This window comes from Ruegeria sp. YKSD179, assembly GCF_059612885.1.
Window position 1 is genome coordinate 1 of sequence record NZ_JBXWRL010000034.1, and the last position, 54663, is coordinate 54663.

Annotated in this window: 62 protein-coding genes; 36 read left to right on the plus strand and 26 right to left on the minus strand. The window is 53.3% G+C overall.

The window, feature by feature from the left end; translation table 11 throughout:
* Positions 1-215: 215 nt before the first annotated feature.
* Positions 216-986, minus strand: coding sequence for a FadR/GntR family transcriptional regulator (locus tag AC2FNE_RS15640; RefSeq protein WP_170608438.1), 771 nt, complete (start codon positions 984-986; stop codon positions 216-218).
* Between the two features lie 159 nt (positions 987-1145).
* Here AC2FNE_RS15640 and AC2FNE_RS15645 point away from each other — a divergent pair, with 159 nt between their 5' ends.
* The 4 genes from AC2FNE_RS15645 (at position 1146) to AC2FNE_RS15660 (ending at position 7497) form a co-directional block, all read left to right on the plus strand.
* The gene (locus tag AC2FNE_RS15645) at positions 1146-2333 is read left to right on the plus strand and encodes an aminotransferase-like domain-containing protein (RefSeq protein WP_170608437.1); all 1188 of its coding nucleotides are present in this window, start codon (positions 1146-1148) and stop codon (positions 2331-2333) included.
* A gap of 375 nt (positions 2334-2708) precedes the next feature.
* A complete protein-coding gene (locus AC2FNE_RS15650) occupies positions 2709-6164 on the plus strand; it encodes a chromosome segregation SMC family protein (RefSeq protein WP_496805765.1) in 3456 nt (1151 codons plus the stop codon).
* Between the two features lie 54 nt (positions 6165-6218).
* A complete protein-coding gene (locus AC2FNE_RS15655; protein ID WP_496805766.1) occupies positions 6219-6569 on the plus strand; it encodes a hypothetical protein in 351 nt (116 codons plus the stop codon).
* Between the two features lie 130 nt (positions 6570-6699).
* Positions 6700-7497 (plus strand): class II glutamine amidotransferase, encoded by a 798-nt coding sequence (locus AC2FNE_RS15660; protein ID WP_170608434.1) that lies wholly within the window; start codon positions 6700-6702, stop codon positions 7495-7497.
* 12 nt (positions 7498-7509) lie between these two features.
* On the opposite strand, the gene AC2FNE_RS15665 is transcribed toward AC2FNE_RS15660, so the two are convergent.
* The 3 genes from AC2FNE_RS15665 to AC2FNE_RS15675 are packed head-to-tail and all read right to left on the minus strand — an operon-like array spanning position 7510 to position 10573.
* Positions 7510-8673 (minus strand): lytic murein transglycosylase, encoded by a 1164-nt coding sequence (locus tag AC2FNE_RS15665; RefSeq protein WP_496805785.1) that lies wholly within the window; start codon positions 8671-8673, stop codon positions 7510-7512.
* Positions 8673-9611 (minus strand): adenosylcobinamide-phosphate synthase CbiB, encoded by a 939-nt coding sequence (cbiB, locus tag AC2FNE_RS15670; protein ID WP_170608433.1) that lies wholly within the window; start codon positions 9609-9611, stop codon positions 8673-8675. The genes AC2FNE_RS15665 and cbiB overlap by 1 nt, the downstream gene beginning before the upstream one ends.
* Positions 9608-10573 (minus strand): threonine-phosphate decarboxylase, encoded by a 966-nt coding sequence (locus AC2FNE_RS15675; protein ID WP_170608432.1) that lies wholly within the window; start codon positions 10571-10573, stop codon positions 9608-9610. The genes cbiB and AC2FNE_RS15675 overlap by 4 nt, the downstream gene beginning before the upstream one ends.
* Positions 10574-10756: 183 nt before the next feature.
* Between AC2FNE_RS15675 and AC2FNE_RS15680 the strand changes: the two genes are divergently transcribed.
* Positions 10757-11119, plus strand: coding sequence for a response regulator transcription factor (locus AC2FNE_RS15680; protein WP_496805767.1), 363 nt, complete (start codon positions 10757-10759; stop codon positions 11117-11119).
* Here AC2FNE_RS15680 and AC2FNE_RS15685 read toward each other — a convergent pair.
* Complete coding sequence (locus tag AC2FNE_RS15685; RefSeq protein WP_496805768.1) at positions 11101-12090, minus strand: glutathione S-transferase family protein; 990 nt, start codon at positions 12088-12090, stop codon at positions 11101-11103. The genes AC2FNE_RS15680 and AC2FNE_RS15685 overlap by 19 nt on opposite strands.
* Before the next feature lie 207 nt (positions 12091-12297).
* Here AC2FNE_RS15685 and AC2FNE_RS15690 point away from each other — a divergent pair, with 207 nt between their 5' ends.
* Positions 12298-12651 (plus strand): hypothetical protein, encoded by a 354-nt coding sequence (locus AC2FNE_RS15690; RefSeq protein WP_170476844.1) that lies wholly within the window; start codon positions 12298-12300, stop codon positions 12649-12651.
* A gap of 523 nt (positions 12652-13174) precedes the next feature.
* On the opposite strand, the gene AC2FNE_RS15695 is transcribed toward AC2FNE_RS15690, so the two are convergent.
* A complete protein-coding gene (locus tag AC2FNE_RS15695) occupies positions 13175-14347 on the minus strand; it encodes a MalY/PatB family protein (protein ID WP_496805769.1) in 1173 nt (390 codons plus the stop codon).
* A gap of 94 nt (positions 14348-14441) precedes the next feature.
* Here AC2FNE_RS15695 and def (AC2FNE_RS15700) point away from each other — a divergent pair, with 94 nt between their 5' ends.
* Genes def (AC2FNE_RS15700) through AC2FNE_RS15720 form a run of 5 tightly spaced genes read left to right on the plus strand, consistent with a single transcriptional unit; the run spans position 14442 to position 16869 of the window.
* Complete coding sequence (gene def, locus AC2FNE_RS15700; RefSeq protein WP_170476848.1) at positions 14442-14960, plus strand: peptide deformylase; 519 nt, start codon at positions 14442-14444, stop codon at positions 14958-14960.
* Complete coding sequence (gene def / locus AC2FNE_RS15705; protein WP_496805770.1) at positions 14957-15451, plus strand: peptide deformylase; 495 nt, start codon at positions 14957-14959, stop codon at positions 15449-15451. Before def (AC2FNE_RS15700) ends, def (AC2FNE_RS15705) begins: the two co-directional genes overlap by 4 nt.
* Positions 15452-15473: 22 nt before the next feature.
* Positions 15474-16388, plus strand: a complete 915-nt coding sequence (gene fmt, locus AC2FNE_RS15710; protein WP_496805771.1) for a methionyl-tRNA formyltransferase — start codon at positions 15474-15476, stop codon at positions 16386-16388.
* A 6-nt stretch (positions 16389-16394) separates the two neighbouring features.
* Complete coding sequence (locus tag AC2FNE_RS15715; protein ID WP_496805772.1) at positions 16395-16631, plus strand: hypothetical protein; 237 nt, start codon at positions 16395-16397, stop codon at positions 16629-16631.
* A gap of 1 nt (position 16632) precedes the next feature.
* Positions 16633-16869 carry a GlsB/YeaQ/YmgE family stress response membrane protein gene (locus tag AC2FNE_RS15720; RefSeq protein ID WP_170476856.1) on the plus strand — a complete coding sequence of 79 codons (237 nt, stop codon included), beginning with the start codon at positions 16633-16635 and terminating at the stop codon, positions 16867-16869.
* Positions 16870-17309: 440 nt separating this feature from the next.
* On the opposite strand, the gene AC2FNE_RS15725 is transcribed toward AC2FNE_RS15720, so the two are convergent.
* The 6 genes from AC2FNE_RS15725 to AC2FNE_RS15750 form a co-directional block, all read right to left on the minus strand.
* Complete coding sequence (locus AC2FNE_RS15725; protein ID WP_170608418.1) at positions 17310-17933, minus strand: trimeric intracellular cation channel family protein; 624 nt, start codon at positions 17931-17933, stop codon at positions 17310-17312.
* On the minus strand, positions 17930-18397 hold the full coding sequence (rnhA, locus tag AC2FNE_RS15730; RefSeq protein WP_496805773.1) for a ribonuclease HI: 468 nt from the start codon (positions 18395-18397) through the stop codon (positions 17930-17932). The genes AC2FNE_RS15725 and rnhA overlap by 4 nt, the downstream gene beginning before the upstream one ends.
* Positions 18390-18983, minus strand: coding sequence for a class I SAM-dependent DNA methyltransferase (locus tag AC2FNE_RS15735; RefSeq protein WP_170608416.1), 594 nt, complete (start codon positions 18981-18983; stop codon positions 18390-18392). The genes rnhA and AC2FNE_RS15735 overlap by 8 nt, the downstream gene beginning before the upstream one ends.
* Positions 18980-19432 (minus strand): DUF3429 domain-containing protein, encoded by a 453-nt coding sequence (locus AC2FNE_RS15740; RefSeq protein WP_170476864.1) that lies wholly within the window; start codon positions 19430-19432, stop codon positions 18980-18982. The genes AC2FNE_RS15735 and AC2FNE_RS15740 overlap by 4 nt, the downstream gene beginning before the upstream one ends.
* Positions 19429-20379 carry a 4-hydroxy-3-methylbut-2-enyl diphosphate reductase gene (gene ispH / locus AC2FNE_RS15745; RefSeq protein WP_496805774.1) on the minus strand — a complete coding sequence of 317 codons (951 nt, stop codon included), beginning with the start codon at positions 20377-20379 and terminating at the stop codon, positions 19429-19431. Before ispH ends, AC2FNE_RS15740 begins: the two co-directional genes overlap by 4 nt.
* Before the next feature lie 198 nt (positions 20380-20577).
* Complete coding sequence (locus AC2FNE_RS15750) at positions 20578-21153, minus strand: LabA-like NYN domain-containing protein (protein WP_170608412.1); 576 nt, start codon at positions 21151-21153, stop codon at positions 20578-20580.
* Between the two features lie 138 nt (positions 21154-21291).
* On the opposite strand from AC2FNE_RS15750, the gene folK reads away from it, so the two are divergent.
* From folK to AC2FNE_RS15810, 12 genes are all read left to right on the plus strand, one after another.
* Positions 21292-21861, plus strand: a complete 570-nt coding sequence (gene folK, locus AC2FNE_RS15755) for a 2-amino-4-hydroxy-6-hydroxymethyldihydropteridine diphosphokinase (protein WP_170608410.1) — start codon at positions 21292-21294, stop codon at positions 21859-21861.
* A 94-nt stretch (positions 21862-21955) separates the two neighbouring features.
* A complete protein-coding gene (rpoZ, locus tag AC2FNE_RS15760) occupies positions 21956-22309 on the plus strand; it encodes a DNA-directed RNA polymerase subunit omega (RefSeq protein WP_170476872.1) in 354 nt (117 codons plus the stop codon).
* A 26-nt stretch (positions 22310-22335) separates the two neighbouring features.
* Entirely contained in the window at positions 22336-24468 is a 2133-nt protein-coding gene (locus AC2FNE_RS15765) for a RelA/SpoT family protein (protein WP_170608408.1), read from the plus strand.
* Between the two features lie 16 nt (positions 24469-24484).
* Positions 24485-25183 carry a DUF2062 domain-containing protein gene (locus AC2FNE_RS15770; RefSeq protein ID WP_170476876.1) on the plus strand — a complete coding sequence of 233 codons (699 nt, stop codon included), beginning with the start codon at positions 24485-24487 and terminating at the stop codon, positions 25181-25183.
* Positions 25176-25922 (plus strand): pyridoxine 5'-phosphate synthase, encoded by a 747-nt coding sequence (locus tag AC2FNE_RS15775; protein ID WP_170608406.1) that lies wholly within the window; start codon positions 25176-25178, stop codon positions 25920-25922. The genes AC2FNE_RS15770 and AC2FNE_RS15775 overlap by 8 nt, the downstream gene beginning before the upstream one ends.
* A complete protein-coding gene (locus AC2FNE_RS15780; RefSeq protein ID WP_170608404.1) occupies positions 25919-26542 on the plus strand; it encodes a LysE family translocator in 624 nt (207 codons plus the stop codon). Before AC2FNE_RS15775 ends, AC2FNE_RS15780 begins: the two co-directional genes overlap by 4 nt.
* A gap of 43 nt (positions 26543-26585) precedes the next feature.
* Positions 26586-27563: an NADPH:quinone reductase gene (locus AC2FNE_RS15785; RefSeq protein ID WP_496805775.1), complete on the plus strand. Its 978-nt coding sequence runs from the start codon at positions 26586-26588 to the stop codon at positions 27561-27563.
* Between the two features lies 1 nt (position 27564).
* Complete coding sequence (gene acpS, locus AC2FNE_RS15790) at positions 27565-27984, plus strand: holo-ACP synthase (RefSeq protein ID WP_170476884.1); 420 nt, start codon at positions 27565-27567, stop codon at positions 27982-27984.
* A 59-nt stretch (positions 27985-28043) separates the two neighbouring features.
* Entirely contained in the window at positions 28044-28883 is an 840-nt protein-coding gene (gene lepB, locus AC2FNE_RS15795) for a signal peptidase I (RefSeq protein WP_496805776.1), read from the plus strand.
* The gene (rnc, locus tag AC2FNE_RS15800; protein ID WP_170476888.1) at positions 28880-29560 is read left to right on the plus strand and encodes a ribonuclease III; all 681 of its coding nucleotides are present in this window, start codon (positions 28880-28882) and stop codon (positions 29558-29560) included. Before lepB ends, rnc begins: the two co-directional genes overlap by 4 nt.
* 180 nt (positions 29561-29740) lie before the next feature.
* Positions 29741-30649 (plus strand): GTPase Era, encoded by a 909-nt coding sequence (gene era / locus AC2FNE_RS15805; RefSeq protein WP_170608503.1) that lies wholly within the window; start codon positions 29741-29743, stop codon positions 30647-30649.
* A complete protein-coding gene (locus AC2FNE_RS15810; RefSeq protein WP_496805777.1) occupies positions 30646-30975 on the plus strand; it encodes a DUF1491 family protein in 330 nt (109 codons plus the stop codon). The genes era and AC2FNE_RS15810 overlap by 4 nt, the downstream gene beginning before the upstream one ends.
* 92 nt (positions 30976-31067) lie before the next feature.
* Here AC2FNE_RS15810 and AC2FNE_RS15815 read toward each other — a convergent pair whose 3' ends face one another.
* Positions 31068-31718, minus strand: a complete 651-nt coding sequence (locus tag AC2FNE_RS15815; RefSeq protein WP_170608398.1) for an FkbM family methyltransferase — start codon at positions 31716-31718, stop codon at positions 31068-31070.
* 413 nt (positions 31719-32131) lie between these two features.
* Between AC2FNE_RS15815 and AC2FNE_RS15820 the strand changes: the two genes are divergently transcribed.
* Positions 32132-32455 (plus strand): SemiSWEET transporter, encoded by a 324-nt coding sequence (locus AC2FNE_RS15820; protein ID WP_170608396.1) that lies wholly within the window; start codon positions 32132-32134, stop codon positions 32453-32455.
* 88 nt (positions 32456-32543) lie between these two features.
* Entirely contained in the window at positions 32544-33269 is a 726-nt protein-coding gene (gene recO / locus AC2FNE_RS15825) for a DNA repair protein RecO (protein ID WP_170608395.1), read from the plus strand.
* On the opposite strand, the gene AC2FNE_RS15830 is transcribed toward recO, so the two are convergent.
* The 6 genes from AC2FNE_RS15830 to AC2FNE_RS15855 form a co-directional block, all read right to left on the minus strand.
* Complete coding sequence (locus AC2FNE_RS15830; RefSeq protein WP_496805778.1) at positions 33253-33645, minus strand: META domain-containing protein; 393 nt, start codon at positions 33643-33645, stop codon at positions 33253-33255. The genes recO and AC2FNE_RS15830 overlap by 17 nt on opposite strands.
* 44 nt (positions 33646-33689) lie before the next feature.
* Positions 33690-34241 (minus strand): hypothetical protein, encoded by a 552-nt coding sequence (locus tag AC2FNE_RS15835; RefSeq protein ID WP_170476897.1) that lies wholly within the window; start codon positions 34239-34241, stop codon positions 33690-33692.
* A 187-nt stretch (positions 34242-34428) separates the two neighbouring features.
* Positions 34429-36120, minus strand: coding sequence for an acyl-CoA dehydrogenase family protein (locus tag AC2FNE_RS15840; RefSeq protein WP_496805779.1), 1692 nt, complete (start codon positions 36118-36120; stop codon positions 34429-34431).
* Positions 36121-36373: 253 nt separating this feature from the next.
* Positions 36374-36937, minus strand: a complete 564-nt coding sequence (locus AC2FNE_RS15845) for a hypothetical protein (protein ID WP_496805780.1) — start codon at positions 36935-36937, stop codon at positions 36374-36376.
* A gap of 29 nt (positions 36938-36966) precedes the next feature.
* A complete protein-coding gene (locus AC2FNE_RS15850; protein ID WP_170608388.1) occupies positions 36967-37257 on the minus strand; it encodes a hypothetical protein in 291 nt (96 codons plus the stop codon).
* 337 nt (positions 37258-37594) lie between these two features.
* Positions 37595-39193: a phosphoenolpyruvate carboxykinase gene (locus tag AC2FNE_RS15855; RefSeq protein ID WP_170608386.1), complete on the minus strand. Its 1599-nt coding sequence runs from the start codon at positions 39191-39193 to the stop codon at positions 37595-37597.
* Positions 39194-39540: 347 nt separating this feature from the next.
* Between AC2FNE_RS15855 and AC2FNE_RS15860 the strand changes: the two genes are divergently transcribed.
* Genes AC2FNE_RS15860 through AC2FNE_RS15890 form a run of 7 tightly spaced genes read left to right on the plus strand, consistent with a single transcriptional unit; the run spans position 39541 to position 44956 of the window.
* Entirely contained in the window at positions 39541-40245 is a 705-nt protein-coding gene (locus AC2FNE_RS15860) for a response regulator transcription factor (RefSeq protein WP_170476907.1), read from the plus strand.
* A gap of 33 nt (positions 40246-40278) precedes the next feature.
* Positions 40279-41988 (plus strand): sensor histidine kinase, encoded by a 1710-nt coding sequence (locus tag AC2FNE_RS15865; protein ID WP_170476909.1) that lies wholly within the window; start codon positions 40279-40281, stop codon positions 41986-41988.
* 3 nt (positions 41989-41991) lie between these two features.
* Complete coding sequence (locus tag AC2FNE_RS15870; protein ID WP_170476911.1) at positions 41992-42462, plus strand: HPr kinase/phosphorylase; 471 nt, start codon at positions 41992-41994, stop codon at positions 42460-42462.
* A complete protein-coding gene (gene rapZ / locus AC2FNE_RS15875) occupies positions 42447-43340 on the plus strand; it encodes an RNase adapter RapZ (RefSeq protein ID WP_496805781.1) in 894 nt (297 codons plus the stop codon). Before AC2FNE_RS15870 ends, rapZ begins: the two co-directional genes overlap by 16 nt.
* On the plus strand, positions 43337-43729 hold the full coding sequence (locus AC2FNE_RS15880) for a PTS sugar transporter subunit IIA (protein WP_170476915.1): 393 nt from the start codon (positions 43337-43339) through the stop codon (positions 43727-43729). The genes rapZ and AC2FNE_RS15880 overlap by 4 nt, the downstream gene beginning before the upstream one ends.
* Before the next feature lie 17 nt (positions 43730-43746).
* Entirely contained in the window at positions 43747-44016 is a 270-nt protein-coding gene (locus AC2FNE_RS15885; protein WP_170476916.1) for an HPr family phosphocarrier protein, read from the plus strand.
* Positions 44017-44056: 40 nt separating this feature from the next.
* Positions 44057-44956, plus strand: coding sequence for a lysophospholipid acyltransferase family protein (locus AC2FNE_RS15890; protein WP_496805782.1), 900 nt, complete (start codon positions 44057-44059; stop codon positions 44954-44956).
* A gap of 72 nt (positions 44957-45028) precedes the next feature.
* On the opposite strand, the gene AC2FNE_RS15895 is transcribed toward AC2FNE_RS15890, so the two are convergent.
* Positions 45029-45904, minus strand: a complete 876-nt coding sequence (locus AC2FNE_RS15895; RefSeq protein WP_170476920.1) for a 3-hydroxybutyryl-CoA dehydrogenase — start codon at positions 45902-45904, stop codon at positions 45029-45031.
* 163 nt (positions 45905-46067) lie between these two features.
* On the opposite strand from AC2FNE_RS15895, the gene AC2FNE_RS15900 reads away from it, so the two are divergent.
* A complete protein-coding gene (locus tag AC2FNE_RS15900; protein ID WP_496805783.1) occupies positions 46068-46880 on the plus strand; it encodes a DUF6473 family protein in 813 nt (270 codons plus the stop codon).
* 62 nt (positions 46881-46942) lie between these two features.
* Here the strand turns inward: AC2FNE_RS15900 and AC2FNE_RS15905 are convergent, their stop codons facing one another.
* The 6 genes from AC2FNE_RS15905 to AC2FNE_RS15930 form a co-directional block, all read right to left on the minus strand.
* Positions 46943-47872 (minus strand): electron transfer flavoprotein subunit alpha/FixB family protein, encoded by a 930-nt coding sequence (locus tag AC2FNE_RS15905; protein WP_170476922.1) that lies wholly within the window; start codon positions 47870-47872, stop codon positions 46943-46945.
* A complete protein-coding gene (locus AC2FNE_RS15910) occupies positions 47872-48630 on the minus strand; it encodes an electron transfer flavoprotein subunit beta/FixA family protein (RefSeq protein WP_170476923.1) in 759 nt (252 codons plus the stop codon). Before AC2FNE_RS15910 ends, AC2FNE_RS15905 begins: the two co-directional genes overlap by 1 nt.
* Positions 48631-48814: 184 nt before the next feature.
* Entirely contained in the window at positions 48815-49387 is a 573-nt protein-coding gene (locus tag AC2FNE_RS15915) for a cob(I)yrinic acid a,c-diamide adenosyltransferase (RefSeq protein WP_170476926.1), read from the minus strand.
* Positions 49387-49590, minus strand: coding sequence for a twin transmembrane helix small protein (locus AC2FNE_RS15920; RefSeq protein ID WP_170476927.1), 204 nt, complete (start codon positions 49588-49590; stop codon positions 49387-49389). Before AC2FNE_RS15920 ends, AC2FNE_RS15915 begins: the two co-directional genes overlap by 1 nt.
* 77 nt (positions 49591-49667) lie before the next feature.
* Positions 49668-50495 carry an SDR family NAD(P)-dependent oxidoreductase gene (locus AC2FNE_RS15925; RefSeq protein ID WP_170608382.1) on the minus strand — a complete coding sequence of 276 codons (828 nt, stop codon included), beginning with the start codon at positions 50493-50495 and terminating at the stop codon, positions 49668-49670.
* A 69-nt stretch (positions 50496-50564) separates the two neighbouring features.
* On the minus strand, positions 50565-51200 hold the full coding sequence (locus AC2FNE_RS15930) for an SH3 domain-containing protein (protein ID WP_170608380.1): 636 nt from the start codon (positions 51198-51200) through the stop codon (positions 50565-50567).
* A 200-nt stretch (positions 51201-51400) separates the two neighbouring features.
* On the opposite strand from AC2FNE_RS15930, the gene AC2FNE_RS15935 reads away from it, so the two are divergent.
* The 3 genes from AC2FNE_RS15935 to AC2FNE_RS15945 form a co-directional block, all read left to right on the plus strand.
* Positions 51401-53749 carry a DNA topoisomerase IV subunit A gene (locus AC2FNE_RS15935; protein ID WP_496805784.1) on the plus strand — a complete coding sequence of 783 codons (2349 nt, stop codon included), beginning with the start codon at positions 51401-51403 and terminating at the stop codon, positions 53747-53749.
* A gap of 55 nt (positions 53750-53804) precedes the next feature.
* Positions 53805-54437 carry a hypothetical protein gene (locus AC2FNE_RS15940; protein ID WP_254442635.1) on the plus strand — a complete coding sequence of 211 codons (633 nt, stop codon included), beginning with the start codon at positions 53805-53807 and terminating at the stop codon, positions 54435-54437.
* A gap of 115 nt (positions 54438-54552) precedes the next feature.
* A partial coding sequence (locus AC2FNE_RS15945; protein ID WP_496773987.1) for a GTP-binding protein occupies positions 54553-54663 on the plus strand: 111 nt, incomplete at its 3' end.

Consider the following 54663-nt stretch of genomic DNA (forward strand, 5'->3'; position numbering starts at 1 on the left):
CCAAATCGCTCATGTCAGATCGCGCCAATTTCCCACTCCCGCCTGTTGTTTTGCGAAAGTGAATCACAAGCCTATGTGAATGAACAGAAATTTATGGGTGTGCTGCCTAGTAAGGTTCTACTTTAAACAACAAAGCGGCGACCAACGCGCCTTTGGCTAACTTAGGGTTAAGGCGCGAAATAACAGCTAGGTGCCGGGAAGATGCCAACCAATCATCAGGTTTCTCTCGTTTCATGTTGCAGTCTTTGTTGAGCTACGGCTTCGTTTTTTTGGGCCTTTTGTTGGTCTGCCATGCATTGTTCAACGAAGCTAAGGTGACGCTCAACAGCCGCTCGCGCGCCTTTTGGGTCGCGGTCCTGCAGGGCGGCGTTGATAGCGCGGTGTTGGTCCAGAATGGCATCGCGCGTGGTGCGCTGTTGGAACATGATCTGTCGGTTGTAGAACACGCCCTGCCGCAGCAGATCGAACATCGACCGCATCATATGCAGCATCACCACGTTGTGGCTGGCCTCGATGATGGCCATGTGGAACTGGGCATCCAGATGCGCCTCTTCCTCGGCAGCATTGCGGTCATGGGCGGCTTCCATCTTGTCCAGAATGGCCTGAACAACCTTCAGGTCGCTATCTGATCCCATCCGCGCGGCACGTTCGGCCGCCAGCCCCTCCATATCGCGGCGGAAAGAGAGGTAATCGAACACGGCCTCATCGTGACTGCTGAACAACCGGATCAGGGCTGGGGAAAATGCTGAACCCAACACTTCTGCTACATATATGCCTGACCCTGCTTTTGAGGTCAGCAATCCTTGTTCCTGCAGATCTGCAATGGCCTCTCGCAACGAAGGGCGCGACACACCCATTCTTTCGGCGAGTTCCCGTTCTGAAGGCAGGCGTTCACCGGGTCGCAAAATACCGCGCAGGACCAGCAGCTCGATCTGTCTAACAACGGCTAGGGAAAGTTTCTCGGTCTGGACTTTTTGGAACGGCATGGCCGGATTCTGCGAAATTGGTCAAATCATATGACCACGTATCCACACCGTGTTCAATGAACCGAATTCACTTTCCTTGAAATATTAGGTCAGTATTATTGACTTTAAACAACGTTCTCGTAGCTTGCGCAGGTTAAACGGCCAAAGAGGAACACGCCAATGGACCAACTGTTCGCTACCCGTGCATCACGGATGAAAGCATCCGAGATACGCGAATTGTTGAAGCTGCTGGACCAGCCTGGCATTATTTCTTTCGCGGGTGGCATCCCCGACCCCGCTTTGTTTCCGGCCAGTGAATTCGCTCAGGCGTTTCAGCTTGCCTTAGGTCCCAAGTATCAATCGCAAGCGCTTCAATATTCGGTGAGTGAGGGCTATGTTCCACTGCGCCAATGGTTGGCAGACCACATGAAGCAAATTGGCGTTTCATGCGGAATCGATAACATCCTGATTACTTCGGGATCGCAGCAGGCGCTTGATTATCTGGGTAAGCTATTTCTTTCACCCAGTGATACTGCTTTGGTGGGGTGGCCAACCTACTTGGGAGCCCTTGCAGCTTTTAACGCATACGAGCCGCGTTTTGACAGGCTAAGTATCAACGGCAATCGTAGAGCAGCTGAGTATCGGGCTGGGACCGGAGATATAAAGTTTGCCTATTTGTCGCCCGATTTTGCCAACCCGACAGGTGAAACGGTCGATTTGCGAGGCCGCGAAGCATTATTGAACTTGGCTGAGGAATTGGATTGTGCCGTAATCGAAGACGGTGCTTATCAGGCGCTGCGCTATGATGGCGATCCCGTTCCGCCGATTTTGGCGCTTGAAATTTCTCGCAAACAGTCGCTTGAAAAGTGCCGGACTATCTATTGCGGCAGTTTTTCAAAAACGCTGTCGCCCGGCTTGCGGGTTGGGTGGGTGGTTGCTGCCAAACCGGTGATTTCGCAACTGGTTCTCATGAAACAGGCTGCGGATCTGCATTCCGCTACAATCAACCAGATGGCAGTGCATCGCGTTGCAGAGGCTTGTTTCGAGACCCATATTCCAATGCTGCGTCAAGTGTATAGGTCACGCCGGGATGCGATGCTGGCCGCACTGGATCAATTTATGCCCGAGGGCGTTCAATGGACCAAACCCGAAGGCGGGATGTTCGTTTGGGTGACTCTGCCTAAGGGAATGGATGGGTCAACTCTGTTGGCGCGGGCACTGGCAACGGTCAAGGTGGCGTTTGTTCCCGGGCAAGCATTTTTCCCCGACGAAACAGGAGCCAACAACTTACGCCTCAGCTTTTCGAATTCAGATGAGAAAACGATACAAGAGGGCATACAGCGGCTCGGAGAAGTACTGCGGATGTAAGGCATAAAGATTGCAATAACCCTATTGCGTCCAGCCGCTTGAAGGATCCGCGATTGCAGGGGCCAAAAATATTAAACTGTCCAATATTGGAAGTTCTAGGTGACGCAGCAGCAATTCTTGGGATTATCGGCTGTCATTAGGAACTGGGTGGGTATTTGTAGCATGCCGTTGGCCCTCGCCCCAATTACGATTGCAACGAGTTTGGTAGATAGGATTACTTGGTTTTCGCGTGCGAGTCCTATTGAGAACCGGGTGATTTTGCCAAGATATTGTGGATAACTTAGGGCTTTGGGCCATATCCTGCGTATGTCCGTTGACTTGAGCCCAAGTGACGCGCAGACTTCCGGACCATAGGAATCACAGGAACAGCCACCGTTGCGTTTCAGTAAACTCAAACTGACTGGCTTTAAAAGCTTTGTTGATCCGACCGATCTGATCATCGCGGATGGGCTGACTGGTGTAGTGGGCCCGAACGGATGCGGCAAGTCCAACCTGCTTGAAGCCTTGCGTTGGGTAATGGGCGAAAATCGTCCTAAATCCATGCGCGGCGGCGCGATGGAGGACGTGATTTTTGCCGGAGCCGCGACGCGTCCAGCCCGCAATTTCGCCGAAGTAGTCCTGACGATGGACAATTCCGATCGCCTTGCACCTTCGGGATTTAATGAAAGTGACCAACTTGAGATTGTTCGACGTATTACCCGTGACGTCGGCAGTGCCTACAAAACGAATGGCAAAGATGTCCGTGCGCGAGATGTACAAATGCTGTTCGCGGATGCTTCGACGGGCGCCCATTCGCCTGCGCTGGTGGGGCAGAACAGGATTGCCGAGTTGATCAACGCCAAACCGCGTGCTCGCCGCAGAATTTTGGAAGAGGCGGCTGGTATCTCTGGGCTGTATCAGAGGCGGCACGAAGCAGAGCTTAAACTAAAGGGCACCGAGACCAATCTAACCCGGGTTGATGACGTGCTGGAGCAGTTGGGTGCCCAGCTTGCGCAACTGGCCCGTCAGGCCCGTCAGGCCGCTCGCTATCGAGAAATTGGCGAGCAATTGCGCAAGGCCGAGGGGATGTTGCTTTATCGCCGCTGGAAAGAGGCGGACATTGCCCGCCAGCAGGCCGAAGAAAAATTGCGTGATCGGGTCACCGAAGCATCCCGAGCAGAAGCCGAGGCCAGAGCCGCCGCGGCCAGGCGTTCCCAGATCGAAGAAACTTTACCTCCGTTGCGCGAAGAAGAGGCCGTTGCCGCCGCAGTTCTTCAGCGCCAACATGTGCAACGCGATGCTTTGACCGATCAGGAAACCCGCGCGCGCCAGACGATTGAAACTCTGACCAGTCGAATTCAACAGCTCGGCAACGATATTGACCGTGAGACTGGCCTTAACCGTGATGCGGGCCAGATGATCGAGCGTCTGGAATGGGAAGCGCGTGAACTTGCCAAGGCGGCCGAAGGCCACGAAGACAAAGTGTTGGAGGCTGCCGAAGTTGCGCGCGAGGCCGCCTCAATTCTGCAGGATAGGGAAGATCTTCTTTCGCAAGAGACGGAAGATACAGCGCGTCTTATAGCCCGTCATCAATCTGCTCAGCGTTTAGTCGAAGATGGTCGCAAGACATTGGCACGGAGCGAGGCAGAAGAAGAGAAGGCTCGTTCCGCGGTTGATGAGGCCGAAACGACGCTGAGCCGCGCTGGTGAAGCATTTGAAACTGCAAAAACTGGTGAAGAACAGGCGCGTGAGGTCGCGGAGGCGGCCGAAGAAGCTTTGACAACTGCCGACGAGATGCGTTCTGAAACTCAGGCACGAGAGGCGGAAGCCCGCGCAAAGCGTTCAGAGGCTGAAGGCGAGCTTGGCGCAATCCGCGCCGAAGCAAGTGCACTGGCTAAATTGGTTGAAAGAGACACCGCAGAAGGCGGGCAGGTGCTTGACCTGTTGCGCGTGGCTCCCGGATATGAAAAAGCGCTTGGTGCCGCACTTGCTGATGACTTGCGCGCGCCTTTGGTCGAGGGCGACGGGCCGTCCGGCTGGGTGCGGGTTTCGGGATATGACAGCGACCAGCCTCTGCCCGAAGGGGCAGAACCATTAGCTTTGTATGTCTCTGGTCCTGACCGCCTTAGCCGCAGGATCGCTCAGATTGGGCTGGTCGATGCGGATCAGGGTGCCCGTCTTCAAGCATCGCTGAAACCAGGCCAAAGGCTAGTTTCTCAGTTAGGGGATTTGTGGCGCTGGGACGGTTTTCGCGCCTGGGCCGAAGACGCGCCAAGCGCTGCCGCGCTGCGGCTGGAGCAATTGAACAAATTAGAAGCTCTCAAGCAAGAACTGGCTCGGACCGAAGCGCAGGCGGATGGCGCACGCGCAGCGCACGAAGCATTGTCGCAGAAATTGGCTGATGTGACAGAAGCAGACCGCCGCGCCCGCGAAGCTCGTCGTGCTGCAGATCAGCGCATGGCTGAAACCGCGCGACAGCTTAGCCGGGCCGAAGCGGACCGTAATTTGGCGCAAGGGAAATTGGAGACCCTTACTCTGGCGGTTGAACGCCACAAGGAAGATGCAATGTCAGCCCGTGCGCAGTTGCGCGAAGCCGAGGCCGCGCTGACCAGTTTGGGTGATCTGGACACCGCCCGCGCAAAGGTTGAGGATATTAAACAAACGGTTGAGGCAGCTCGGATCACAATGCTGACCCACCGTTCGACTCACGATGAATTGCGCCGCGAGGGCGAAGCGCGAACCCGCCGTGCACAAGAGGTAACCAAAGATCTTAGTGGATGGCGGCACAGGCTGGAAACGGCTGAAAAACGTATTTCTGAACTTGCTCAACGTAAGGAAAGTTCGGAAGAAGAGCTGTCGGAAGCGATGGCCGCCCCAGGCGAAATAGCGGAAGCTCGCGAGGAACTCAATGAACTGATAGAAACCGCTGAGGGACGTAGGGTTGAAGCTGCCGACAAGTTGGCCGAGGCAGAAACACATCAGCGTGAAGCTGTGATGGCCGAGCGTGAGGCAGAACGTTTGGCCTCCGAAGCCCGCGAAACCCGCGCTGCTGCTGAAGCAAGGTGCGATGCCGCCAAAGAGAGTGTCGCAGCTGCCGCTGAACGAATTGCAGAGGATCAACAGTTGACACCGAACCAGTTGCTCAACCAACTGGAGGTTAACCCCGACCAGATGCCTGCCGCCGACGCATTAGAGGCAGAAGTAAATCGGCATAAGCGCCAGCGTGACGCAATGGGCGCGGTGAACCTGCGCGCTGAAGAGGATTCGAAAGAAGTTCAGGAAGAATTCGATACACTGAACGGTGAAAAAGCTGATTTAGAAGAGGCGATCAAAGCTCTGCGGAGTGGGATTGCCAGCCTCAACCGTGAAGGGCGTGAGCGACTGCTGACTGCGTTTGAACAGGTGAACTCGAACTTTGCGATGTTGTTCAAACACCTTTTTGGTGGTGGTGAAGCAAATTTGGTTATGGTTGAAAGCGACGACCCACTAGATGCAGGACTGGAAATTATGTGCCAGCCACCTGGCAAAAAGTTGTCAACCCTTAGCCTGCTTTCTGGCGGGGAACAAACTCTGACCGCTACTGCGCTGATCTTTGGTGTGTTCCTCGCCAACCCAGCACCGATATGTGTGTTGGATGAGGTTGACGCACCTTTGGATGATGCAAACGTAACCCGTTTCTGCGATTTACTTGATGAGATGTGTCGGCAAACCGATACACGATTCCTCATCATTACTCACCACGCAGTGACCATGGCGCGAATGGATCGTCTTTTTGGTGTCACCATGCAGGAGCAAGGCGTAAGCCAACTGGTTTCCGTCGACCTTAACAAGGCCGAACAGATGGTCGCCTAAACGATCAACACAATGTTATGTCAGGTTTATAACCGATCAGGTTAGACTAGTGACATGACCCGTTTCTTGATCGTGACTCTGCTGTTTTCCTGCCCCGTTTGGGCCGCCGAATGGTCCACTAAGCCCGGAGATATTCCATTGTCGACCGAGGAGCTGGAAGCTTTGGCAGGTCGGACATTGACCTTCTATGACAATGGCAAGTCCAAATTTTCCGCTGGCGGGGCGTATTCATACACCTATGCCAGCGGAGAGTCTGCCTTTGGAACATATTCGATCGCCGAGGATGGAAGTGTTTGCGTATCTTACCGAAATGGGTTCGGTCGCTGCGACCTTTATGTTTTTAGCGATGATCGGCTGATTTTGATTGATCAAATGGGCAACCGTTTTCCGGTGCGTGATGAGTAAATGATCTAAAAGCTCAAATCGACTGCATCGTTTGATAGGTTTTTTGCCTTCTTTGCCTTTTAATAGAGGCATATTCTCACATAGCCCGTGATAATCATCTCAGTGCGCTATATTTTGTGGGACAAATCATATGTGCCGATTTCTGGCTTGGGTTGGACAACCGCGCTATTTGGATGAGCTCGTTTTAGAACAGGAGCAATCCCTTGTCATCCAAAGCCGAAATGCGCTGATTGGCAAGACGCCAATAAACGCTGACGGCTTTGGAATGGCGTGGTATTCTGATCGCCACTCTCCATGTTTTTACAAAGACACGAACCCAGCGTGGTCGGATGCCAATCTGAAACAGTTGGCCCATCACACGCGGTCCAGTCTGTTTCTGGCGCATGTAAGAGCATCTACCGGCACCGCCACCTCACGAAACAACTGCCACCCATTCGGAGCGGCAAAATGGAGCTTTATGCACAACGGTCAAGCAGGAGGTCATGACCTTATCAGGCAAGAGTTGGATGCGATGATCCCAGCAGAACTGTATGAACATCGAATGGGGGCGACTGAAAGCGAGGCGATCTTTTTGCTCGCACTTGGTGAAGGTTTGGATTCAGACCCTGTTGGCGCCATGGCTCGCGCGGTCGCTCGTGTAGAAGCTCTGTCCAAACGTCGGGGCTCGGCACCATATCTCCGGTTTGCGGCCTGCTGTTCAGACGGAAATCGGATATTTGCAGCCCGATATGCTTCGGATCGATACGCGCCAAGCTTGCATTACAGAACATGCAAAAGCGGTGTTATCATTTCCTCAGAACCTCTGGATGCCAATTGTCACGACTGGTTCGAGGTTAACCCCGATACCGCGATTGAGACAGAAGGATCAGTAGTCAAAGTTCACGATTTCGTTCCAGCCCGGCTTGGCGTTGAAGAAGAGGTCGCTTAGATAGCCTCGTTCTTATAGCCGGTTTAGCAACTCGACAGTTGGCCAAGCATCTGCCGGCAGCCCCAGCCGCGCTTGTTCGGCTTGCACTGCAGCCCGTGTGCCAGCCCCCAATATTCCATCTATTTTGCCAACGTCGTGTCCTCGCACCTGCAGTTTGCTCTGAAGTTGCTTCATCTGAGCTGCCGACAAACCTTCAGTTGGGTTACCCGCATTATATATTTCCGCACCTTCCAGCCTTGTGCCGAAATAGGCCGCCGTCAACACGTAAACAAAGCTCTGGTTCCATTCAAAGTAGACGTCAAAATTGGGGAAAGCCAGAAACGCTGGCCCCTTGTGCCCTTGTGGCAATATCAACGACGCGGGTAAGTCGGGTAAATTCCCGCTTCGCGCCTGAACACCCATGGTCTGCCAGTCCGAAACTGACCGTGGTTTGCCCGGCCCGGACAACGACCAGTCCATTTGAGCGGGAACAGTAACTTCTTGCAGCCAAGGCTCACCCGGTCGCCATCCCAGATGCGATAGCATCTTGGCGCCCGACATCAGAGCATCCGGAGCAGAGGTTTTCAAGGAAACCTTGCCGTCGCCGTCCCCGTCAACGCCATTTTCCAGTATGTCGCGCGGTAACATCTGGACCATTCCAATTTCTCCAGCCCAAGCCCCTGTTGTGCGATTGGGATCGAAGTTGTTCTGTCCATAAAGTTCGATCGCTGAAAAAATCTGTGGACGGAACAGATCTGGTCGGCGGCAGTCATGCGCCAGTGTTACCAAGGCATTTCGGGTGTTAAAATCGCCTTGCACCGCGCCGTAGTCGGTCTCAAATGCCCAGAATGCCAGCAAAACACCACGAGATACCCCATATTCACTTTGGATTCGGTCAAACACTGAATCGTACTTTCGTGACATAGATTGACCGCGTTCAATACGGTTGGCTGAGATCAAGCGCCGCGAAAAGTCGATAAAAGGTTTCTGAAAGACACCTTGAGCACGGTCAGCCCTTATCACAGCACCATCCTGCCGAACCCCTTGGAAAAAGCCATCGACAGTGGCTTGGTCGAACCCATTCCCAAGTGCCTCGGATTTCAAGCCTGCAACGAAGCTTTCGAAATCGCCACCGCACTGCGCCAGGGCAGGGGTGGCAAACAAGGTAGTGGCCAGCAGGCCCGAGAGGATGCGCATCATTGGATGCTCCATTCTAAAACTATTAGGTTGAAACTAAACCACACCGACAACAACCCAAGCGCAAGCCCCCAAACCTTCCAAAGCATGTCGCATGCGCGGAAAACCTCCGTCGCGCCGATTTCACGGTTGGCGTCGCCGTTTACCCAAGCCAGGTCACGGAGTTTTCCGTCATAGCTGCGCGGCCCTGCCAGCGCTACGTTCAACGCGCGGGCCATTGCGGCCTCGGGCCAGCCTGCATTGGGGGAGATGTGTCCGCGTGCATCGGCGACGATCTGGCACCAAAAAGCCCACCGGCGCGACAGAGCTACGATTAACACACAGGTCAACCGCGCTGGAATCAGGTTCAACAGGTCGTCGAACCTCGCGGCGGCCCAGCCGAAATCGCGGTAAGTTTCGTTACGATATCCAATCATGCTGTCCGCTGTGTTGACTGCCTTATAGACTATCAACCCGGGCAGGCCTGCGATCAGAAACCAGAACGCAGGTGCGATCACTCCGTCGCTTAGGTTCTCGGCCGCGCTCTCAATTGCCGATCTGGCAACCTGGGCTTCGGTCATGTCCTGGGTATCGCGTGACACGATCATGGCGACTTTTGCCCGCCCGGCGGGAAGAGACGTCGACAGCCCGACCGCTACATCCCGAACATGTATCACAAGCGATTTCTGGGCCAGCAAGATGGCGCAGACGATGATTTCTATGGCCGGTCCAAGCAAAGAAAGCAGTTTACCCAATATCAATGAGCCTACGACCAGTAGAGTTAGAGCCAGTAGTCCCTTGGCCCTCCGCTGAGCGCCAAGATTTAATTTCCGATCAAGCCACTCTATACCTGCGCCGATTAAGATTGCCGGATGGCGAATGCGTGACCATAGCCAATCCGGCTCACCTACGATTGCGTCCAAGCACATGGCGCAAATCAGCAGGAATCCTCCGGTCACAAAGCGCCCTCCAGCCTGTCCCAATCACATTTATTTGGTAGCCCCAAACGGAGAAAATTCGTCGAGTACGGGAAGATGCGGCTCCAAATTTGAGAGCGGGCCAGCTTGGATTGCCACGCTGTCGCGTCACTCACATGGTACAGGCGAAACAAGTCTGTTCCGCCAAGCAATCGGGCGCCCTTGTCGCAAATCAATTTGTCCAACCGATCTGCATCACACGAGAGTTTGGTCCGGGTTTCCTCGGCCCATTTCACATCCCTCAAAGCCTTTTCGCCGATCCTTAACGCGGGTCCAGATACGGCCCATGGTCCGATCAGTTCGTTTAGCCGCGCGATCAAGTCAGGCTGTCCGACCGCAAAACCAAGCCGCAAACCAGCCAGTCCCCAGAATTTTCCAAAGCTCTTGAGTACAACAACGCCCGGTCTTTCCGTCTGATTTATCAGCGTCGCGTTGGGGCAAATATCGCAGAAACTTTCGTCAATCACGGTCAGGGGCGCATCTACATCAGCCTCTTGCCAAATGCGCCCATCTGGGTTGTTGGGGTGCACAATCACTCGAGCCTGAGCAGGACTGCTTTCCTTCACTGACCAGCCATGCGCCAGAAATGCCGCGGCGTGTTCGTTGTAAGTTGGTGTGGTGATCCGAACATGTCCCGGAGGGGCCAAAGCCGGTAGCCTTGCAATGATTGCCGAGGCTCCAGGCGCAGGCAAGATTGATGCGCTGTCAGGTATTGACCAGAACGATCTGGCGGCGTCACACAGGCGGCTAAATGCATCGTTGTCTGGCAGACTTGTCCAATCACTATTTTTCAACCCCGCGACGTCATAAGGGTGTGGATTAATACCCGTCGACAGATCGATCCAATCCGTGCGATCACCACCATAGACTGAAATGGCATGATCTAAACCGCCGCCGTGGTCCCGCTCGGCTTGTCTGTGCAGAATGCCAATGGTGTCTGCCATGCGTCCCTCTGGTGAAATACCGGTGCAGAGGCGGTTCAAGCGGATTTTCGCCATTTACACAAGCAAATCTGCGTGAAAAGGGCTCGCTGCAGGTATCGTTAACCATTTGTTAAGAAAATCACGGGATCACGGATCATGGGGTCGGCGCCGTTTTTTTGTTATCTAGTGCCGAGGTTGTGGCAAATGAAAGTATTGATTGTTGAGAGTAACCCTGACCTTGGTGGGCTCTGGCAAAGGCATCTTGAAAGGCAGGGGGGAGAGGTTACTTTAGTAGCCGGGCAAGAGGCTGTGATCTTGGCCTTATACGGTACAGCCTTTGACATCATCGTGCTGGATTTGGTGTTGGAAACCGGAAGCGCCTTGGCTGTGGCAGACTTCGCAAGCTATCGTCGCCCCAATACAAGGGTAATCTTTGTGACCAATACCACTTTCTTCTCGGATGGCTCGATATTTGCACACAGTCCGAACGCTTGCGCCTACGTCCAAAGCAGCACGCCGCCAGAAGATCTGGTGGCAATGGTTGCACATTACGCAGCGGGTCGCTGACTGCGACGGTGCGGCTCCATATAATCCAACACAGGGTTCGTCGGGATAATCCGGTTCGGATTGATACTATCGTGACTATAGTGATAGTGCCGGATGATGTGATGAAAGTTCACCGTGGGCTTTACACCGGGCCATTGGTACAGCTCGCGTGTGTAGGCCCAGAGATTTGGATAATCGATCAACCGCCGCCGATTGCACTTAAAATGCAAATGATAGACTGGATCGAACCGGATCAGTGTAGTGAACAGCCGCCAGTCCGCTTCGGTCAGGCGATCCCCCATGAGGTAACGATTTGAGGAAAGATGACCTTCTAACCAGTCCAGCGTATCGAACAACGGGTTGACGGCTGCGTCATACGCCTCTTGCGATGTGGCAAAACCGGCTTTGTAAACCCCATTGTTGACGTTGGAATAGATGCGTGCGTTGACCTCTTCGATCTCGGTTCTCATCGGCGCTGGCCAATAATCATCTTTGTTTCCGGTAATCCCGTCGAAAGCCGAGTTGAACATCCGGATCATTTCTGAACTTTCGTTCGAAACGATCGTTTTCGTCTTTTTGTCCCAAAGGATAGGCACCGTCACTCGGCCGGAATACTCAGAATCAGCCTTGGTATATAATTGATGCGCAAAATCCATGCCGTGGAGCGTGTCGCCTGTCGCGCCTTGGTCGTCAATTTCAAAGGTCCAACCTTGATCCAACATATCTGGGTGAACGACTGAAACGGAAATATGGTCGCTTAGGTCTTTGAGTTCGCGAAAAATTAAAGTGCGATGGGCCCAGGGGCAGGCGTAGCTGACATACAAGTGATATCGCCCGCTTTCAGCTCGAAAACCACCTTTGCCGGATGGGCCGGCGTCGCCATTTTCTGTCAGCCAATTACGAAACTGAGCGGCCGAGCGTTTGAATGCCCCATCACTGGACTTAGTGTCATACCATGTATCCTGCCATTTTCCGTCAACGAGCAAGCCCATTTCATTCCTCCATTCAAGTTGCTTTACAAATAGCTTGACGGTGTCCCACTTCCTACATTGGCGAACGCGCATAGTCCCTGCGCAAACGCACAGCGATCCCGAAATGTCCTCACAACACGATCTCGGAACCAACCTGCACCTTATAGCTTCACTGGATTTTTACGATTTACTGATCACAATGGTTAATGATCTGCCGGAGAATTTTTGATGAGTACCTATGTTTCAAGGGAAATACGCGCCGAATTGGATGCTGCGCGAATCGCTGCGTTGAAAAAAGCGAGCCGCTTGCGGGTTGAAGTCGGAAACAATAGCTACAAAATTCTTAGATTGTGGAAGGATGGGTTTACGGTCGAGACCGAAACAACGCCGCGTTTGCGCGGGTTGGTCGATGTTTTTGACGGAGCAAATCACTTGTATCAGTGTTTGATCGTCGCTGCCGAAGAAGGTGCTGGCGAAATGAGTTACGAGTTTAAGCGCAGCACCGCAAGCGCGGACAAAGCCCCACTGGATTTTTACCGCGCTCCGGATGCGCCGATTGCTTTGCTTGGATATGAAGACTAGAGCCGGATTTAGGCGGTTGGTCGGTTAGGCCTCAAACTTAACAATCGGGCCATTTCGGCATTGGCTATTGTGATTCAGCCCGATGTCGAGTCACACGACAGGGCAATTCCTCTAATTTCGTTCGGTCGCCTGTGGATGAAGATGTCGCCGTCCGAATTGTGGTTTCCCTGTCGGGCATGTTCCGTGTCATCTGCCTGTGGACAGTCAATGCCCAATGACAGTTGGAGCGTGCTTTGCGGGTTGCGGCGATCGATCCCAAAGGTCCCTTCCGGATTTTATTGCTACCTTCCACTACCTTGCCGCCTTTGGGTGCGAACCCCTGCACAGAGTTGGCTTGCTTCATAACCTTTCGATCCAGTGAAGCTGTCAACCAGCGGCTGATTTTCAATCAAAAATATTCAATGCGGCTGGCTTCAGGCATCATTCGCGGGGCAGGTGGGTTTGGACTATATCCGTGCCACCCGATCCTCCTGCCCAAAACCAGCAAAGGCAGGGCAAGGATTAGCCTCACCCGGCGTATGAGTTACTGCAAATCTCCGAAAGCATGCATTAGCCGTGCACAGGCTTCTTCAACCCGCCCGCGTTGAGTGGCCAGATTAAACCGCTCGAACGTTTCGCCTCCGGCGCCGAAACCAGGGCCGGACGAAGTTGCGATCCTTGCATCTTGTCTCAGTCGCCGGACAAACTCTGCGTGTTCCATTCCGGTGCCGGAAAAATCTACCCAAGCGAGATAAGTCGATTGCAAAGGCATCGACCAAAGACCAGGTATTTTGGCAATCGTTTCATCGAACCGACGGCAGTTGCTCTGCAGATGAACAATTTGTTCGTCGACCCATTCAGCGCCTTCAGGGCTGTAAGCGGCGGTGATCATTGCAACACCCAAAGCGCTGGGGTCGTAATCAAGGGTTTTCAGACGATGCCGCATCTGTTTGCGCAGTTTTTCGTCAGGAATGATCATGTTCCCGGTTCGCTGCCCCGCAATATTGAAAGTTTTCGAAGCAGCTGTCAGTGACACAGTCCAGGGTCGTGCGTCTGGAGCCGCGATATCCATTGGAACAAAAGTGCTGCCCGGATATACCAGATCGTGATGAATTTCGTCTGACACCAGAATCAGCCCGTTGCGTTCGGCAAATTCCGCAACGGCTCTCAACTCTTCGGGCGTCCACACCCGGCCTGACGGGTTCTGTGGCGAGCACCACAACAATAGTTTTTCTGTCCCATCCAACCGTGATTGCGCATCTTCCAAATCAAGAACGTACGTATCGCCCTCGCGTACCAATGGGCATTCGACAACCCTGCGTTCGGCATTGTTCACCTTGTGAGCGAACTCATGATAGACAGGCGAAAATAAAACTATGCCGTCGCCGGGTTCGCTCCAAACGTCAATACTCAGTGCAATAGCGTTGCCTAATCCCTGTGTAGTGAGAATCCAGTCGGTGTCGACGTCCCAGCCGTGGCGATTTTTCATCCACCACTGGATTGATGCAAGATACTCAGGATGAATCCAGGAATATCCAAAGACGCCAAGTTCGGCTGCTTTCCGAACCGCCTCAATCACACACGGTGCGGTGGGATAGTCAGAATCCGCGGTCCACATGGCCAGCCCATCTGATGGCGATACGCCATACAGCTGCTCCATCTTATCCCATTTTGAACTGTTGGTGCCCCGGCGGTCGATCAGGTCGTTAAAAGTCATATCTGCTCCATTTGTTGGGCCGAAAGCTACTCGCAATTCTGCTGTGTGCAAGGGGGGCGTTGCGGCTTAGTGCGCATTGCCCTAAATCAACCCTATGAAGCGTAAAATCCTCATCCACCCCGATCCCCGACTGAAAAAGGTGTGCGCGCCGGTTGACGACATTACTGATGCGTTGCGCGCTTTGGCTGATGACATGTTGGAGACGATGTACGACGCGCCAGGTATCGGACTGGCCGCGCCGCAGATAGGTGTACTTGACCGATTGATCGTGGTGGATTGTGTCAAAGAAGAAGGCGAGGCACCACGCCCCTTGGTCATGTTCAATCCCGAGGTAATTTCTGCCTCGGACGAAACCAATGTCTACGAAGAAGGTTGTCTTTCCATCCCGGATCAATATGCGGAAGTGACCCGACCCAAAGTGGTTGAAGTGGCGTGGATGGACCGTGACGGTAAGGCGCAAATTGAAACCTTTGATGGCCTTTGGGCAACGTGCGTTCAGCACGAGATCGATCATTTGAACGGTAAGCTGTTCATAGACTATCTCAAACCGTTGAAACGGCAGATGATCACGCGAAAGATGCAAAAGCTGAAGCGCGAACAGGCCCGCACATGACGGTTAGGACGTGCCTTCCATGGCCTGACAAACGTCTTCGAACAAAAGCACAGCAAGTGGCCGCGATTAATGACGATGTCAAAGCCATCTGGAATGATATGATTGACACGATGGAGGCTATGCCGGGTGTTGGTTTGGCTGCGCCTCAGATCGGAGTGATGCTGAGGCTGGCGGTGGTCGACGGCTCTGCGGAACGTGGTCGGGCGGTTCGTATGGCGAACCCTGAAATCCTCCACAGTTCAGTCGAATTGCGAGAGCATGAAGAGGCCAGTCCGAACCTGCCGGGTGTATCGGCCAAGGTAAAACGGCCTCGTGCCGTGACGGTCAAGTTTCTTAACGAACACGGGATTGTGGATCGGCGCGACTTCGTTGGGATCGAAGCAACAAGCGTCCAGCACCAGATCGACCACCTGAACGGTAGAATGTTCTTTGATCGTCTCAGCAAGGTGAAACGCGACATGCTGCTACGAAAAGCCAAAAAGATGGGGTGAAACCCAAGAAGTGGAGGGGCCGATGCGGATAGTTTTTATGGGAACACCTGATTTCTCGGTGCCGGTTCTTGAGGCGTTGGTCGAAGCCGCGCACGAAATTTTGGCGGTCTATTGCCAGCCCCCTCGTCCTGCAGGGCGTGGCAAAAAAGATCGGCCAAATCCGGTTCAAGCGCGGGCTGAAGAATTGGGCCTGAACGTCCGTCACCCAGTTTCGCTTAAATCACCTGCCGAGCAGTCCGCCTTTTCGGCGTTGAATGCTGATGTCGCCGTGGTAGTTGCTTATGGTCTTATCTTACCCCAAGCCATACTGGACGCGCCTGTGCACGGCTGTTTGAATATACATGCCAGTTTGCTACCGCGTTGGCGCGGGGCAGCGCCAATCCATCGCGCGATCATGTCCGGTGATGTGGAAACCGGTATCTGCATTATGCAGATGGACGCTGGACTGGATACTGGTCCGGTTCTATTGCGCGAGGCGACGGAAATAGGAATCGAAGAAACGACCGCCCAATTACACGACCGTTTGTCCGTTTTGGGGGCAAGGCTGATTGTCGATGCATTGCGCAAGTTGCCGGACCTAATTCCTGAGCCGCAGTCCAAAGTGGGCGTGACCTATGCTGCCAAGATCGACAAGGCCGAGGCACGGGTGGATTGGTTCTGCCCTGCTGTAGAAGTCGATCGCCAAATCCGCGGGTTGTCGTCCTTTCCCGGCGCTTGGACCGAGATCGACGGGGAACGAATCAAGCTGTTGGCTTCGCGTATGGCAGAAGGGCAAGGCGAGCCCGGCGAAGTTTTAAGCGAAAACCTTACCGTTGCCTGCGGTGAAGGAGCCATTGAATTGCTGCGCTTGCAACGGGCGGGCAAGGGGGCGCAGGATAGGGAAACCTTTTTGCGGGGCAGGCCAATCTCGGTCGGCAGTCGCTTTGCTGTGGAGTAACGCCACATGTTCATGATCATGATGGGTACTGTCGTTATTGCTGGAATCGTCAGCTATTTGTCCGAGGTGACAGGATTTACTCGAAATGGGTATTTACAATCGATCATAATCTGTATTGGCGGCGCATTTCTGTTTTACTTCGTTCGCATCATGTTCGGAATTAGTTTTGGCCCACCTGGTCTGGATGCAGTTTTATCGTCAATCGGTGCCTTGATTATCGTACCAACGCATTGGAGGAAGTGAGATGCCCGTAGTAGCTTTGATAATAATCGGTGCGGCTGCAGGTTTCCTCGCCACACGTCTAATGCGGATCGAAGCTGATATTCCCACAACTATGTTAATAGGCATCGTTGGCGCGTTGGTCGGAGGACTCCTGCTCCGAACCTTGGTCACCGTTATGGGGTGGTTGTCAGGATTTATAGGTGCTGTATTAGGTGCGCTTTTGGTGATCTGGATTTGGCAGAAATACCTGCGCCGCTGAGAAACACTTTCTTATTGGCCATGTTTTTCGGCACTAATGTATTGAGGTGCACGCCCGGATTTCCTGGTCAACTGATGGGCTTCGGCGTCGGTTATCCAATGCACCCCGTTTTACTTGAGATGAAGCAACTTTGAGCCAACTTAAATTCTAGTCGTCGCCTATTCAGTAAAAGCAATTGCTGTATCAAAGATGTGCAGTACCCCTCTCCGCCAGTTGGGTTACTTAGACTACAGATACTCTCCAGCAGTGAAAGTTTTCGCAGGCATCAGTTTGCAATTCACGGCGATTGCTATCTGAAAACGGATATGTCCAGCCGGATGCTACCAGAGCACTATTACGTGGAGACGCTGTTTCAACATCGAGGTTTTGTGAAGCGACGCTGTTACTGACCTCACATAATTCAATCAGATTAAGTAGGTTTGGATGAATGACGTTTTCGTTTATGTGCGTGGCGGGCGGCCTTTATAGACCGGCAACCGCCAACCAAACATCAGAGATCCAGCCCGGAGTGCCCAGCAAATCAGAGCGCACAGTCCAAGCGACGGAAGAATTTCAAGGCCAAGCCGCGTCGCGAAAACTGCGGTTAATGCGCCTGCAAACGCGCAGGATACGTATAGCTCACCCTGTTTCAGAACCAACGGAACTTCGTTGCACACAACATCCCGCATCAATCCACCGAGGCAACCTGTCGTAACGCCCATCAGAACAACAATCACCCCCGATTGCCCTAAGGACAAGGCAGCGCCGGTACCGGCCGCAGCAGCAATGGACAAGGCAAAACTATCCAACCAGATCAGCCAGTTGTAGCGACTTTCCATAAGGTGTGCTGTGAAGAATACCAAGATGGCAGCGGCGCATGCGATCAGAATGTAAGCTGGCTGATCGACCCAGAACACTGGGTGCCTATCCAGCAATAGGTCACGAACTGTACCGCCGCCCACAGCGGTCAGGCAGGCAATGAAGGCAAAGCCCACTAGGTCGAGTTGCGCGCGACTCGCCACCAGCGCTCCGGTCAACGCGAAGACCAGAACAGAGGCGTAATCCAGCAGAGCCAGCCCGCTCACGTTTTGGCCTTTTTTGGTTTGAACGGTGCCATGCCCGCGCGTGCCAGTTCGTCGGCACGCTCGTTTTCGGGGTGTCCCGCGTGTCCCTTAACCCATTTCCACGTAACGTTATGTCGTGTTTGGGCCTCGTCCAGCCTTTGCCACAAGTCGACGTTTCTAACCGGTTTTTTGTTTGAGGTTTTCCATCCGTTGCGCTTCCACCCGAAAATCCAACCGGTGACGCCGTTCTTTACGTAGGCGCTGTCTGTGACAATGGTAATCGTTGTGGGGCGGTCGAGTATTTCAAGTGCGCTTATCGCGGCCAGCAATTCCATTCGATTGTTGGTTGTTTCCGCCTCGCCGCCGTTCAATTCCCGCTCTCTGATTAAGGTTTCTCCATCTAATGCACGCAGCAAAACGCCCCAGCCGCCCGGTCCGGGATTACCTGAACACGCGCCATCTGTATAAGCAAAAAGATCAGGCATGCGTGGCCAGTCCGATCCAGTCAGATACCGATCCATCAAGCCCGGTACCGCTGCCAAGATAGCTCTCGATCACGGTAAAGCCTGCATCTTGGACAATTTGCTTCAATTCGTCTTCGCTGTAGTAGCAGTAGTATCGCCCCAACCTGTCCGGGCCATCCCCTTGGCCCAGCTTCATGGCAATATAAAACACGCCATTCGGTTTCAACGCCTTATGAATTGCTGCCAAGTGTCTTGGGAAATCGCGGCGATTGGCGTGCAAAAGGCTAAAATTGGCCCAGACGCCATGATATTTCTCTGTTGCATCGAGTTCACCGAACGCTGCCTGCTGCGCAACTACGCCGGGGTGCTTGGCTGCCAGTTTAACCATTTCCGTTGATGCATCGATGGCTTCAACCTTCAAACCTGACTGCGCCATAACCGCTGCCGACATCCCCGGACCACAGCCAATATCTAACACCGTGCCGCCTTGGGGGACGGATTGAATGAAACGGGTCAATTGCGGATCGGCGGAATTGTCCTCATCCGTCAACGCAGCGTAGCGGGCGGCCTGCGCGTTGTAGACGGAAATCGTATCTTGGTCGCTCATAGGTATACTCCGACAGACAAGCACAGAACCACGATCGCGGTTAAAAGGATGCGGAGCTTCATCCACCAGCGAGGGGCCAGCCCCCAATACCAAAACACCGCGTCCAGCAACAAAAGAGCGGCAAAGCCAACGATTAGGTTGATCGCGGCGCTGACTGGTCCGCCCCCTGTCGTGAAAAACGCCCAAAGCGCCGGAAGAACGGAAAGTACGTAACATGTGGTCGCCTTCCCGCCTGACGTCTTTGTGGCAAAGCCCCAAAGAATCCCCGACATAAAGCTGAGAATAACCGACCCGTAAAAAAGCTGCACATAAGGGCCTACAAAACGGGCGCCGAATGTTCGCGTGCCCCAGTCGTGTAGGTCTCCATTTATCAAGGTCAGGGCGCCCCAAATGAATGGAATCAACCCGGCCAGTCCTAATATCAACGGTGATTTGGGTATACCACTCACACTGGTTGCCTCAGAACGCGCGGCACTTTGAATTCTACATTTTCGACAGCGGTTTCGACCAATTCCACGCTGAGATCGAACCTATCGCGGAAGGCGTCGATCACTTCGTTCACCAAAACTGCGGGCGCGGACGCGCCCGCAGTCACCGCGATGCTACTTATCCCTTCTAGAGCCCGCCAATCTATGTCTGTGGCGCGCTGAACCAACTGGGCGTAGTTGCATCCGGCGCGCGACGCAACTTCGACCAAACGGCGCGAGTTCGAGGAATTCGGTGCGCCGACGACCAAAAGCGCGTCGGATTTCGGTGCCACAGCTTTGACAGCCTCTTGCCGATTTGTCGTGGCATAGCAGATGTCTTCTTTGTGGGGACCAACAATCGCCGGAAACCGCGACTCCAGCGCGGCGATGATGTCCTTTGTGTCGTCAACCGACAGAGTGGTTTGCGTCACAAAGGCCAACTTTTCCGGATCGCGTACTTCCACATTGGCCACATCTTCGACCGTTTCGACCAGCAGCACTTCGCCTTCGGGCAACTGCCCCATTGTGCCAATTGTTTCAGGGTGCCCTTTGTGGCCGATCATGACCATTTGCAATCCCGCGTCCGAGTGTCGCTGCGCCTCGACATGAACTTTTGAAACCAGCGGGCAAGTTGCATCAACGAAGATCATCTGGCGCTGTGCTGCAGTTGCAGGAACTGATTTGGGAACGCCATGGGCGGAAAAAATCACAGGCCGATCATCGGGACATTCATCGAGTTCCTCAACAAACACCGCGCCTTTAGATTTCAGCCCGTCCACCACAAATTTGTTGTGGACAATTTCATGGCGTACATAGACCGGGGCGCCCCATTTCTGCAACGCCATTTCAACGATCTTGATGGCGCGATCGACCCCTGCGCAAAAACCACGCGGGGCAGCCAAGTATAGTGTTAGTTGCGGCTTGCTCATGGGTGTCTCCTTGAAAGGGACACGTAAGGCTTTTGCATCCATTGGTCCAGTGATCCCGAACCTGTCATTTCTTTGATACAGAAGACTGTTAACTAATCTGTATTTCAGAAGGTGATTATCGTTAATGAAATGCGGCCAGGTTCTCCCCGGAACCTGACCGCATCTTTTCTAAATTTTTAGCGAAAGCGACGGGCTTGTTTATTCCCCGTTTGCAGCCATCATACCGCGCGCTTCCTCGGGCTCTTCCCGAGGAGGTCGTCCAACGACATCGCGAAGGTCTTCCAGTTCGATAAAGTTGTCGGCTTGCCGGCGCAACTCGTCTGAGATCATGGGCGGTTGGCTGCGTATCGTCGAGACGACGGAAACCCGTACGCCCTGACGTTGCAGGCTAGCTATAAGCGGGCGGAAATCCCCGTCACCCGAAAACAGCACGATATGATCGACCCGCGGTGCCAGCTCCATGGCATCAACGGTCAATTCGATATCCATATTTCCTTTGACTTTCCGACGCCCCATACTGTCGGTGTATTCCTTGGCCGGTTTGGTGACCATTGTGAAGCCGTTGTAATGCAGCCAGTCAACCAACGGACGGATAGGAGAATACTCGTCGTTTTCCAGAAGCGCTGTGTAGTAGAAGGCTCTGAGGAGTTTACCTCTGCGCATGAATTCCTGACGCAGCAACTTGTAGTCTATGTCAAAACCCAGAGCTTTTGCGGCCGCATAAAGATTCGAGCCGTCGATGAACAGCGCTAGCCGTTCGTCCTTATAAAACATAAATAGTCCCTTTCGGTATAAGCCATCGCGCCGTGATATCCGTGAGTGTAAAAAATTTGGTCGGAGCGATGGTGTATCTAAAAATAGATGTTCTGGCTTTTATCGCAAGTATGCTCTGGACTGAATATGGGGTAAAACATGCAAAAAACATGCTCAAAAGCGGTAATAGCGCTTGGTGCAAATCTCAAGTTGAGAGGAAATGGGCCAAGGGAAACCCTTGAACAGTCAATCATTGCTATGCGCGACTCGGGTTTGGTGATTCGGTCCCAGAGTCGCTTTTTTTCGACACCATGTTTTCCCGCGGGCGCTGGGCCAGACTATGTTAACGCCGCCATTTCGGTGGAAACAGATCTAACTCCGGACACGGTACTGGGGGTGTTACACGATATCGAAAGAGAGTTCGGGCGCGAGCGTTCTCTGCGATGGGGTATGCGTACATTGGACCTTGATTTGGTCAGCTGGGACGCTTTAGTGCTGCCCAACCAGAGTGAATACGATCATTGGAGGAATTTGCCTGCCTCAGCGCAGATTCAGCAAGTTCCGGAACGTCTTATCTTGCCGCATCCCCGTCTGCAGGACAGAGCATTTGTGTTGGTGCCGATGGCTGATGTTGACCCAGAATGGCACCATCCGGTGCTGGATAAAACGGTTCTTGATATGATTGCGGATCTTCCCGACGAAGATGTTGCAGCTATTGTACCTTTGTGAACCGAGAAATTAGGGCATTTCTCGCTTGTCAAGGCGGACAATCGGCCTTAGATAAACGTCTTCCTGCCACGGATTCAATTACGGAGAGCACCCCATGGCCCGCGTTACGGTTGAAGATTGTGTAGACAAGGTCCCGAACCGGTTCGAACTGGTTATGCTTGCCGCCCACAGAGCGCGCGAAATTTCCGCTGGTGCCTCGATCACCGTGGACCGCGACAACGACAAGAACCCCGTTGTTTCATTGCGTGAAATCGCTGACGAAACCCAAAGCGCGGACGAACTGCGTGAGAGGCTGATCGAAGCCAACCAGACCCAGATCGAGGTCGATGAGCCTGAAGAAGATCAGATGGCGCTTTTGATGGGGGCCGAATCGGACAAACCCGTTGATGATGACATGTCCGAAGAAAAGCTCCTGCGCGCTCTGATGGAGGCGCAGGGCCAGGGGTAAGCCCAAACTACGAAGGTGCGGACCGGATGATTTCTGCTGACGACCTGATTGCGCTGGTCCGCAACTACAACCCCAAAACTAACGCGGAACGCATCGCCCGGGCCTATGAGTTCGGTAAGCAGATGCATGATGGACAGTTTCGGCACTCAGGCGAGCCTTACTTCGTCCACCCGGTTGCCGTGGCTGCCATACTGACAGAGCAACGTCTGGATGATGCGACTATCATCACTGCTTTGCTGCACGACACAATCGAAGACACCAAGGCCAATTATGGTAAAGTAGCTGAGTTGTTTGGCGACGAAGTCGCCAAGCTGGTCGATGGCGTCACGAAGCTTACCAATCTGCAACTTTCTAGCCGAGAGACCAAGCAGGCTGAGAATTTTCGCAAGCTGTTTATGGCAATGTCCAAAGATTTGCGGGTAATTCTCGTAAAGCTTGCTGACCGTTTGCATAACATGCGCACGATCAGGGCGATGCGGCTTGAAAAACAGGTGGTTAAAGCCCGCGAGACGATGGATATCTATGCGCCGCTTGCTGGCCGCATGGGCATGCAATGGATGCGTGAAGAGTTGGAAGACTTGGCTTTTCGCGTTCTTAATCCAGAGGGCAGACAATCGATCATTCGCCGGTTCATTACGCTTCAAAGGGAAACTGGGGATGTGATCCACCGGATTACCGGTGACATGCGTCATGAGTTTGAAAAGTCTGGTATCGAGGCCGAGGTGTTCGGTCGAGCAAAAAAACCCTATTCGATCTGGCGCAAGATGCAGGAAAAGGATCAGGGTTTTTCGCGACTGTCTGATATATACGGGTTCCGTATTATCACTGGGTCGGAAGAAGACTGTTATCGGGCTCTCGGCGCGATCCATCAGCGATGGCGCGCGGTGCCGGGACGTTTCAAAGACTATATCAGTCAACCAAAGTCGAATGGCTATCGGTCCATTCACACCACAGTATCAGGCCGTGACGGAAAGCGGGTCGAAGTTCAGATACGTACCAGACAAATGCATGACGTCGCTGAAACGGGTGTTGCTGCACATTGGTCTTACCGGGACGGCGTGCGTTCAGAAAACCCTTTCGCCGTGGACCCTGCAAAGTGGATATCGAGCCTAACGGAGCAGTTTGACAGCGAAGAGGATCACCAAGATTTTCTCGAAGCGGTCAAGCTTGAGATGTATTCGGACCAAGTGTTCTGTTTCACCCCAAAAGGCGACGTCGTTAAATTACCGCGTGGAGCGACACCAATTGATTTCGCATATGCCATTCACACACGTATCGGCCATGCCTGCGTAGGGGCGAAAGTGGACGGCATTCGGGTGCCGCTGTGGACTCGTCTTAAAAACGGTCAGTCGGTGGATATCATCACTGCAGACGGTCAAACGCCGCAGGTCACATGGCTGGAAATTGCAGTTACCGGTAAAGCCCGTACCGCCATCCGTCGGGCCTTGCGAGAAGTTGACCGTAAACGCTTTATCAAACTGGGAAGGGAACTGGCACGTGCCGGTTTCGAAAACGTCGGTCGAAAAGCTACCGACAAGGCATTGGACACAGCTGCAAAGCATCTGCGTCTAAAAGACAGCAAAGAGCTGTTGGCTCGTTTGGGCAGCGCCGAGTTGACTGCGCATGAAGTGATAGAGGCCGTGTACCCGGAACTTGCAAAAGATGAAGGCGATGCGATTCCCTTGCGTCGCGCGGTGATCGGACTTGAGCCGGGGCAAGGATTTGAGCGGGCGTCGTGCTGCCAACCGCTGCCAGGTGAGCGTATCGTCGGTATTACCTACCGTGGCAAAGGTGTTGTAGTACACGCGATGGATTGCGATCGATTGTCTGAATTCGAAGAACAGCCTGAGCGATGGGTTGACTTGCACTGGCATTCCGGAACCCACCCCGCAGTCTATGGCGCTACTTTGGACCTAACAATAGGTAATGATGCCGGTGTGCTGGGTCGTATTTGCACATTGATCGGCGAGAAAAAGGCCAATATCTCGAACCTTGTATTTGTGGACCGCAAACCGGATTTTTACCGTTTGCAGATCAGTGTGGAGCTGCGCGATCTGGAACAGTTGCATTCTCTGATGCTGATGCTTGAAGCCGAAAGCGATGTCGCTGCGGTCGAACGGTATCGGGACAGGGCGAAAACGAAGATCGCGGCAAGCTGAGAAGGGGTGATCAGGAGTGGTATTCAAGCGCCGAGATCGACGCTCGCCTGTCCAGATCGCTTCGGAATTCGTCTATCCGCGTGGCGGATGGACCCGGGCCTTTCACTACGTGAAACACCGTGTGCGTCGGTTGCCAGACTCACCTGAGCGAATAGCGAGGGGAGTCGGGGCGGGGGTTTTTGCAGCGTTCACTCCATTTTATGGTCTCCACTTTGTAGTCGCTGCTATTTTGGCACGGTTGATCAACGGCAATATTCTGGCTGCTCTCAGCGGAACATTTTTTGGCAACCCATTAACCTATGTACCCATCGGTGTAATTTGTTTGCAGACGGGACATTTCATTTTGGGAACCAAATTTGATGAAGGGGCTACGCATGGGCTTATGGGCAAATTTGCAGATGCTCTTGGAGATTTAAAAAATAACATAATCGCTTTGTTCACCGATGACGTAGCGGATTGGCGAGGTCTGGAAATATTCTACCATGAGGTTTTCTTTCCCTACATGATAGGTGGGATAATTCCGGGAATTGTGGCTGGGGCTGTTTGTTCGTACCTCAGCCTTCCATTGATTAGGACCTACCAACAACGTCGTCGGGCCAAGATCAAAGCGAAATTCGAAGAAATCAAACGCTTGGCACAGGCCGAGACTGCCGCTCACCTGACGAACGCATTAGGGTCGGCCTCAGGGTTCAAGAAGGAATCGAATGATGTCTGAAAACTATTTGCGTCTGGGCGTGAATATCGACCATGTCGCGACCGTCCGTAATGCCCGGGGCGGAGATTATCCCGACCCCCTGCGCGCAGCCAAAATAGCACAAGAAGCTGGGGCTGACGGGATCACAGCGCATTTGCGAGAAGACCGCCGACATATCTCTGACGCCGATATCGACGGTTTAATGGAGGTTTTGTCCGTTCCGTTGAACTTCGAAATGGCAGCAACAGATGAGATGCAAAAGATTGCGCTGCGTCACAAACCGCATGCGGTTTGCATCGTGCCTGAAAAACGAGAGGAACGTACAACCGAGGGTGGGCTGGACGTCGCACGAGAAGAAAACAGGCTAGCCCACTTTATTGCGCCCTTGCGCGACGTAGGCTGCCGTGTGTCGATATTTATAGCCGCGGATCAACGCCAGATCGAAGCGGCCCATAGGATTGGGGCAGAAGTGATCGAGCTGCATACCGGCGCGTATTGCGACGCTTTCGCGGAAGGCCGGGAAGAAGAAGCAGCGCGTGAGTTGGCGTCGCTGCGTGACATGTCGACATTTGCCTATTCCTTGGGGCTGGAGGTACATGCAGGACACGGTTTGACATATGACACCGTTAAGCCTGTTGCTGCGTTCCCCGAGGTGCGTGAACTGAATATCGGGCACTTTTTGATTGGCGAATCTATTTTCCTTGGTCTGACACCAGCGATTGTGGAAATGCGTCGTTTGATGGACGAGGCTCGGAAATGATCACACCGACTTTCTTGGCTATCTGGTTGGCTTGGTTAATGGCAGGGGGTTCTCCGGGGCCAGCGACCATGGGTATCGCTGGAACAGCCATGAATGAGGGTCGCTCTGCTGGGTTGGCATTCGCTCTTGGTATTTGCGCGGGCTCGGCAGCTTGGGGCATCGCCGCAGCATTGGGTTTGTCTGCGATAATGCTTGCCAACGTATGGTTATTCGAAGCGATCCGCTATGTTGGGGTTGCATACTTGGGCTGGTTGGCTCTCAAAGCGTTACGTCGGGCTATGAGCAAAGATGACGTGGCGATGGGCAATCCGGTTACCGGTTCGTATGGCACCATCTTCGCCAAAGGAGCGGCTATTCACCTGACTAACCCCAAGGCGATCCTTAGCTGGGGTTCGATCTATGCTATCGCTGCCCCGAACGAAGCCAGCCTATTGATGTTGCTCGGATATTTCGGTTTGCTCTATGCGGGATCGCTTTTGATATTCATTGGATACGCCTTCCTGTTTTCGTCCGAGCACATGGTTCTTGCCTATCGCCGCGCCCGCCGTTGGTTTGACTTCGCCTTCGCCGGGTTCTTTGGTGTTGCAAGCTATAAGATATTGACGGTGCGGCTGACGTAGGCAGCTTAGCTCATGAGACATTTTCTCAAAACGAGGTGACGGTGTGAAAGCTATTACATATCGCGAATTTGGGCCTGCTGCAGATGTGTTGGAGGTGACCGATATGCCGGTCCCTTCACCCGGCCCCGGAGAAGTTCTGGTACGCGTCAAGGCGTCAGGGATTAACCCCTCAGATGTAAAGCTGCGCGGCGGAGCACGGCCCGGCGCGGCTATGCAGTACCCGGTCGTTATTCCTCATTCCGATGGGGCCGGGGTGATCGAAGCTGTTGGGGCAGGAGTTGATGCCGCAAGGATCGGTGAGCGTGTTTGGATCTGGAACGCACACTGGCAACGCGCTTTCGGAACAGGGGCGGAATATGTGGCCTTGCCGTCAGAGCAAGCTGTGTTTCTGCCGGACACAACCAGCTTTGCTGAAGGCGCGTGTTTCGGAATTCCCGCTATGACAGCTTGGTATGCGTTATATTGTGACGGGTCGATTGCTGACAAAACTGTTTTGGTCACAGGTGGTGCAGGGTCTGTGGGCCGATACGCCTGTCAAATGGCTACGCTGGGTGGGGCCAGGGTCATTACCACCGTTAGCTCTGAAGAAAAGGCAGCCCATTCCGGGGCGGCTGAATGGATCAACTATCGCACACAGGACGTCACCGAAGCAGTTTTTGACCTTACAGGCGGAGAAGGTGTGGATCGCATAATCGAGGTGGATTTTGCGGCTAATCAGGAAGCGTCACTTTCTTTGATCCGCCCCGGTGGAACCATCGCAAGCTATGCTTCCGCTTCGCGTATGCGGCCCGAGTTGGATTTCTACGGGTTCATGTTCAAAAACATCCGCCTACATATGCTTATCGTATATCAACTCGATGCCTCGGCGCGTCGGCGAGGGGAGGACCAACTTAGCCAGTGGTTAGAGCAAAGGGCATTGGGTCACGCCGTCGTTTCGGGAGGGCACCTGACAGACGCGGCCAAAGCCCATGTTCAGGTCGAAACCGGGGAAAAACTCGGCACCGTCGTGTTGGAGGTTTGACTTGATCCTGGGCGTCGGCACAGACCTAGCGAACATTGACCGCATTCAGGGTACGCTTGACCGGTTCGGCGACCGGTTTCGCAACCGTGTCTTTACTGAGATCGAACAGCGCAAAGCGGAATATCGACACGATACCGCTGGTACCTATGCCAAACGCTGGGCGGCGAAAGAGGCATGTTCCAAGGCGCTTGGAACTGGCTTGCGCATGGGGATTGCATGGAAAGACATGGCGGTAACCAATTTGCGCACAGGTCAACCGGTTATGCACGTCACTGGTTGGGCTGCCGAGCGCCTGAAGGAAATGACTCCAGAAGGGTACGAGGCAATCATACATGTAACTCTTACCGACGATCATCCCTGGGCACAGGCTTTTGTGGTGATCGAAGCTCGCCGCGTTCAAGAAGCGGTTGCGCAGCCTTGACTTGCCAAGACCCGCCCCGCATGTAGCACTCCAACCACTTAAGGACCGGAGAGAGCAGTATGGCCGAGGAAGCCAAATCAGGAAGCGCCGTTTGGGAGACGATCAAAACAATCGTCTACGCCTTGTTGATAGCAGGCGTGTTTCGCACGTTGTTCTTTCAGCCGTTCTGGATTCCGTCGGGATCGATGAAACCGACACTGCTGATTGGTGATTTCCTGTTCGTCAACAAAATGGCCTATGGCTATTCTTATGCGTCCTGCCCAAGCCTTATCATCCCAAGTGTCGGATTGAACATCGACGCAGAAGATATCTGTGGTTGGATGCAAGGGGATGACAATACCCGGATTTGGGGTGGGGAACCTGAACGCGGAGACGTTATAGTCTTCCGCCACCCGGTCACTGGCCGCGACTATATCAAGCGGCTGATCGGTTTGCCCGGTGATCGTATTCAGGTGCGTGATGGGACCGTGACTTTAAATGGGACACCATTACTGCAGGAACTAGATGGCGTATTTACCGAAACAGCAGAGCCGCAAGGACCGCAAGGCCTTCGACCAAGGTGTGAAAACGGGCCGGTTGGTGTTGGCGGTGTCTGTGAAAAGTCACGCGCGATTGAAACCTTGCCAAATGGTGTTTCGTACGAAGTGCTGAATATTGGCAATCAGGGTTCGGACAACACAGGTGTGTACGTAGTACCGGAAGGGCATTACTTCTTTATGGGTGATAACCGTGACAATTCCGCTGACAGCCGTTTGCCGCAGTCAGTCGGCGGCGTCGGATATGTACCTTACGACAACCTTATCGGCCGTGCGGACCGGATCATGTTCTCATCTGCGGGGCGTTCGATGTTGTTTTTCTGGACTTGGCGCGGCGATCGGTTCTTTAAGGCGGTCAATTGAGTGTTTCGACGGAGATAAAAGCCTTCCAGAAGAGGTTGGGCTACGAGTTCAGCAACCCAAAGCTTTTGATCCGCGCATTGACCCATGGGTCAGTTTCGTCTCCTACGCGACCGGACAACCAGCGTTTGGAATTTCTGGGCGACCGTGTGCTTGGGCTTGTAATGGCTTCGGCATTGCTTGAGGCGGACCAAAAGGCCACCGAAGGGCAACTGGCTCCTCGATTTAACGCGTTGGTGAGGAAAGAAGCGTGTGCAGAAGTGGCGCGGCAGATTGATTTGGGTGCTGTTCTGAAACTGGGACGGTCAGAGATGTTGTCAGGTGGACGCCGCAAACAAGCACTACTGGGGGATGCAATGGAAGCAGTCATTGCCGCCATCTATCGTGATGCAGGGTTTGAAGCCTCGCGCGACGTCATTTTGCGCCTTTGGGGCGACCGGATTCGTAATGTCGAATCCGATGCGCGTGACGCCAAAACAGCGCTGCAGGAGTGGGCTCAGGCCCGTGGACAAAATCCGCCGTCTTATGTCGAAATTTCGCGTAGCGGACCGGACCATTCTCCCCTCTTTACTATTGCGGCGCGTCTGCAAGATGGAACCGAGGCGCAAGCAACGGCAGGATCAAAACGACTTGCCGAGCAAGCGGCCGCTAAAGCGATGCTGACAACCCTGACGAAGTAAACTAAGTGCGACGGCACTCAACTTGATAAATGAACTCGGGCGGCCGTATCAAGATTTGGCAGACGTAAGATGCCTCGCCAAAAGGTGGCAATGGGCCAAACCTATACTTTTCCAAAACCCTCTAGCCCGTATCGGCTTTCTGGGATAGGGATGCGCCCTGCAAACTGGATCGCATATCATATGACCAAACACGCCGGATTTATAGCACTAATCGGAGAGCCTAACGCGGGCAAATCCACTTTGTTGAACCGCATGGTTGGGGCCAAGGTTTCGATTGTGACTCACAAAGTGCAGACCACGCGGGCTCGAATCCGTGGCGTCGCAATAGAAGGCGATGCACAGCTGATATTTGTGGATACTCCCGGACTTTTCAAACCGCGCCGCCGGCTTGACCGGGCGATGGTTGCAGCGGCTTGGGGCGGGGCGGCTGATGCTGATATCGTGGTCCTGATGGTCGAAGCCCACCGCGGGATCACTGAAGGGGTTGAACATATACTCGATGGCCTCGAGGAGATCGGGCAAAACCGCAAGGTTGCCCTGGCAATCAACAAGATCGACAAAGTGCCGTCGGAGAAGCTATTGGCGCTGACATCTGACCTGAACGCACGTTATCCATTTTCCGAAACTTTCATGATTTCGGCGGAACGCGGTCACGGTGTGGATGATCTACGCAAGTGGCTGGCATCTCAGCTGCCAGAGGGTCCATGGCTCTATCCCGAAGATCAAATCGCTGATCTGCCTTTGCGCATGATTGCGTCGGAAATGACGCGTGAGAAATTGACCCTGCGCCTGCATCAGGAACTGCCCTATCAACTAACCGTTGAAACTGAGAACTGGGAAGAACGCAAGGACGGGTCAGCCAAAATTGATCAGGTCATTTATGTAATGCGGGACGGCCACAAAGGCATTGTGCTTGGTAAAAAGGGTGAGACGATAAAGGCGGTAAGCCAAGCGGCTCGTGCAGAGTTAGAAGAATTTCTAGACCGCAAAATCCACCTGTTCCTGCAGGTCAAAGTCCGTCCTAACTGGTTAGAGGAATCCGAGCGTTATTCGGAGATGGGACTGGACTTCAAAGACGGTAACGCATGACCCGACTGACGGCGGAATTCTGGGTTCACGCCTACCTGGCGCGTTTGCGGTTTCAAGAAATTCCTGCCTTTGTGGTTGCCCACGGCGACGACACAGCTGGTGCGGTTTTGATCAAGTTGAATACTCTGGATGGTCAAGCCACGGCATTTCAACGCAGCTTTGACCTGATGAGCGGTGAACGCAAATGGATCGAGTTGTCCAACGGTCCCGAGAAGGACGTAGATCAGGCAATTCAACGCCAACTTAGTTTTGACCCCGACCTTTGGGTGATCGAAGTCGAAGATCGGCAGGGGCGACACATGTTGGGGGAAGAGGGGCTGGATTAGTTCCAGGTTGCCAGTCGTCTGCGATTTGGAGCAATAAATTCGAAACTCTACAAGTCCTACGGCAAAGTTTTGGTGCATTGAAACCAATCTGTTTATTTTAAACGATAGATCGCATTGCGTCCGAATTTCGCATCCAACTCGTAACCTGTATTAGTAAGCAATTTGCCAAGGTCTGATTTCCAGGCCTTGTTGTGCTCGACCTCAAACAAAACGGATTTTGGCAGTTGTGCAATCGGCATATCGGACAACAATGGCGCCAAGACACGATCTTCGTGGCCTTCGACATCGACTTTTATGAAATCAATTGGCGTTTGTTTATCTGGAGGCAAAAAGTCACTTAATTTTCGAACTTGGACGCGAGTAGGTGTCGCGCCTTTTTTGGGTTTACTTAAGCTAGCCTCGCCCAAATTTGTGTCGACTGGAACGTAAAGGTCCAACTCGCCCGCGCCGTCAGAAATGGCGCAAGGATGAACCTGAATGCTGTCGAAGCCGTTCAACGCAATATTCTTTTCTAGTCTGGCGCGCATGGTTGGATTTGGTTCGAACGCATGGATGGCAGAACCAGGCACAGCAATAGCAGCGATTCTAAGGCTATAAACCCCTGCATTGGCACCAACATCATAGGCGGTAATCGGGCGATCCGGCAGACCGTTCAAAACGTGGTTTAACGCACGTTCTTCCATCGTTTTCCCTTTTTGCCAAATCAGAAACTCGGTATGATTGTCAGACGGATGGACCTCCATTCGGCAACCTTTGTAGTCAACTTCGGTAGGACGTAGGTTGCGTCGAATTAACCGCCTAATTTTCTTCGGAGTCGTCGGATCGTTGCAAATCTGTCGAAGAAGATCGTGGGGCCATTCCATAAAGTCGTGTCTCGTACCGGCAGAAAACGTTTCCTGGAGAACCTAATATCATTTGGGCTGCTTACTGAAACCAGATTATTCGCTCAATTGATCGACGGCGGCATTCATATCTACGGCCATCACAAAAAACCTTGCTGTAGATTTGTGGTTGCCAGCAACCTACGGACTAGATTTCTGCGAAATGTTGCCATCAAAACTTGGTCTGGCTACACGAACCAAGTACCTTAACAGAGAGTTTCTTTAGCCAGGGCCGCATAAAGAAAAAATACACAGCGAGTAAGGGAGGACCGCTTTTGTTGCATTCAATTGGTCAGAAGTTCATCAAATCCGACCTTGGTCGGGTTATGAAGCATTTTGAGGGATTCATGGTGTTCGTCGGCGTCGTTGGACCCTTTGCAACACTTCCACAGCTGGCGAAGCTTTATTTCACCCATTCACAGCATGCGCCCGGTCAATCACTGGTTACGTGGTCGCTGTATGCGGCATTGTCGGTTCTTTGGTTCGTCTATGGTCTGATGGTCAATAAACTGCCGATTTATGTAGGCAATGGCATTTCAATGGTACTCAATGCGCTCATGGTTGTTGGTATCCTTCTGCACGCAGGTGTTACGTTCTAAACATGATCTAAGCCGTCCGACTTGCGGCGTTGAACGCTTTGCGGTTTTCTAGATCAGTAAGAACCACCCCAGCAGAATAGGACAGGACTTGGACTGGCGCGATCACGGTATACTTCTGACCTCACGCCGCCACGGCGAAACGTCTGCGATCATCGAAGTCTTTACCGAGTCTCATGGCAGACACGCAGGCGTCGTCCGTGGTGGTACAAGTCGAAAAATTGCACCTGTTCTGCAGCCAGGAGCTCAATTGGATCTGTTGTGGCGCGCGCGTTTGGAGGAACATATTGGGACGTTTCAAGTTGAACCGTTGCGGTCCCGCGCCGCCGCCGCGTTTTCAGGGCGTCTCGCATTGGCGGGGTTGAATGCAGTTGTCGCCCTTCTTTCTTTTTGCATGCCAGAACGCGAACCTCATCCGGGTATTTATAAACAAACCGAACAACTTATGGACCTATTGGGTCAGGACGAGGTTTGGCCGCTTGCCTATATGCGGTGGGAGCTCGCTTTGTTGGAAGAGCTCGGGTTTGGCCTGGATCTCAGCCGGTGTGCAGTAAACGGTGCGACGGAAGGGTTGTCATTCGTGTCACCAAAATCAGGTCGAGCTGTAAGTTCAGAGGGCGCTGGTGAATGGGCTGGCAAGCTGCTGCCGTTACCACCTTGCTTGCGAGGAGAAGGGAACGCACCAGACGAAGAAATCGCTCAGGGCTTGCGTACCACAGGATATTTTCTCCAACATCGGGTTGCTCCGTCCTTAGGTCACTCACCAATACCCGAGGCCCGAGCCCGATTTATTGATCAATTCAATCGACGGCTTTGAACACCATCTCGTGACCATCGTCATTGCGCAGGATAAGGACATTGCCTGAGACTTCAGACTGCGTCATTGCCATGAGGGCGGCAAAGAAGAACCCTTCGGCTTCAATTCCTGCGCAGAACGCTCTGGTTGCGATCAGGTCTTCTATTTCGAACCAAGGATATGGCGCACTGAGTTTACCTTCGTAACTGTTGCAGGGACCGTTCCCCGCAATGTGCCTCTCCTGCGGAAAACGTACTAGGGCGCTTGCGTCGAAAACCTGACCGTCAACTTCTTGTAGCGCCCAGACCTGATCGGCTGCGCCGTAGGCGGCGACCGTTTCATCCTTGTCGCACTGAAACAGGGAAAATAAGGGCAGGATCAATAACCAACGTGGCATAAATAGTTCCTAGCGTATCCCGGTCACACATCGAATTGATGCGCTCATCCCACACCTCCACTGGCTCGCAACAACTCCTCGCGGACCTCCATGCGCGGTCGCCAGTTGTACCGGGTATCGTCAACAACAGGTGCCCAAAACAAATCACCCCCATATCGCCAAGGGTCCAGGATGATACCCTGATACATCGAGTCCCCGGCTTTGCTGATAAGGGCCGAATGGTGAATGATACGAAATGTTGTCGGCGGTGAGGTCACCCAATGCAGTGAAAGAGTACGAAACTCTTCCTGCCGCAACCGCTTCAGCATGTCTTCCGCCCAATGATTACACAATCCGCGTTCGCGAAATCCGTTGATGACTTTGGCATTGTGCACGATCGCCGAGTCAGTGACTCGGTATTCCCGTTTCAACTGTTGGGAGTAGGAATAGGCAATTTCCGCAGCGCGTCTCGCTTCGTTTGGGTCAACCTCTGGGCCCAATGCCTGAATAGATTGCGCCAAATCGTCGACATCGCCTTGTGTCTCAGAAGGGCCAGCGGAGCACCCGGCCAAAACCAGGGTCATCGAAATGACCAAAAGCGTCGTAATGATTTTCAAACTTGCGTCCCCTTTTGGTCCCCGGACATCGGCAATGGGTCTTTTGCTGCTGACTTCGTTTTTGCGAAATCATCAACGGATCAAAAGGGGAAGTTCCCCCTGCTGCACATCATGATGCCTGTTCAAAAGAAAGAAAAGACCCGGCGCAAAAGCCGGGTCAAGTTGGGGAAACCGCAACGGCGTCGAATTAGGCGAGCAACCGTCGCGCGATAACCTGCGCTTGAATTTCTGCAGCGCCTTCGAAAATGTTCAGAATACGTGCATCGCAAAGCACCCGGCTAATCTTGTATTCAAGTGCAAAACCATTTCCGCCATGAATTTGTAAACCATTGTCAGCAGCGGCCCATGCCACTCTCGCGCCCAACAGTTTGGCCATACCAGCCTCAAGGTCGCATCGCTGGCCGTGGTCTTTTTCCCAAGCCGAAAAATAGGTAAGCTGGCGGGCTATCATGATTTCGACCGCCATCATTGCCAACTTGCCAGAAACCCGGGGAAAGTTGATAAGCGATTTACCGAATTGCTTGCGGTCCTGCGCATATTGCATCGCGATGTCCAGCGCGCTTTGGGCCACACCAATGGCTCGGGCGGCGGTTTGGATGCGCGCGGACTCGAAGGTTTCCATAAGCTGTTTAAAGCCCTTACCTTCCTCACCACCCAAAAGGTTCTCGGCCTTTACGTGGAAACCATCAAAACCCAACTCGTATTCCTTCATACCGCGGTAGCCCAGAACCTCGATTTCGCCTCCGGTCATCCCGGGTGTGGGGAAAGGCTCATGATCCGCGCCAGGGGTTTTTTCTGCCAGGAACATGGACAGGCCACGGTGGTCGGTACTTTCCGGGTTGGTGCGGGCCAGCAACGTCATTACGTGGGTACGTGCTGCGTGGGTGATCCAGGTCTTGTTTCCAGTGATGCTATAATCCCCGTTCTCGTCCTTAACCGCGCGGGTCCGGAGACTACCCAAGTCCGAGCCCGTATTCGGCTCTGTAAATACTGCAGTTGGCAAGATTTCAGCACTTGCAAGTTTAGGAAGCCATTCGGCCTTTTGTTCGTCGGTACCGCCTGCAAGGATCAGCTCTGCCGCGATTTCCGAACGGGTACCAAGAGAACCCACTCCGATATACCCGCGCGACAGTTCTTCGGACACCACGCACATTGAAGCCTTGGACAAGCCAAAGCCGCCGAACTCTTCGGGTATCGTCAGGCCGAAGACGCCCATTTCAGCCAGTTCCTCGATGACTTCAATCGGGATCAGCTCATCCTTTAGATGCCATTCATGGGCATTCGGCTCGACCTTTTCGATGGAGTATCTTCGGAACTGATCGCGGATCATCTCCAACTCTTCTTCAAGACCGGAAGCGCCGAACATAGTCGCTCCAAATTGGTCTTGCATCAACTCGACCAAGCGGGTGCGCGCGGCCTGACTGTTGGCCTGTGCCATCAAAGATTGAACTTCATTGCACTGAAAGCCGGACAGCGCATCCCAACCCAGCCCCAAATCTTGCAACCGCACGACCTCGCCCTGGTTCATCGGAATACCGCCCGCGACCTGGTGGAGATACTCGCCAAACGCTATCTGATGTAATAGTTGCTCGATTTCTCCGAACTTTCCTTTGGCTGATAGCGCCTCTGCCCATCGCTGCATTTGCTTAAGTGATTGATGGTAAGTGGCAAGCCATGCCAACCCGTGGGCTGCCGTTTGGTGTTCTTCAACCAACGCTCCTGAAACGCGACCATCCTGTGTCACCAATTCAAGAACTGCCACGCGAGCACGGTTAAAGACAGTCTCAACCGCCGGTATCGCTGCGCCGGTCAAAGTTAACAGGTCAGGCAAAATAGGAGTTTGGGTCGTGTCAGTCATGTCTTGTCCGTCATGGGCCATGAATCGCGTCCTTCTCTGGATTGTCTGGTCATACCATGCTGCAGGTGCAGCGCAACAAAAATGCGTCAATAGCTGAAAAAAAGTTCAATAATTGCGTAATGATTTTTGCACTGCAGAGAAATTTTCGGACCCAAATTCTGTTCAAGGTCTCATTAGAGGCGATGAATCTGTTTAGTTATACAAGTGGTGACGGGGATTGGCCGGGCCATTTTATCTTTCGGCGGAGGTATCGCCGACCACCGTTAGCAACGAGTTATTCTTCACGGCTTATTAGCCCGCTTCGTTTGTCAAAAAACCAAAACCCGAAATACAATCCCAGCATCAGAAAAAAGAGACCGGAAATATCGCCAATCAAAAAAGCGATGTACTCCGCCGCAGCGCTACCAAAAGTCAGATTCGTCAGCCCTGATACCAAAAAGGAAGTCACGATGCCGACTCCCATCACGCAAAGCCAACATGGTCGCTGGTGGGGGTTAGGGAACAGGTCCCAACCAAGCCATTTGCAGGAATAAAAAACAATCGGGGCGGTCGCCACTGCAATAGCCATTGCGAACAGACGGCTCGGTAAGAACACATCCCACCCGCCGACCATGGCGAATACAAAAAATACTCCCGGCAACAAAGCGATGATAGAGCGCCATCCCAAAAGCCAAGCTGACAATACGCGCACGCCGTGGGGCAGAAATAGCAGACTGGCATGGCTGGGATATTCGGGAAAGAATATGTTTTGGAGCGGCATCAACATTTCAAAAGTGAGAACTGACGCAATCACATAGGCCGATGAGGCCAGCAAAGTTTCAAAAACCCACCTTTGCACCAGATATGTCGCCTTACATCAAATGTGCGTCATTTGGGGCCATGCACGATATACCGTCCCCGGTTTGCGCTGCCGCTTTGCGACATATAGCCTTTTTGAACAAGCGACTTAAGAGCCCGGAAAAAAGTGGGGCGCGAGACACTTTGGACCAGTGTGTGTTCAATTAGTCCGAATGTCCGCACTTCATCACCGCGTTTCGATAATTCCTCTGCAGCATAGTAGATGTCGCGCTCGACCGGAGACAGCTCTTCGAGGCCCAGTGTTCTCTCCATGCTTTGCATCAACTTGCGTAATTCGGTTAGCTTCGAAATCTCAGTCATAACGTACCTGTCATGTTCAGTGCCAATTTCCGGTGAGTTTCGGACGCATAAGCGGTGCGTGACTAGGGCAATCTCCGCGTAACTTATTGACACTATTCCCCATTTTACTTGCCGTTGATCCGCCTTGAACTGGGTGTGAGTGGTTTGGCAAAGGCAGATCAAAAGCTGTTCAAGTTTTTTCCCAACGAGTAAGCGCTGGGCCCGTCTAGTCGTATTGACGTATCAAATTACCTCAAGCAGTAGGATCGCGCAACGCGTTCTCCGCTTGGTCAAAAGGAAGCCGTCAAAAATCGAATTTGAACGCGGCGTAAAAGGGGCCGAGGGCCCCTTTCACCCTTTAGCCGATTGCAACGGCTTTAATGTCTTCGTCGATAAATGGCAGATATTGTTCAAAGTTTTCCGAGAACATTTGAACGAGTTTTTCAGCCTGCTTGTCAAATGCCACCTGGTCGTCCCAAGTGCGTCGCGGGTCTAGCAAAACCTCTGGAACGCCCGGCACGGACACAGGCACGTCAAAACCGAAATTAGCGTCCTTACGAAATTCGGCGTCGGCCAAAGATCCCTCAAGCGCGGCTGTCAATAGAGCACGTGTGGCCTTGATCGGCATACGGCTACCGACACCGTATGCCCCACCAGTCCAGCCGGTGTTAACCAACCAGCAGGTCGCTCCATGTTGGGCAATCTTTTCACGTAGAAGGTTTCCGTAGACTTCGGGCCGTCGCGGCATAAACGGGGCGCCAAAGCAGGTCGAGAAAGTCGGCTGCGGTTCAGTCACGCCGCGCTCCGTACCTGCTACCTTTGACGTAAACCCAGACAGAAAGTGATACATCGCCTGCGCAGGTGTCAGTCGCGCAATTGGGGGCAGCACGCCGAATGCGTCGCAAGTCAGCATGATAATATTCTTTGGATGTCCTCCAAGTGCGGTCGCCGACGCGTTAGAGATGTACTCCAACGGATAAGCACACCGCATGTTCGCCGTCATCGAGTCGTTGTCGAAATCCAGTTCTTTGGTTTCCGGATCGAACACCATGTTTTCAATCACGGTGCCAAATTTTGACGTGGTCGCGTAAATCTCAGGTTCGGCTTCTGGATTGAGATTTAGTGTTTTTGCATAGCACCCACCTTCGAAGTTGAAAGTGCCACGGTTTGACCAACCGTGCTCGTCATCCCCAATCAAAACCCGGGTCGGGTCGGCCGACAGTGTGGTCTTGCCAGTACCGGACAAGCCAAAGAACACGGCTGTGTCTACTGGGTTTCCAACCGCGTGGTTGGCCGAGCAATGCATAGGCATTACGCCCTTTTCTGGAAGCATATAGTTCAGAAGCGTGAATACTGACTTCTTATTCTCGCCCGCGTATTCAGTACCGCCGATTAGAATAAGTTTTCGATCAAAGTTCAGGGCGATCACCGTGTCGCTTTTACAATCATGCTTTTTGGGATCGGCCTTGAAGCTTGGGCAGTTGATCACCGTAAAATCTGCAGTGAATTCATCCAAATCTTCCCGGTCGGGACGGCGCAACAAGTGTCGAATAAAAAGGTTGTGCCACGCATATTCGGTTACCATACGCACATTGATTGAATGGGCCGGATCGGCGCCGCCAACAAGGTCCTGAACAAAATAGTCCCGGCCCTTCATGTGTGCAGTCATGTCGTCGTAGAGCGCGTCAAATCCCTTTGGGCTCATAGCGGCGTTGTTTTCCCACCAGATGGTGTCTTTGACGCTGTCCGTCTCAACCACGTGCTTGTCTTTGGGAGAGCGACCGGTGAACTTGCCCGTTGAGACAAGAAATGCACCCCCTTGCCCAAGCGTTCCTTCGCCCCGTTTGATTGCTTCTTCGATCAGCGCCGGTTCGATGTAATTGTAATAGACATTTCCCAGACCCTCGATGCCCTGATTTTCGAGGCGGAATTGCGGGTTAACCCGTCCAGATGTCATGCGTTTCTTCTCCTTTGGCGGCGCGGGGGCCACTGGGCCTTTGCGCTCTTGGGGCAATCGGCGGGAAATTTCCCGGCTACAGGCGGGTCTTACCATGGTCGTTCAGGGCATGAACAGAAGGGTTTGGCGTAGTTAGCGCAATCAAAGTCAGGTTTAGCGCCACCAATAATTTCCTGTTGGAAAAACGGGCGTGTTTAAGCGAGCGGGTACGGCTTTTTTGTCGCATCTGAGCGCCAACGTTTATGTGATTCGTGAAATCAGATTGATTCGCGGCCTTAAAAAAGCCAAACATGCCGTACAAAAAAGCGAATTATAGCGTTGAGTGAGCAGAAACAGGGGTAAACCCGATGTCAAAGATTGCACTGGTGGATGACGACAGAAATATTCTGACGTCAGTATCCATGACTCTCGAAGCCGAAGGGTTCGAGGTTGAAACTTACAACGACGGACAGGCGGCGCTGGACGCGTTTAACAAGAAACTGCCTGACATGGCTGTTCTGGATATCAAGATGCCACGGATGGATGGCATGGACCTGCTGCAGCGCCTGCGGCAGAAAACCCAGATGCCTGTCATCTTTCTGACGTCCAAGGATGACGAGATAGATGAGGTTTTGGGGCTGCGTATGGGCGCTGACGACTACGTCAAAAAGCCATTTTCGCAGCGACTGTTGGTTGAGCGGATTCGCGCCTTGCTGCGAAGGCAAGAGGCGAATGATGGCGACGTATCGAACAGCAATACCGGCGATACCAAAGTGATGGAGCGGGGCGAGCTTCGGATGGATCCGCTGCGTCACGCAGTCAGCTGGAAAGGCAACGACGTCTCGTTGACAGTAACCGAGTTCTTGCTGTTGCAGGCGTTGGCCCAACGTCCTGGATTCGTCAAAAGCCGTGATCAGTTGATGGATGTCGCTTATGATGACCAAGTATACGTGGACGACCGGACCATTGACAGTCATATCAAGCGTCTGCGCAAAAAAATGCGCGCAGCCGATCCTGAATTTTCGGCCATCGAGACGCTCTACGGCATCGGATACCGTTACAACGAAGAATAGGCTCGTCAGTCTGTCAATAGGCAAAGGGATCTCGTGCGCGATACCGATCTAGATAATGAGTTGCGCGACGGAGATGTCGTACTCGGGGACGATTGGGTCATCCCGCAGGATACCGATGCATCCGATCTGCAAGAAAAAAGATCGCGGCGTAATCTGTTTGCGTTGCGCAGTTCTCCTTTGGCTCGCAGGATTATCACATTTAATCTGATCGCGTTGATCATACTTGTGGCGGGCCTGCTGTACCTAGACGACACTCGAAAAGAGCGAGTTCAACAAACGGCGCAAAACCTGATAGGCGATGCCCAATTGGTCAGCAACGTCTTTGAGACTCAACTGCGACAACCGGGGGTAGGCAATTCAAGCGGTCTGGATGTGCGCGATACTTTGTCGGGATTGACATTGCCCGAAGGCGGCGAAGTTTTTGTTTACGACAGCACCGGTACACTAATTGGGTGGACGCGTGGCGCCACTCCGGCAGTGGAATTACCCAGCTTATTGCGGTCTGACAGCGACGTTCCAACCGGCGGAACCCTTATCAGCGACGCGCTGACAGCGGTTTGGAACGGAGTCTCTTCGGTTTTCAGTCAAGGTCCCCAAGACACAGCGCCGACCTTGGCCCAGCGGGTACAGGAGATGGTTCCGCAAACACTGGATGGCGGTTTGCAGGTGCAAGCCGTCTCAGATCATTCGGGCGCAACCGTGATCGTAGCTGTCGCGCCGATCATGCTGGACAGCGCCACAGTTGGGGCCGTAGCAATGGCAGGTCCAGCAGGTGAAATTGACGCGCTGGCCCGGCAAGAACAAGAGCGCATTCTGCAGATGTTTGTTGTGGCCTTACTAGTTTCGGTTGGCCTGAGCCTTGTTCTGGCCTCTACAATCGCCAACCCCTTGGCAGATCTCGCATCCGCCGCGGAAATGGGCAGGGATCCGGGCGCGGGAGTGAACCCAGGACGTATTCGCATCCCCGACCTTAGTGCGAGGCCAGATGAGATTGGCCGCCTTAGCCGCGCGTTGCGGGGTATGGTCAATGCCCTCTATAACCGGATCGATGCCAATGAGCAGTTTGCTGCAGACGTCGCGCACGAGATCAAGAACCCTCTGGCCAGTCTTCAATCGGCGGTAGGAACCCTGAGAAGGGTCAAGCGTGAAGACCAGCGCGACAAGCTTTTGGGTGTCATTGAACATGATGTCCGGCGTTTAGACCGTTTGGTAAGTGATATTTCGAATGCGTCCAGACTGGATGCGGAACTGGTTAAGGAACAGGAACAGCCATTCGACCTTTTGAAATTGTTGGACAATATCGGTCAATTTCTGGGCGAAGACGCACAGTCCAAAGGTATCGACTATATTACCGACCTGCCGCAAGGTCCGATTGTGATCAATGGTCTCGAAGCCCGGCTGGCACAGGTTTTTGTTAACCTGATAACCAACGCTATTTCCTTTTGTCATGACGGGGATGCCATACGTGTCTGGGTGCGTCAGCGGGACAACAGGGTGCTCGTCGTGGTCGAGGATACAGGACCTGGAATCCCGGACCAGGCGCTGACCAAGGTCTTTAAAAGATTTTATTCACAGCGCCCGGAAGAACACTTCGGCAATAACTCGGGACTAGGGCTGGCGATTTCCAAACAGATTGTCGAGGCACATGGCGGTGTCATCTGGGCCGAAAACATCCGACCAACCGAGGCGGACATTACTTCGGATCCACTTGGTGCCCGCTTTGTCTTGGGGCTTCCTGTCTAGAGCATGGCTGTCGAACAATTGTCTGATGTTGCGGGCCGAGACGCGGCTTGTATACACGCCACGTGCATTGCGGTGATGCAATGCGGGGTACTGTTTCTCGGAGCACCGGGTTCAGGCAAATCCACTCTGGCCTTACAGATGATGGCGCTTGGCGCCGACTTGGTATCAGACGATCGGGTCATACTGACAATGAAAGGTGGCTACGTCGTGGCCGAAGCGCCACCGGAAATCCAAGGGTTAATCGAAGCACGGGGAATTGGGCTTTTGCGTGCGGAGGTCGCAAGCGCAACCGAGGTCAAATATGTCGTGGACCTTGACCATTCAGAGGGTGCAAGGTTGCCGGAACATAGCTATACACAGGTCCTGAGGCAAACTGTTCCCTTGCTTCGGGGCGCCGACATTCCCAATTTGGCGGCAGCTTTGATGCAACTCGCAAAAAAAGGGCGCGTGAACCCGGCATGGCCGAACAACTGACCCCACAGCAACGTATTGTGTTGGTGACCGGCCCCTCGGGTGCCGGGAGGTCCACAGCGATTCATGTGCTGGAAGACCTTGGATTTGAGGCCATCGACAACCTTCCTATGGGGCTGTTGATGAGATTGCTGGACGGACCAGAACCCGCGCAGCCAATGGCGCTTGGCATTGACGCGCGCAACCGGGATTTTTCGACCATTGGGTTCATTGAATTAGCGGCTACTTTGGGCCAAATGGCGGATGTCGATCTAACAATCCTGTATCTGGACTGCCGCAACGATGTTCTGCTGCGTCGGTTTTCAGAGACCCGAAGGCGGCATCCAGTTGCTGCAGATGCCAGCCCTGAAACTGGGATATTGCAGGAAAAAGAGCTGTTGCAACCCATCCGTGAGATTGCTGACACCCTTATCGATACAAGTGCACTCAATGTACGTCAATTGCGGGAAGAAGTTGAGCGCTGGTTTGCACCGAAGGGCGGCAGGCATCTAGCAGTTTCGGTCGAGTCATTTTCCTACAAACGTGGTCTGCCGCGTGGGTTGGATATGGTTTTTGATTGCCGTTTTCTGGCTAATCCCTACTGGCGTTCGGAATTGCGAGAGGCGGATGGTCGAAACCCGGATGTGGCGACCTATGTTCAGTCAGACATGAACTATTCTGCCTTCTTCGAACGGGTCGTTGATCTTCTTCTGGAACTTTTGCCTGCGTTCCGCGCAGAGGGTAAGGCGCACCTTTCCGTAGCCTTTGGTTGCACCGGTGGGCAACACAGATCGGTCGCAGTGGCCGAAGCTGTTGCAAAGGCTCTTGCGGAAGGGGGTCAGCCAGTGGCAATTAGGCACCGCGAAATGGAACGACGCGCATTGAATGTGAGGCCGGATTGATCGGGATTGTGATCGTAGCACATGGGGGATTGGCGCAAGAATATCTGGCCGCCATGCAGCATGTTGTCGGCAAGCAGCCTGGATTGATCGCTATCTCAATCGAAGCGGATCATGACCGGGACAAAAAACAAACCGAAATTTGTCTCGCTGCCGACGAAGTGGATGTTGGCGACGGCGTGGTCGTTGTCACAGATTTATTTGGCGGTAGCCCATCGAACCTGAGCATGCGAGCCTGTGCGCCCCAGGATCGGCGAATCCTTTACGGTGCCAACCTGCCAATGCTGATAAAATTGGCCAAAAGTCGCCACCTACCCGTGCCCGAGGCGGTGCGCCTCGCGCTTGAGGCTGGACGAAAATACATCAATGCGCAAAATGTGACATTGGATTAAGACTGGAATAATTCAATATGGCCACCAGAAGCTTGAAAATAGTAAACGAAAAGGGATTGCATGCCCGCGCGTCAGCCAAGCTGGTCGAAGTCGTAGAGGGGTTTGATGCGCAGGCGGAAGTATCGCGCGAGGGTCTTTCTGCGTCCGGCGATAGCATAATGGGCCTTTTAATGTTGGCAGCGTCGCGCGGAAGCACTATTGACGTTGAGACGTCCGGCCCGGATGCTGAGGCGTTGGCAGATGCACTGGAAACACTGGTGAACGACAAGTTCGGAGAGGGTTTCTAAACAATCGCTGCCACGACAAGAAGGACGGGAATACCAGGAATTGGCGGAAACCACGCACGATACCAAGACGAACCCTGTTGTGAGTGATAACTCGGATCAGGGTGAGGTCTATGACCGCAGGACCCTGACCTACGCAAACTCGTTCGACGATGCGTGGACCTCGACCGCGATCCGCGCCATCGAATGGATGACGGGAAAACTCACCATTCTGCGGATGGTCAACAAATTCGAAAAGCGAAACGAGCACTACCGCGGCCAAAAATTCTGGGGCGGCGCGCTTGAAATCATGGGTATCACTCTAACGACGCCGGCCGAGCAAATCGCGCGAATTCCAAAAGAAGGGCCGGTCGTAGTTGTAGCCAATCACCCGCATGGAATGGTGGATGGTATGATACTGGCCGAACTGATCGGTCGCGTGCGCAGCGATTACCGGATTCTGACGAGATCAGTTTTGACCGGACTGGACGAGGCGGCAACATCTTTCATGATCCCCGTCCCATTTCCCCATGATCCGGAAGCACAGTCCAAAATGCTTGAAATGCGTTGGAAAGCCATGGAACACCTCAAAGAAGGGGGGGTCGTAGCTCTTTTCCCATCGGGTGTGGTTATGTCTTCGGATGACTGGTTTGGCCCAGCGCAGGAACGTGAATGGAATGTATTTACGGCTAAAATGATCCGCCGGTCTGGCGCGCGTGTTGTGCCGATATTCTTTCCAGGTTGCAACTCGAGGTGGTATTTGATTGCTAACCGGGTGTCGGCCATCTTGCGTCAGGGGCTGTTGTTGCATGAAATTGTGCGATCATGCAACAAACCTCAATCTCCGGTTATTGGCGAGCCGATTTCCGATAAGGACATGGGTCTTTTGGAAAGCGATCCTCGGGGCTTCATGGCGTGGCTTCGAAATCACACATTGGCTTTAGGCCAGTCGCGCAAATCCTGATCTTTTGTTTTTGACCAAAGTTCCGCAGGATTTTGCCGAATTTCCAGTTGTTAGGCGCCTTTTAGTTAATCTTCAACGTGTCGGAACCGGAACTTCCCCACGGTAATCGTAAAAACCGCGATCTGTTTTGCGACCTAACCATCCGGCTTCGACATATTTTGTTAGCAACGGACAGGGACGGTACTTGGTATCCGCCAATCCATCGTGCAGCACATTCATGATCGCAAGACAAGTATCCAGACCAATGAAATCAGCCAGTTCCAGCGGGCCCATTGGATGATTTGCGCCGAGTTTCATGGATTGGTCGATGGATTGAACGCTTCCGACGCCTTCGTACAGTGTATATACTGCTTCGTTGATCATCGGCATTAGAATACGGTTCACGATAAAGGCCGGAAAGTCTTCGGCGCTGGCGGACGTTTTACCCAGACGATCCACAACAGCCTTGCACGAGTTGAATGTTTCTTCGTCAGTTGCAATACCGCGAATCAGTTCGACCAGCTGCATTACCGGAACCGGGTTCATGAAGTGGAACCCCATAAACCGTTCAGGTCGATCGGTTCGACTCGCCAGCCGCGTTATTGAGATGGACGACGTATTTGAGGTCAGTATCGTATGAGGTTGCAAATGCGGTTGAAGATCCTCAAATATCGCTTGTTTGACAGCCTCCCGCTCTGTCGCGGCTTCGATTACAAGATCGCTCTGGCCTATATCGGGCAACCGCAACGTGGTTTTTATCCGGGCAAGTGCCGCTTGGACTGCATCATCCGTCACTTTCCCTCGCGATGCCTGCCGTGCAAGATTGGACTCGATTGTAGCCATGGCATTTTCCAACGCTTCCTCACTGATGTCGTTCAGCAGAACGTCATAGCCCGCCAACGCCATAACATGAGCTATCCCGTTGCCCATCTGGCCTGCGCCGATAACTCCCACCGATTTAACATCCATAGCCTGGTGCCTTTTATGCTGAATACCGCGTCATTATGGGCAGTTCGGTCTCGGCGACAAGGGGATGAGGTAAGTCAAGGTCGCTTCAAATGCGCACATTAGGAGTTTTGTAAGAACTCAGGTGCCATGATCGTAGCTGGGTGATGAAAAGTGGGTAAATGTGATGAGCTATCAACCATTTGCAGCAAACGGTGTTGCAGAGTCATTTTGTCGTTATGGTCGGTCCAATTTGTGGTATCGAGGACCGCAGCGGTCACTAGACGTCCCTTACGTGACCTGCATCGGCGATCAAGAAACCTTTGGCCGATTCGTCGAGACCCCATATGCCGCAGGACTGGAGAGGATTCTGAGCCGGCGTTACATAAATCTGGGCAGCCTATTTGTTGGGGCGGAAGCTCTGTATCGGGACGAAGGGTTGCGAGAAATTGCGGATAGTGACGAAATGTGCATCCTGCAACTACCAAGTGTCGCGGGGCAAACAAATCGGTTTTACCGGGTCCACCCGCGCCGCAATGATCGGTTTGTTGCGCCAGCACAAGAACTGGTCGATCTGTTTCCCGAAGTGGACTTTACCGATATTCATTTTGTGCGCCATCTTCTCAATCGACTGAAATTCGTATCAGGTACAAGATTTCTCACTGTGGCTGAGGAATTGCGCCTAAAATGGGTCGAAATAATCGGTAGCTTTCTGAGGTCGGTTTCGACGCCCGTCATTCTGCTTTGGCTGGATGTTCAAGCCGAAGACGGTGGTCAATCATTGGGTGATCCCGTTGCCATCCAGCCCGAAATGTTTGACGCGGTGAAGTCAAGCTCAGTTCAATCGCTGAGAGTGAATCTACGAACATCTGGTGAATCCGATGACTTGGAGGATGTTATCTTTGGCACACTTCAACAACCGATCGCTGAGCACATGATAGGTCCGGCAGCACATCGTCGGATCGCGGAAATTCTGTCTCGTACTATTTTGGATATGTAACGAAAAAGGCCCGCCTTGTTCGGCGGGCCCGTATATGATCGTTGGCGTATATACCGCCTTGATCAGCCAAGCTTTTCCGTTAGTTCCGGCACAGCTTGGAACAGATCGGCGACCAGACCAAAATCAGCGACCTGGAAGATCGGCGCTTCTTCGTCTTTGTTGATCGCAACGATAACTTTCGAGTCCTTCATACCGGCCAAGTGCTGGATCGCACCAGAGATACCGACAGCGACATACAGATCGGGTGCAACTACCTTACCTGTCTGACCCACTTGCCAGTCGTTCGGTGCGTATCCGGAGTCTACAGCGGCACGCGACGCTCCTACCGCGGCGCCCAGTTTGTCTGCCAGACCCTCAATCAGCTTGAAATCCTCTTCCGAGCCGACGCCGCGTCCGCCAGAAACCACTACACCGGCCGAAGTCAGTTCCGGACGGTCGCTTTCCGCGACTTTGTCCTCGACCCATTCAGATAGGCCCGGGTTAGCACCGACCGAGATGGTTTCGACCGAGGCCGAGCCACCTTCACCCGCAGCGTCAAAGCTGGCGGTTCTAATGGTTACGACTTTTTTCGCATCGTTCGACTTAACGGTTTGGATGGCATTGCCAGCGTAAATAGGACGTTCGAAAGTCGAACCGTCCACAACGCCAGAAGCGTCAGAAATCACCATAACGTCCAGCAGCGCAGCAACGCGGGGCATTACGTTTTTGGCATCAGTTGTGGCGGGCGCTATGATGTGTTCGTAATCATCAGCCAGCCCCACGATCAGTGCAGCAGTCGATTCCGCGAGACGATGACCAAGAGAGGCATCTTCGGCGACCAGAACTTTTGCAACGCCGTCGATCTTGGCGGCGGCGTCGCCAGCAGCAGCGGCAGAACCACCCGCAGCCAGAACAGTTACATCACCCAGTGCCTTCGCAGCGGTCACTGCCTTAGCAGTTGCGTCAAACGCCAGTTCGCCATTGTTGACTTCAGCGAGAAGAAGAACAGCCATTATACAGCCCCCGCTTCTTTGAGTTTCTCGACCAGCTCGTCGACCGAGCCAACGACAATACCAGCGGCTCGTGCCGGCGGCTCTTCTGTTTTGACGACTTCCAAGCGCGGAGTGACATCGACGCCGTAATCCGCAGCAGTTTTCTCATCCAGCGGCTTTTTCTTTGCCTTCATGATGTTCGGCAAAGACGCATACCTTGGTTCGTTAAGGCGCAGGTCGACGGTTACAATTGTTGGCATCTTGACGCTTATGGTTTGCAACCCGCCATCTACCTCGCGTGTGATCTTGGCGCTGTCGCCTTCGATATCCACCTCTGAGGCGAAGGTGCCTTGCGACCAGCCCAACAGAGCTGAAAGCATCTGGCCGGTGGCGTTCATATCATTGTCAATCGCTTGCTTACCGGCCAGAACCAGACCGGGCTGCTCTTCTTCGACCACTTTGGCGAGGATTTTGGCAACGGCCAACGGCTCGATATCCTGGTGAACGTCATCAGCCGCTACAACCAGAATGGCGCGGTCGGCTCCCATTGCCAGAGCAGTTCGCAGGGTTTCCTGCGATTGCTTGACGCCGATCGAAACAGCGATGACTTCGTCAGCCTTGCCAGCCTCTTTCAGGCGGATCGCCTCTTCAACTGCAATTTCGTCGAACGGGTTCATCGACATTTTGACATTGGCGAGATCGACGCCGCTACCGTCCGCTTTGACGCGAACCTTCACGTTATAGTCAATCACGCGTTTGACAGGCACGAGTACCTTCATTTTTGCGCTTGCTCCTTACAAAAACGGTAAGCCGCAAAGCGACTCCACCAATGCTCTCGGACGTCTGAATAACGACTCAATCCTCGCCACAACAGGGCAAAATCGTCACGTCATGTCGTTGAGACGTCGCGTTTCGTTATTTTTGAGGCACCTTTACGTTGGTAAATGCCCGACTGACATATCTTCAGCGGTTTGCGCCTGGCACCCAAAGCACGTCATCGCGGCCATTGTTGTTCGCACAACGCGCGGCAACGAAGAACCAGTCGCTCAGCCGGTTCAGATATTTCACGGCTGTTTCATTTACCGGTTCCATATTTGTCAACTCGACTGCCAAACGTTCTGCACGGCGAGAAACAGTCCGGCAAACATGCAAATGGGCTGCGAGACGCGAACCGCCTGGTAAAATAAAACTACGCAGTGGTTCCAGCTTTTCATTCATCATGTCGATTTCAGCCTCAAGCCGATCGATCTGCGCCGGAACGATGCGCAGCGGCGGATAGTCGGCTTCGGCATCCTTGTCCATGTCTGGTCGGCAAAGGTCAGCGCCAAGATCAAACAAGTCGTTCTGAATACGGGAAAGCGCGGTCTGGACCTCATCCTCGGCTTCAGTTCGGGCAACGCCAACAAAAGCATTCAGTTCGTCCACCGTTCCATATGCGGTTACGCGACCGGAGTACTTCGCGACGCGTTCACCATTACCCAGCGCAGTTTTGCCATCATCGCCTGTTCGGGTGTAAATTTTGTTTAGAACAACCATTATTGAACCCCCTGTCCGCGCAGGTACACGTAGAGCACAATCAGCACCACGGCAATGAACTGAAACAGGATACGCAGCCGCATCATTTTGTTGCTTTTCAATGCAGCGTCCCTACCGGGTTTTCCGAAATTCGAGATGCCTATTACCAATACAGCAACAACAGCCGCCATGGCCAAAAGCAAAACAACCATCAACAGGTCCATGATCGCACCGTCCGTTTATTGTTTCGATGGTTGTCATCTAGCGTCGTACGTCAAAAAAGCGAACGAGTAATATCGCCTCAGATGTCCGAAAGAATGCGATCAATCGAGCGTGTGGGCAGAATGCGGCGAAGATAACCAGCAATATATGTGGGTGTTGTTACGTAGTAGCGTGCCCGTGGGCGCTTTGATTCAACGGCAACGGCCAGTTTTTTCGTCACAGCCGAAGCCGGCAGTTCGAACTTATCCGTCCCCGGGGATTGATAAAGCCGCTTGAGCAACGAGGATTCGTATTTTTTGCGAAGCGCCGAATTCTCCCAGTCAACAAAGCGTTCGAACATAGGAATCGAGTTTTCGCGGATTTTAGAAGTTATTGGCCCGGGTTCGATCAAAATGACCTTGATGTCTGTATCTCGCAACTCTAGCCGCAGAGTGTCGGTAAGGCCTTCGATAGCATATTTCGTCGCCACGTAAGCACCGCGCCATGGAAATGCGACCAGTCCAAGAACGGACGAGTTCTGAACAATTCGACCGTGCCTCTGCGCGCGCATAATTGGTATGACTTGGCGGGTAAGTTCGTGCCAACCAAAGACGTTGGTTTCAAAAATTTGCCGTAGGCCGTCCGTAGGAACATCTTCGACAGCGCCAGGAAGGCCGTGCGCTCCATTGTTGAACAGGGCGTCGAGCGTACCGCCAGTCGCTTCCAGAACCTGAGAAAGACCAGAAGAGATAGATCCAGTTTTAGTATAGTCGATCAAAGGACTGTCAAAGCCCTTTGCACGCAGCCTGTCACAATCGTGCTGTTGGCGGCATGACGCAAATACCCGCCACCCGCGTTCGCGCATTCCGTGGGCAGCATCCAGACCAATGCCGGAAGAACAGCCGGTAATTAGAATTGATTTTTGCATTGAGCTTCCACACCACAATCAGATTCATAGGTATGGCGTGTTTTGCAGCAGGGCAATGTCACCTGTGAATCAATTATTGGGTTTGCGGACCAGTGATGCGGAAACCCAACCCATCTGTTGCTGGGGCAGCAAACGGAGGCGCAGCCAGCCGGTCCCGGACTCGCTGATAACCTCGACTCTTTGGCCCAACGTCGCTTTACCAATCACAGGGTAGATCGTCCCCGGCCCGTCGCGTAGATTCACGCGTGTGCCGGAAATCTCACGAATGTCCTGTTTAGGTTCAGTCACGACAGAGGTTGTAGGTATAACTGCGCTTTGCGCATCAGTGGAAATTTGTTGCAGCCCAGCGGCGCCTTCTTCCAAGGACGCCAGTGTCAGGTTTGCCCCCTGATTGTTAAATGTGGAAAAGCCTATCAATGGCTGAGCTTCAGGTTCTTCAATAAATTCGACCACCTCTTCCGACACAATCTTGGGTTTAGGTGCAACCTTTGGTTTCAGCTCCACCTCGTCGGGTACGGCACGCACAGTCACCTTGGTAACAAGCTCTTGGGCTTGTGGCACAGGTTTTGGTGCTGGTTCCGAAACGGATGCAACGCGTTCAGGCTGGGTTCCGCGTTCCCCGCGGGGTTCAAAATCGGGTCCTCCGCTTGCAACGTAGAAGGTCCACCCAAGAACGGCAAAAGTAACAATAATAAGGCGCGTCATGGCGCTTCCCCCGGTAATCGCAACAAAGAATTTTGGCAGCGGTCTAATCTCAGACAACCTAACATATTTAGTGCGCCGAGTCGAAAAACGGGGAAAAACCGGGGCTTGCGTCCCCCCTGTTGCAAAAAGCGCGACTTACCTCAGCTAAAATATGTGTTGCTTGCTTTACCGCGGCGCTTTTGGGGCGTATCACATCATCTATGAATGATACGATTGACGACCCCAATATGGAGGCCCCTGATAGCGGGGGCGAGGTAGCCGAGCCGCTGCGCCGCGCCATCGGTGAACGTTACCTGACATATGCGCTTAGCACGATTATGCACCGGGCGTTGCCGGACGCGCGAGACGGTCTGAAGCCTGTTCACAGGCGAATCCTCTATGCGATGCGCGAGCTTCGACTCAGCGCGACCGGGGGCTTCCGCAAGTCTGCCAAAATATCCGGTGACGTGATGGGTAACTATCACCCTCATGGCGACGCCGCTATTTACGATGCAATGGCGCGACTGGCGCAGGACTTTAACGTTCGCTACCCGCTGGTGGATGGGCAGGGAAATTTTGGCAATATCGACGGCGATAACCCTGCAGCCTCTCGGTACACCGAGGCGCGGATGACCATCGTAGCCGAAGCTTTGCTGGAAGGCTTGAATGAAGACGCGGTCGATTTCCGAGACAACTATGACGGTACGCTGACCGAACCTGTAGTTCTGCCTGCGCAGTTTCCTAACCTTTTGGCCAATGGCGCAAGTGGCATCGCCGTGGGCATGGCAACGAATATCCCGCCACATAATATTGCCGAATTGTGCGATGCATGCTTGCACCTGATAAAGACGCCGGATGCACGCGATGACACGTTGCTCAACTACGTGCCGGGTCCAGATTTCCCAACCGGCGGCGTAATAGTCGAACCGCCAGAAAGCATTGCACAAGCCTATCGAACCGGACGCGGGTCATTTCGGCTGCGCTGCAAATTCGAAGTAGAAGATCTGGGCCGTGGCCAATGGCAAATCATAGTCACCGAAATTCCGTATCAAGTTCAGAAATCCAAGCTGATTGAAAAGATCGCTGAGCTGATCCAAACCAAGAAAGTCCCCATACTGGCCGATGTTCGCGATGAATCCGCCGATGACATTCGACTGATCTTGGAGCCGCGATCAAAGAACGTGGATCCAGAGGTTTTGATGGGAATGCTTTACCGCAACTCGGATCTGGAAGTGCGGTTCAGCCTGAACATGAATGTTCTGATCGACGGTGTGACCCCCATGGTCTGCTCGATGAAGGAAGTGTTGCGGGCATTCCTGGATCACAGGCAGGAGGTGTTGCAGCGTCGTTCGCGTCACCGGCTTGGCAAGATCGATCATCGGCTTGAGGTTTTGGAGGGCTTTATCGTCGCCTTCCTGAACCTTGATCGCGTAATTGACATCATCCGGTACGATGACGACCCCAAAGCCGCGCTAATGCGCGAAAATTGGGGCATTGACCATGTTCGGGCGACCAGCGAGGCCGACTATGTCTCGCCAGCGCCCGGTGAAGGCGAACTGTCCGAAGTTCAGGTCGACGCTATTCTAAACATGCGTCTGCGCAGTTTGCGCCGACTCGAAGAGATGGAGTTAATCCGCGAGCGCGACGCACTGATGGAAGAACGCGCCAATCTCGAAGATTTGCTCGCCGATCCGGGTTTGCAGTGGGCCAAAATCGCCGAACAGTTGAGGGAAACAAAGAAAACCTTTGGAAAGGACTATGAAGGTGGTTCCCGCCGCACTCGTTTTGCAGAAGCCGGCGAGGTAGAGGAAGTACCCCTTGAGGCGATGATCGACAAGGAGCCAATAACGGTCGTCTGTTCGCAAATGGGCTGGATACGCGCGATGACGGGCCACATCGACTTGTCGCGCGAGCTAAAATTCAAGGATGGCGACGGACCGCGATTTATTTTCCATGCTGAAACCACCGATCGACTTTTGGTTTTTGCTTCGAATGGGCGTTTCTACACGGTCAGCGCCGCCAATCTTCCCGGTGGGCGTGGTATGGGCGAACCGCTGCGCCTGATGGTGGATCTGCCAAACGAGGCGCAGATAATCGACATCCTGATACATACGCCGGGGCGCAAATTGCTGGTCGCGTCGGACTCGGGCAACGGCTTCATGGCGCCCGAGGACGATGTTTTGGCCCAAACCCGAAATGGCAAGCAGGTGCTGAACGTCAAAAACAGTGAGACTGCGATGGTCTGCACACCCGTCGCGGGAGATCACGTCGCAGTAGTGTCGCAGAACGGCAAATTCTTGGTTTTCCCAACCGCCGAGCTGCCAGAGATGACACGCGGTAAAGGCGTGCGCCTGCAGAAGTACAACATGGCCCGAGGTCGTCAGGGCACTCTGGAACTGGATGGTGGGTTATCAGACATTACCACCTTTAACTGGGACGAGGGCTTGAAATGGTCTATGGGTGGCGAAAAAACACGACACGAAGCAGATATGGGCCAGTGGCTTGGTAAACGCGCGGGAGTAGGGAAAAAGCCACCCTACGGGTTCCCTCGGAGTTATAAATTTTCGTGATCATGTCACGGGTAAGGTGAAATTTTGCTGATACGGCTTGGCACAAGTCGCATCGATGAGCTACATCCACGTGATACAGGCAGATCGAGACGAGAAAATGTTGCGCATTCTAACCTTGATTACCGGACTGGCTCTTCTGAGTGCATGTTCCCAAACCCAAGTCTATGAAGCACCTGAATCTTTGGGCGAATTCAAACTACGCGTGAACTACGCTTATGCTGAAAAAGCAAAACAAGGACCTGTTTCCCGCGATGCAACCCCCAAGGAATGGGAAGATGCCATTCAAAATGCGGTAGATATTCGCCTTGGACGCTATGAAGGGGCTCAAGAGTACGACATTGGTATTAGTCTGGAAGGTTACATGCTTGCGCCGCCGGGAATCCCAGTGATTTACAACCCGAAAAGTACGGCGATTGTGTTGGTGAACGTTTATGACGTTGGGAAGAAAGAGTTTATCGCCAAGGCCAAGCAGTTCCAGGTGCTGGAAGACACCACCGGCGAAAGCGCACTTGCCGGGTCCGGTCATTCGCGCACGAGAGAGGAACAGATGAGCGGCCTTGCCCTCAAGGTTGCGGATCGCGTCGAAGAATGGCTGGCCGAGGAGCACAAGGACAATGGTTGGTTTGACAAACGTCCGGACCTAATTCAGCGACTGGAACCCGGGCAGGTTACGCTAAATCCTGCGTGACAGGCGCATTTCGTTCAGGATGTGCTTGATTTTCCCTTTTGAACCAAATATCCCGCGCGCGCAGATGTAACCACGGGACCAAGGGTCCCCCAAATTGCAAAAGGGCGCCTGAGGAATGGCAAAGGAAAAGTTTGAGCGTACGAAACCGCATGTCAACATTGGCACGGTTGGTCACGTTGACCACGGCAAGACGACGCTGACGGCAGCGATCACGAAGTATTTTGGT

Coding starts and splice junctions, on each gene's coding strand:
- AC2FNE_RS15640 (WP_170608438.1), bottom strand. CDS start 986: ATGCCGTTCCAAAAAGTCCAGACCGAGAAACTTTCCCTAGCCGTTGTT.
- AC2FNE_RS15645 (WP_170608437.1), top strand. CDS start 1,146: ATGGACCAACTGTTCGCTACCCGTGCATCACGGATGAAAGCATCCGAG.
- AC2FNE_RS15655 (WP_496805766.1), top strand. CDS start 6,219: ATGACCCGTTTCTTGATCGTGACTCTGCTGTTTTCCTGCCCCGTTTGG.
- AC2FNE_RS15660 (WP_170608434.1), top strand. CDS start 6,700: ATGTGCCGATTTCTGGCTTGGGTTGGACAACCGCGCTATTTGGATGAG.
- AC2FNE_RS15665 (WP_496805785.1), bottom strand. CDS start 8,673: ATGCGCATCCTCTCGGGCCTGCTGGCCACTACCTTGTTTGCCACCCCT.
- AC2FNE_RS15675 (WP_170608432.1), bottom strand. CDS start 10,573: ATGGCAGACACCATTGGCATTCTGCACAGACAAGCCGAGCGGGACCAC.
- AC2FNE_RS15680 (WP_496805767.1), top strand. CDS start 10,757: ATGAAAGTATTGATTGTTGAGAGTAACCCTGACCTTGGTGGGCTCTGG.
- AC2FNE_RS15685 (WP_496805768.1), bottom strand. CDS start 12,090: ATGGGCTTGCTCGTTGACGGAAAATGGCAGGATACATGGTATGACACT.
- AC2FNE_RS15690 (WP_170476844.1), top strand. CDS start 12,298: ATGAGTACCTATGTTTCAAGGGAAATACGCGCCGAATTGGATGCTGCG.
- AC2FNE_RS15695 (WP_496805769.1), bottom strand. CDS start 14,347: ATGACTTTTAACGACCTGATCGACCGCCGGGGCACCAACAGTTCAAAA.
- def (WP_170476848.1), top strand. CDS start 14,442: ATGAAGCGTAAAATCCTCATCCACCCCGATCCCCGACTGAAAAAGGTG.
- def (WP_496805770.1), top strand. CDS start 14,957: ATGACGGTTAGGACGTGCCTTCCATGGCCTGACAAACGTCTTCGAACA.
- fmt (WP_496805771.1), top strand. CDS start 15,474: ATGCGGATAGTTTTTATGGGAACACCTGATTTCTCGGTGCCGGTTCTT.
- AC2FNE_RS15715 (WP_496805772.1), top strand. CDS start 16,395: ATGTTCATGATCATGATGGGTACTGTCGTTATTGCTGGAATCGTCAGC.
- AC2FNE_RS15720 (WP_170476856.1), top strand. CDS start 16,633: ATGCCCGTAGTAGCTTTGATAATAATCGGTGCGGCTGCAGGTTTCCTC.
- rnhA (WP_496805773.1), bottom strand. CDS start 18,397: ATGCCTGATCTTTTTGCTTATACAGATGGCGCGTGTTCAGGTAATCCC.
- AC2FNE_RS15735 (WP_170608416.1), bottom strand. CDS start 18,983: ATGAGCGACCAAGATACGATTTCCGTCTACAACGCGCAGGCCGCCCGC.
- ispH (WP_496805774.1), bottom strand. CDS start 20,379: ATGAGCAAGCCGCAACTAACACTATACTTGGCTGCCCCGCGTGGTTTT.
- AC2FNE_RS15750 (WP_170608412.1), bottom strand. CDS start 21,153: ATGTTTTATAAGGACGAACGGCTAGCGCTGTTCATCGACGGCTCGAAT.
- folK (WP_170608410.1), top strand. CDS start 21,292: ATGCAAAAAACATGCTCAAAAGCGGTAATAGCGCTTGGTGCAAATCTC.
- rpoZ (WP_170476872.1), top strand. CDS start 21,956: ATGGCCCGCGTTACGGTTGAAGATTGTGTAGACAAGGTCCCGAACCGG.
- AC2FNE_RS15765 (WP_170608408.1), top strand. CDS start 22,336: ATGATTTCTGCTGACGACCTGATTGCGCTGGTCCGCAACTACAACCCC.
- AC2FNE_RS15775 (WP_170608406.1), top strand. CDS start 25,176: ATGTCTGAAAACTATTTGCGTCTGGGCGTGAATATCGACCATGTCGCG.
- AC2FNE_RS15780 (WP_170608404.1), top strand. CDS start 25,919: ATGATCACACCGACTTTCTTGGCTATCTGGTTGGCTTGGTTAATGGCA.
- lepB (WP_496805776.1), top strand. CDS start 28,044: ATGGCCGAGGAAGCCAAATCAGGAAGCGCCGTTTGGGAGACGATCAAA.
- era (WP_170608503.1), top strand. CDS start 29,741: ATGACCAAACACGCCGGATTTATAGCACTAATCGGAGAGCCTAACGCG.
- AC2FNE_RS15810 (WP_496805777.1), top strand. CDS start 30,646: ATGACCCGACTGACGGCGGAATTCTGGGTTCACGCCTACCTGGCGCGT.
- AC2FNE_RS15815 (WP_170608398.1), bottom strand. CDS start 31,718: ATGGAGGTCCATCCGTCTGACAATCATACCGAGTTTCTGATTTGGCAA.
- AC2FNE_RS15830 (WP_496805778.1), bottom strand. CDS start 33,645: ATGCCACGTTGGTTATTGATCCTGCCCTTATTTTCCCTGTTTCAGTGC.
- AC2FNE_RS15840 (WP_496805779.1), bottom strand. CDS start 36,120: ATGGCCCATGACGGACAAGACATGACTGACACGACCCAAACTCCTATT.
- AC2FNE_RS15850 (WP_170608388.1), bottom strand. CDS start 37,257: ATGACTGAGATTTCGAAGCTAACCGAATTACGCAAGTTGATGCAAAGC.
- AC2FNE_RS15855 (WP_170608386.1), bottom strand. CDS start 39,193: ATGACATCTGGACGGGTTAACCCGCAATTCCGCCTCGAAAATCAGGGC.
- AC2FNE_RS15860 (WP_170476907.1), top strand. CDS start 39,541: ATGTCAAAGATTGCACTGGTGGATGACGACAGAAATATTCTGACGTCA.
- AC2FNE_RS15870 (WP_170476911.1), top strand. CDS start 41,992: ATGGCTGTCGAACAATTGTCTGATGTTGCGGGCCGAGACGCGGCTTGT.
- rapZ (WP_496805781.1), top strand. CDS start 42,447: ATGGCCGAACAACTGACCCCACAGCAACGTATTGTGTTGGTGACCGGC.
- AC2FNE_RS15885 (WP_170476916.1), top strand. CDS start 43,747: ATGGCCACCAGAAGCTTGAAAATAGTAAACGAAAAGGGATTGCATGCC.
- AC2FNE_RS15895 (WP_170476920.1), bottom strand. CDS start 45,904: ATGGATGTTAAATCGGTGGGAGTTATCGGCGCAGGCCAGATGGGCAAC.
- AC2FNE_RS15900 (WP_496805783.1), top strand. CDS start 46,068: ATGAGCTATCAACCATTTGCAGCAAACGGTGTTGCAGAGTCATTTTGT.
- AC2FNE_RS15905 (WP_170476922.1), bottom strand. CDS start 47,872: ATGGCTGTTCTTCTTCTCGCTGAAGTCAACAATGGCGAACTGGCGTTT.
- AC2FNE_RS15910 (WP_170476923.1), bottom strand. CDS start 48,630: ATGAAGGTACTCGTGCCTGTCAAACGCGTGATTGACTATAACGTGAAG.
- AC2FNE_RS15915 (WP_170476926.1), bottom strand. CDS start 49,387: ATGGTTGTTCTAAACAAAATTTACACCCGAACAGGCGATGATGGCAAA.
- AC2FNE_RS15920 (WP_170476927.1), bottom strand. CDS start 49,590: ATGGACCTGTTGATGGTTGTTTTGCTTTTGGCCATGGCGGCTGTTGTT.
- AC2FNE_RS15925 (WP_170608382.1), bottom strand. CDS start 50,495: ATGCAAAAATCAATTCTAATTACCGGCTGTTCTTCCGGCATTGGTCTG.
- AC2FNE_RS15930 (WP_170608380.1), bottom strand. CDS start 51,200: ATGACGCGCCTTATTATTGTTACTTTTGCCGTTCTTGGGTGGACCTTC.
- AC2FNE_RS15935 (WP_496805784.1), top strand. CDS start 51,401: ATGAATGATACGATTGACGACCCCAATATGGAGGCCCCTGATAGCGGG.
- AC2FNE_RS15940 (WP_254442635.1), top strand. CDS start 53,805: ATGAGCTACATCCACGTGATACAGGCAGATCGAGACGAGAAAATGTTG.